Annotated in this window: 53 protein-coding genes and 1 pseudogene (2 of these 54 cut by a window edge); 41 read left to right on the forward strand and 13 right to left on the reverse strand. The window is 56.6% G+C overall.

Features of this window, described 5'->3' with window-relative positions; translation table 11 throughout:
* The 27 genes from gyrA to fabF all read left to right on the forward strand — a co-directional run.
* Positions 1-680, forward strand: the final stretch of a protein-coding gene (gyrA, locus tag AC07XF_RS07250; protein WP_007999927.1) for a DNA gyrase subunit A. It extends 1,975 nt beyond the left edge of the window; 680 of the gene's 2,655 nt are visible here — the last part of the coding sequence; its start codon lies off the left edge, out of view; its stop codon occupies positions 678-680.
* A gap of 231 nt (positions 681-911) precedes the next feature.
* The gene (serC, locus tag AC07XF_RS07255) at positions 912-1,997 is read left to right on the forward strand and encodes a 3-phosphoserine/phosphohydroxythreonine transaminase (RefSeq protein ID WP_495025971.1); all 1,086 of its coding nucleotides are present in this window, start codon (positions 912-914) and stop codon (positions 1,995-1,997) included.
* A complete protein-coding gene (pheA, locus tag AC07XF_RS07260) occupies positions 1,997-3,091 on the forward strand; it encodes a prephenate dehydratase (RefSeq protein WP_007939916.1) in 1,095 nt (364 codons plus the stop codon). The genes serC and pheA overlap by 1 nt, the downstream gene beginning before the upstream one ends.
* Before the next feature lie 13 nt (positions 3,092-3,104).
* Complete coding sequence (hisC, locus tag AC07XF_RS07265; RefSeq protein ID WP_007985389.1) at positions 3,105-4,217, forward strand: histidinol-phosphate transaminase; 1,113 nt, start codon at positions 3,105-3,107, stop codon at positions 4,215-4,217.
* A 28-nt stretch (positions 4,218-4,245) separates the two neighbouring features.
* The gene (locus AC07XF_RS07270; protein ID WP_495026028.1) at positions 4,246-6,453 is read left to right on the forward strand and encodes a bifunctional prephenate dehydrogenase/3-phosphoshikimate 1-carboxyvinyltransferase; all 2,208 of its coding nucleotides are present in this window, start codon (positions 4,246-4,248) and stop codon (positions 6,451-6,453) included.
* A complete protein-coding gene (gene cmk, locus AC07XF_RS07275) occupies positions 6,450-7,139 on the forward strand; it encodes a (d)CMP kinase (protein ID WP_007985391.1) in 690 nt (229 codons plus the stop codon). Before AC07XF_RS07270 ends, cmk begins: the two co-directional genes overlap by 4 nt.
* Before the next feature lie 120 nt (positions 7,140-7,259).
* Positions 7,260-8,951, forward strand: coding sequence for a 30S ribosomal protein S1 (gene rpsA, locus AC07XF_RS07280; RefSeq protein ID WP_007973639.1), 1,692 nt, complete (start codon positions 7,260-7,262; stop codon positions 8,949-8,951).
* A gap of 210 nt (positions 8,952-9,161) precedes the next feature.
* On the forward strand, positions 9,162-9,443 hold the full coding sequence (locus tag AC07XF_RS07285) for a hypothetical protein (protein ID WP_495025972.1): 282 nt from the start codon (positions 9,162-9,164) through the stop codon (positions 9,441-9,443).
* Between the two features lie 151 nt (positions 9,444-9,594).
* Positions 9,595-9,891, forward strand: coding sequence for an integration host factor subunit beta (gene ihfB, locus AC07XF_RS07290; RefSeq protein ID WP_085717207.1), 297 nt, complete (start codon positions 9,595-9,597; stop codon positions 9,889-9,891).
* 24 nt (positions 9,892-9,915) lie between these two features.
* Positions 9,916-10,152: a lipopolysaccharide assembly protein LapA domain-containing protein gene (locus AC07XF_RS07295; RefSeq protein WP_429491430.1), complete on the forward strand. Its 237-nt coding sequence runs from the start codon at positions 9,916-9,918 to the stop codon at positions 10,150-10,152.
* Between the two features lie 61 nt (positions 10,153-10,213).
* Positions 10,214-11,263: an LPS O-antigen chain length determinant protein WzzB gene (locus AC07XF_RS07300; RefSeq protein WP_495025973.1), complete on the forward strand. Its 1,050-nt coding sequence runs from the start codon at positions 10,214-10,216 to the stop codon at positions 11,261-11,263.
* Positions 11,264-11,515: 252 nt separating this feature from the next.
* A complete protein-coding gene (locus AC07XF_RS07305; protein WP_495025974.1) occupies positions 11,516-12,088 on the forward strand; it encodes an acyltransferase in 573 nt (190 codons plus the stop codon).
* The gene (gene rffA / locus AC07XF_RS07310; RefSeq protein WP_495025975.1) at positions 12,075-13,217 is read left to right on the forward strand and encodes a dTDP-4-amino-4,6-dideoxygalactose transaminase; all 1,143 of its coding nucleotides are present in this window, start codon (positions 12,075-12,077) and stop codon (positions 13,215-13,217) included. Before AC07XF_RS07305 ends, rffA begins: the two co-directional genes overlap by 14 nt.
* A complete protein-coding gene (locus AC07XF_RS07315; protein WP_495025976.1) occupies positions 13,207-14,490 on the forward strand; it encodes an O-antigen translocase in 1,284 nt (427 codons plus the stop codon). Before rffA ends, AC07XF_RS07315 begins: the two co-directional genes overlap by 11 nt.
* Complete coding sequence (locus AC07XF_RS07320) at positions 14,490-15,608, forward strand: EpsG family protein (protein WP_495025977.1); 1,119 nt, start codon at positions 14,490-14,492, stop codon at positions 15,606-15,608. The genes AC07XF_RS07315 and AC07XF_RS07320 overlap by 1 nt, the downstream gene beginning before the upstream one ends.
* Positions 15,609-15,623: 15 nt before the next feature.
* A complete protein-coding gene (locus AC07XF_RS07325; protein WP_495025978.1) occupies positions 15,624-16,835 on the forward strand; it encodes a glycosyltransferase family 4 protein in 1,212 nt (403 codons plus the stop codon).
* Between the two features lie 625 nt (positions 16,836-17,460).
* Positions 17,461-18,063, forward strand: coding sequence for a hypothetical protein (locus AC07XF_RS07330; protein WP_495025979.1), 603 nt, complete (start codon positions 17,461-17,463; stop codon positions 18,061-18,063).
* On the forward strand, positions 18,064-19,308 hold the full coding sequence (locus AC07XF_RS07335) for a glycosyltransferase family 4 protein (RefSeq protein WP_495025980.1): 1,245 nt from the start codon (positions 18,064-18,066) through the stop codon (positions 19,306-19,308).
* Entirely contained in the window at positions 19,305-20,162 is an 858-nt protein-coding gene (locus tag AC07XF_RS07340; RefSeq protein ID WP_495025981.1) for a dTDP-4-dehydrorhamnose reductase family protein, read from the forward strand. Before AC07XF_RS07335 ends, AC07XF_RS07340 begins: the two co-directional genes overlap by 4 nt.
* Before the next feature lie 33 nt (positions 20,163-20,195).
* Positions 20,196-21,206, forward strand: coding sequence for a polysaccharide biosynthesis protein (locus tag AC07XF_RS07345; RefSeq protein ID WP_310054834.1), 1,011 nt, complete (start codon positions 20,196-20,198; stop codon positions 21,204-21,206).
* Positions 21,199-22,326 (forward strand): non-hydrolyzing UDP-N-acetylglucosamine 2-epimerase, encoded by a 1,128-nt coding sequence (gene wecB, locus AC07XF_RS07350; protein WP_495025982.1) that lies wholly within the window; start codon positions 21,199-21,201, stop codon positions 22,324-22,326. Before AC07XF_RS07345 ends, wecB begins: the two co-directional genes overlap by 8 nt.
* Before the next feature lie 21 nt (positions 22,327-22,347).
* A complete protein-coding gene (locus AC07XF_RS07355) occupies positions 22,348-23,310 on the forward strand; it encodes a UDP-glucose 4-epimerase family protein (protein ID WP_495025983.1) in 963 nt (320 codons plus the stop codon).
* 64 nt (positions 23,311-23,374) lie between these two features.
* The gene (locus tag AC07XF_RS07360) at positions 23,375-24,400 is read left to right on the forward strand and encodes an MraY family glycosyltransferase (protein ID WP_495025984.1); all 1,026 of its coding nucleotides are present in this window, start codon (positions 23,375-23,377) and stop codon (positions 24,398-24,400) included.
* 103 nt (positions 24,401-24,503) lie between these two features.
* Positions 24,504-26,498: a polysaccharide biosynthesis protein gene (locus AC07XF_RS07365; protein WP_495025985.1), complete on the forward strand. Its 1,995-nt coding sequence runs from the start codon at positions 24,504-24,506 to the stop codon at positions 26,496-26,498.
* Between the two features lie 112 nt (positions 26,499-26,610).
* Positions 26,611-26,946 (forward strand): ComEA family DNA-binding protein, encoded by a 336-nt coding sequence (locus AC07XF_RS07370; RefSeq protein WP_495025986.1) that lies wholly within the window; start codon positions 26,611-26,613, stop codon positions 26,944-26,946.
* 282 nt (positions 26,947-27,228) lie between these two features.
* Positions 27,229-28,023, forward strand: coding sequence for an SDR family NAD(P)-dependent oxidoreductase (locus tag AC07XF_RS07375; RefSeq protein ID WP_495025987.1), 795 nt, complete (start codon positions 27,229-27,231; stop codon positions 28,021-28,023).
* A gap of 31 nt (positions 28,024-28,054) precedes the next feature.
* The gene (fabF, locus tag AC07XF_RS07380) at positions 28,055-29,329 is read left to right on the forward strand and encodes a beta-ketoacyl-ACP synthase II (protein WP_495025988.1); all 1,275 of its coding nucleotides are present in this window, start codon (positions 28,055-28,057) and stop codon (positions 29,327-29,329) included.
* On the opposite strand, the gene AC07XF_RS07385 is transcribed toward fabF, so the two are convergent.
* From AC07XF_RS07385 to rfbB, 5 genes are all read right to left on the reverse strand, one after another.
* Positions 29,326-29,883 carry a TetR/AcrR family transcriptional regulator gene (locus tag AC07XF_RS07385; protein ID WP_495025989.1) on the reverse strand — a complete coding sequence of 186 codons (558 nt, stop codon included), beginning with the start codon at positions 29,881-29,883 and terminating at the stop codon, positions 29,326-29,328. The genes fabF and AC07XF_RS07385 overlap by 4 nt on opposite strands.
* Before the next feature lie 166 nt (positions 29,884-30,049).
* Positions 30,050-30,217 (reverse strand): DUF2897 family protein, encoded by a 168-nt coding sequence (locus AC07XF_RS07390; protein ID WP_079246726.1) that lies wholly within the window; start codon positions 30,215-30,217, stop codon positions 30,050-30,052.
* Between the two features lie 270 nt (positions 30,218-30,487).
* Positions 30,488-31,357, reverse strand: a complete 870-nt coding sequence (gene rfbD / locus AC07XF_RS07395; protein WP_495025990.1) for a dTDP-4-dehydrorhamnose reductase — start codon at positions 31,355-31,357, stop codon at positions 30,488-30,490.
* A gap of 49 nt (positions 31,358-31,406) precedes the next feature.
* Positions 31,407-32,279, reverse strand: a complete 873-nt coding sequence (gene rfbA, locus AC07XF_RS07400; protein ID WP_495025991.1) for a glucose-1-phosphate thymidylyltransferase RfbA — start codon at positions 32,277-32,279, stop codon at positions 31,407-31,409.
* Positions 32,276-33,358 (reverse strand): dTDP-glucose 4,6-dehydratase, encoded by a 1,083-nt coding sequence (rfbB, locus tag AC07XF_RS07405; RefSeq protein WP_495025992.1) that lies wholly within the window; start codon positions 33,356-33,358, stop codon positions 32,276-32,278. The genes rfbA and rfbB overlap by 4 nt, the downstream gene beginning before the upstream one ends.
* A gap of 343 nt (positions 33,359-33,701) precedes the next feature.
* Here rfbB and kdpF point away from each other — a divergent pair, with 343 nt between their 5' ends.
* From kdpF to AC07XF_RS07435, 6 genes are all read left to right on the forward strand, one after another.
* Positions 33,702-33,791: a K(+)-transporting ATPase subunit F gene (gene kdpF / locus AC07XF_RS07410; RefSeq protein ID WP_007899818.1), complete on the forward strand. Its 90-nt coding sequence runs from the start codon at positions 33,702-33,704 to the stop codon at positions 33,789-33,791.
* 8 nt (positions 33,792-33,799) lie between these two features.
* Complete coding sequence (kdpA, locus tag AC07XF_RS07415) at positions 33,800-35,503, forward strand: potassium-transporting ATPase subunit KdpA (RefSeq protein WP_495025993.1); 1,704 nt, start codon at positions 33,800-33,802, stop codon at positions 35,501-35,503.
* Between the two features lie 18 nt (positions 35,504-35,521).
* Complete coding sequence (kdpB, locus tag AC07XF_RS07420; protein WP_495025994.1) at positions 35,522-37,588, forward strand: potassium-transporting ATPase subunit KdpB; 2,067 nt, start codon at positions 35,522-35,524, stop codon at positions 37,586-37,588.
* Positions 37,589-37,774: 186 nt separating this feature from the next.
* Positions 37,775-38,320: a potassium-transporting ATPase subunit KdpC gene (gene kdpC, locus AC07XF_RS07425; RefSeq protein WP_495025995.1), complete on the forward strand. Its 546-nt coding sequence runs from the start codon at positions 37,775-37,777 to the stop codon at positions 38,318-38,320.
* Between the two features lie 159 nt (positions 38,321-38,479).
* The gene (locus tag AC07XF_RS07430) at positions 38,480-41,131 is read left to right on the forward strand and encodes a DUF4118 domain-containing protein (protein WP_495025996.1); all 2,652 of its coding nucleotides are present in this window, start codon (positions 38,480-38,482) and stop codon (positions 41,129-41,131) included.
* A 48-nt stretch (positions 41,132-41,179) separates the two neighbouring features.
* Entirely contained in the window at positions 41,180-41,869 is a 690-nt protein-coding gene (locus AC07XF_RS07435) for a response regulator (RefSeq protein ID WP_495025997.1), read from the forward strand.
* 122 nt (positions 41,870-41,991) lie between these two features.
* On the opposite strand, the gene AC07XF_RS07440 is transcribed toward AC07XF_RS07435, so the two are convergent.
* Positions 41,992-43,029 (reverse strand): patatin-like phospholipase family protein, encoded by a 1,038-nt coding sequence (locus AC07XF_RS07440; protein ID WP_442098021.1) that lies wholly within the window; start codon positions 43,027-43,029, stop codon positions 41,992-41,994.
* 221 nt (positions 43,030-43,250) lie between these two features.
* Here AC07XF_RS07440 and AC07XF_RS07445 point away from each other — a divergent pair, with 221 nt between their 5' ends.
* The 3 genes from AC07XF_RS07445 (at position 43,251) to AC07XF_RS07455 (ending at position 45,448) form a co-directional block, all read left to right on the forward strand.
* Entirely contained in the window at positions 43,251-43,529 is a 279-nt protein-coding gene (locus AC07XF_RS07445) for a hypothetical protein (RefSeq protein ID WP_008000319.1), read from the forward strand.
* A 130-nt stretch (positions 43,530-43,659) separates the two neighbouring features.
* Positions 43,660-44,418 carry a CHAD domain-containing protein gene (locus AC07XF_RS07450; protein WP_495025998.1) on the forward strand — a complete coding sequence of 253 codons (759 nt, stop codon included), beginning with the start codon at positions 43,660-43,662 and terminating at the stop codon, positions 44,416-44,418.
* Between the two features lie 232 nt (positions 44,419-44,650).
* Entirely contained in the window at positions 44,651-45,448 is a 798-nt protein-coding gene (locus tag AC07XF_RS07455; protein ID WP_495025999.1) for an acyl-CoA thioesterase, read from the forward strand.
* On the opposite strand, the gene AC07XF_RS07460 is transcribed toward AC07XF_RS07455, so the two are convergent.
* The 3 genes from AC07XF_RS07460 to AC07XF_RS07470 form a co-directional block, all read right to left on the reverse strand.
* Positions 45,449-45,814: a DUF962 domain-containing protein gene (locus AC07XF_RS07460; protein WP_495026000.1), complete on the reverse strand. Its 366-nt coding sequence runs from the start codon at positions 45,812-45,814 to the stop codon at positions 45,449-45,451.
* Positions 45,815-46,017: 203 nt separating this feature from the next.
* Complete coding sequence (locus tag AC07XF_RS07465; RefSeq protein WP_495026001.1) at positions 46,018-47,499, reverse strand: methyl-accepting chemotaxis protein; 1,482 nt, start codon at positions 47,497-47,499, stop codon at positions 46,018-46,020.
* Positions 47,500-47,687: 188 nt separating this feature from the next.
* Positions 47,688-48,497 carry a TatD family hydrolase gene (locus tag AC07XF_RS07470; RefSeq protein ID WP_495026002.1) on the reverse strand — a complete coding sequence of 270 codons (810 nt, stop codon included), beginning with the start codon at positions 48,495-48,497 and terminating at the stop codon, positions 47,688-47,690.
* Positions 48,498-48,734: 237 nt separating this feature from the next.
* On the opposite strand from AC07XF_RS07470, the gene AC07XF_RS07475 reads away from it, so the two are divergent.
* The 3 genes from AC07XF_RS07475 (at position 48,735) to AC07XF_RS07485 (ending at position 51,250) form a co-directional block, all read left to right on the forward strand.
* Positions 48,735-50,156 carry an MltF family protein gene (locus tag AC07XF_RS07475; RefSeq protein WP_495026003.1) on the forward strand — a complete coding sequence of 474 codons (1,422 nt, stop codon included), beginning with the start codon at positions 48,735-48,737 and terminating at the stop codon, positions 50,154-50,156.
* Positions 50,157-50,259: 103 nt separating this feature from the next.
* A complete protein-coding gene (locus AC07XF_RS07480; RefSeq protein ID WP_495026004.1) occupies positions 50,260-50,694 on the forward strand; it encodes a DoxX family protein in 435 nt (144 codons plus the stop codon).
* A 247-nt stretch (positions 50,695-50,941) separates the two neighbouring features.
* Positions 50,942-51,250: a hypothetical protein gene (locus AC07XF_RS07485; RefSeq protein WP_008001428.1), complete on the forward strand. Its 309-nt coding sequence runs from the start codon at positions 50,942-50,944 to the stop codon at positions 51,248-51,250.
* 11 nt (positions 51,251-51,261) lie between these two features.
* Here AC07XF_RS07485 and AC07XF_RS07490 read toward each other — a convergent pair.
* Positions 51,262-51,445: pseudogene (locus tag AC07XF_RS07490) on the reverse strand (hypothetical protein); the annotation flags it as partial.
* Positions 51,446-51,735: 290 nt separating this feature from the next.
* Here AC07XF_RS07490 and AC07XF_RS07495 point away from each other — a divergent pair.
* The gene (locus AC07XF_RS07495) at positions 51,736-52,434 is read left to right on the forward strand and encodes a response regulator (protein ID WP_495026005.1); all 699 of its coding nucleotides are present in this window, start codon (positions 51,736-51,738) and stop codon (positions 52,432-52,434) included.
* On the opposite strand, the gene AC07XF_RS07500 is transcribed toward AC07XF_RS07495, so the two are convergent.
* Entirely contained in the window at positions 52,435-53,922 is a 1,488-nt protein-coding gene (locus AC07XF_RS07500; protein ID WP_495026006.1) for a sensor histidine kinase, read from the reverse strand.
* 579 nt (positions 53,923-54,501) lie between these two features.
* Between AC07XF_RS07500 and greB the strand changes: the two genes are divergently transcribed.
* Positions 54,502-54,975 (forward strand): transcription elongation factor GreB, encoded by a 474-nt coding sequence (gene greB, locus AC07XF_RS07505; protein ID WP_495026029.1) that lies wholly within the window; start codon positions 54,502-54,504, stop codon positions 54,973-54,975.
* 107 nt (positions 54,976-55,082) lie between these two features.
* On the opposite strand, the gene AC07XF_RS07510 is transcribed toward greB, so the two are convergent.
* Together AC07XF_RS07510 and AC07XF_RS07515 are read right to left on the reverse strand one after the other, a co-directional pair.
* Positions 55,083-57,587: an ABC transporter permease gene (locus AC07XF_RS07510; protein WP_495026007.1), complete on the reverse strand. Its 2,505-nt coding sequence runs from the start codon at positions 57,585-57,587 to the stop codon at positions 55,083-55,085.
* On the reverse strand, positions 57,587-57,671 hold the 3' end of the coding sequence (locus AC07XF_RS07515; protein ID WP_495026008.1) for an ABC transporter ATP-binding protein. The gene runs 599 nt beyond the window's last position; only the last 85 of its 684 coding nucleotides appear in the window; its start codon lies off the right edge, out of view; the stop codon is at positions 57,587-57,589. The genes AC07XF_RS07510 and AC07XF_RS07515 overlap by 1 nt, the downstream gene beginning before the upstream one ends.

The following is a 57,671-nucleotide window of genomic DNA, read 5'->3' on the forward strand; positions in this document are numbered from 1 at the left end:
CCCCGCTGGAATCCTTCAGCCGTCAACGCAGCGTCGGCCTGATCGCGCTGGAGCTGGACGAAGGCGACGTGCTGATTTCCGCAGCCATCACCGATGGCGAGCGTGAAGTGATGCTGTTCTCCGATGGCGGCAAGGTCACCCGCTTCAAGGAATCCGACGTTCGCGCCATGGGCCGTACCGCCCGCGGTGTGCGCGGCATGCGTCTGCCGGAAGGCCAGAAGCTGATTTCCATGCTGATCCCTGAAGAAGGCAGCCAGATCCTCACCGCTTCCGAGCGTGGTTTCGGCAAGCGCACGGCGATCACCGAGTTCCCTGAGTACAAGCGTGGCGGTCAAGGCGTTATCGCCATGGTCAGCAACGAGCGTAACGGCCGTCTGGTCGGTGCGGTTCAGGTGCTTGATGGCGAGGAAATCATGCTGATTTCCGACCAGGGCACCCTGGTGCGCACCCGTGTCGACGAAGTATCCAGCCTGGGCCGTAACACCCAGGGCGTGACCCTGATCAAACTGGCCAACGATGAAACGCTGGTCGGGCTGGAGCGGGTTCAGGAGCCGTCGGAAGTCGAGGGTGAAGAGCTCGAAGGTGAAGAGGGTGACGGGTTTGTCGGTGAGGTCGTGATCGACGACGTTGCCGAAGACCAGCAACTCGACGCCGCCGCTGACGAAGAACCACAGGAATAAGCGGGTAAGCAGGGGGCGGATGAAAATTCGCCCCCTTGTTGTTTGTCCGTAATGAAATATCGACACCCACGAAGATCCAGTGTGGGAGCGGGCTTGCTCGCGAAGACGGACTGACATCCAATAAAGATGTCGCCAGTCCAATCGCTTTCGCGAGCAAGCCCGCTCCCACATTAGATTGGTGTCGGCTGATGATTTACTGCGTGATACCACCAAATCAGAGCGAGATTGGATGTGAGCAAGAGAGCCTATAACTTCTGTGCCGGTCCTGCGGCGCTTCCCGAAGCTGTCCTGCAGCGCGCCCAGGGTGAACTCCTCGACTGGCACGGCAAGGGTCTGTCGGTCATGGAAATGAGCCATCGCAGCGATGAGTTCGTGTCCATTGCCACCAAGGCCGAGCAGGATCTGCGTGATCTGCTGAATATCCCCTCGAACTATAAAGTGCTGTTCCTGCAAGGTGGCGCCAGCCAGCAATTTGCTCAGATTCCTCTGAATCTGTTGCCGGAAAACGGCTCGGCCGACTATATCGACACCGGTATCTGGTCGCAGAAGGCCATTGAAGAAGCGTCACGCTTCGGCCACGTCAACGTTGCCGCGACCGCCAAGCCTTACGATTATTTCGCCATTCCCGGCCAGAACGAATGGAAGCTGTCGAAAGACGCGGCCTACGTCCACTACGCACCGAACGAAACCATCGGCGGCCTGGAATTCCAGTGGATTCCCGAGACCGGTGACGTTCCGCTGGTGGCTGACATGTCCTCCGACATCCTGTCGCGCCCGGTGGATGTTTCGCGTTTCGGCATGATCTACGCCGGCGCGCAGAAAAACATCGGCCCGAGCGGCATTGTGGTCAACATCGTTCGCGAAGACCTGCTGGGCAACGCCCGCTCCATTTGCCCGACTATGCTCAATTACAAGGTCGCGGCCGACAACGGCTCGATGTACAACACGCCGCCAACCCTGGCGTGGTACTTGTCCGGCCTGGTGTTCGAGTGGCTGAAAGAGCAGGGCGGTGTCGAGGCCATTGGCAAGCTCAACGAAGTCAAGCAGCGCACGTTGTATGGCTTCATCGATGCCAGCGGCCTGTACAGCAACCCGATCAACAAGTCGGACCGCTCGTGGATGAACGTGCCGTTCCGCCTGGCAGATGATCGTCTGGACAAGCCGTTCCTGGCCGGTGCCGACGAGCGCGGCCTGTTGAACCTCAAGGGTCACCGCTCCGTGGGCGGCATGCGCGCCTCCATCTATAACGCCGTCGACATCAACGCCGTCAACGCGCTGGTTTCGTACATGGCAGAGTTCGAGAAGGAACACGGCTAATGTCTGAGCAAGAACTCAAGGCACTGCGCCTGCGCATTGATGCCCTGGACGAAAAGGTCCTGGAGCTGATCAGTGAGCGTGCGCGCTGCGCCCAGGAAGTCGCGCGAGTAAAGATGGCCTCGCTGGCCGAAGGCGAAGTGCCGGTGTTCTATCGTCCTGAGCGTGAAGCTCAGGTGCTCAAGCGTGTCATGGAGCGCAACCAGGGGCCGCTGGGTAACGAAGAGATGGCGCGGTTGTTCCGCGAAATCATGTCTTCCTGCCTGGCACTCGAGCAGCCGCTGAAAGTGGCTTATCTCGGTCCTGAAGGCACCTTCACCCAGGCGGCGGCCATGAAGCACTTCGGCCACGCCGTGATCAGCAAGCCGATGGCGGCGATCGACGAAGTGTTCCGTGAAGTGGCGGCAGGTGCGGTGAATTTTGGCGTGGTGCCGGTGGAAAACTCTACCGAGGGCGCGGTCAACCACACACTCGACAGCTTCCTCGAACACGACATGGTGATCTGCGGCGAAGTCGAGCTGCGTATCCACCATCACCTGTTGGTCGGTGAAAACACCAAGACCGACAGCATCAGCCGCATTTATTCCCACGCCCAATCACTGGCCCAGTGCCGCAAGTGGCTGGACGCCCATTACCCGAATGTCGAGCGCGTGGCGGTGTCCAGCAACGCCGAAGCAGCCAAGCGGGTCAAGGGCGAGTGGAACTCGGCGGCGATTGCCGGCGACATGGCCGCTGGCCTGTACGGGCTGACCCGATTGGCCGAGAAGATCGAGGACCGCCCGGACAACTCCACGCGCTTCCTCATGATCGGCAATCAGGAAGTACCGCCGACCGGCGACGACAAGACATCCATCATCGTCTCGATGAGCAACAAGCCGGGTGCGCTTCATGAGTTGCTGGTGCCGTTCCACGACAATGGCATCGACCTGACGCGAATCGAGACTCGTCCGTCGCGCAGCGGTAAATGGACCTACGTGTTCTTCATCGATTTCGTCGGCCATCATCGCGACCCGCTGGTCAAAGGGGTGCTGGAAAAGATCAGTCAGGAAGCAGTGGCACTCAAAGTGCTGGGTTCCTACCCGAAAGCAGTTCTCTAAGGGGCGGTAGCAAATGAGTGGCAATTTCCTCGCTCTGGCACAGCCGGGCGTGCAACAACTTTCGCCTTATGTTCCGGGCAAGCCCGTGGACGAACTGGCTCGTGAGCTGGATCTCGATCCAGCCAGCATCGTCAAACTGGCGAGCAACGAAAACCCGCTGGGCCCCGGCCCCAAGGCGCTGGCGGCCATCCGCGAGGCGCTGGCCGAGCTGACCCGCTATCCGGACGGCAACGGTTTTGCGCTCAAGACCCTGCTGGCCGAGCAGTGCCGCGTAGAGCTGAATCAAGTGACGCTGGGCAATGGCTCCAACGACATTCTTGAGCTGGTGGCGCGCGCCTATCTGGCGCCTGGCCTGAATGCTGTGTTCAGCGAGCATGCGTTCGCGGTCTACCCGATTGCCACTCAGGCAGTCGGCGCACAGGCCAAGGTGGTTCCGGCCAAGGATTGGGGGCATGACCTGCCTGCAATGCTGGCAGCCATCGATGCCAATACCCGCGTGGTCTTCATCGCCAACCCGAACAACCCGACCGGTACCTGGTTCGACGCCGAGGCGCTGGACGAATTCCTGCAGGATGTTCCGGAGCATGTACTGGTCGTACTGGACGAGGCCTATATCGAGTACGCCGAAGGCAGCGATCTGCCGGATGGCCTGGACTTCCTGGCGGCTTATCCGAACCTGCTGGTTTCCCGCACTTTCTCCAAGGCCTATGGCCTGGCGGCACTGCGCGTGGGTTATGGCTTGTCCACGGCGGTGGTCGCGGACGTGCTGAACCGTGTGCGCCAGCCGTTCAACGTCAACAGCCTGGCCCTGGCCGCAGCTTGTGCGGCGTTGAAGGACGAAGAGTATCTGGCGCAAAGCCGCCAGTTGAACGAGTCCGGCATGCAGCAACTGGAAGCCGGTTTCCGTGAGCTGGGGTTGAGCTGGATTGCGTCCAAAGGCAATTTCATTTGCGTCGATCTCGGTCAAGTCGCGGCCCCGGTGTTCCAGGGCCTGCTTCGTGAAGGCGTGATCGTGCGTCCGGTGGCCAATTACGGCATGCCGAATCATCTGCGCATCACCATTGGCTTGCCGGCAGAGAACAGTCGCTTCCTTGAAGCGCTGACCAAGGTTCTGGCTCGTGGTTGATGTCACTGCGCTGCAATCTGCTGAACCTATGATCGGTCGCCTGGTGGTGGTCGGTCTTGGGTTGATCGGCGGTTCGTTTGCCAAGGGTTTGCGTGAAAGCGGTATGTGCCGCGAAGTGGTCGGGGTCGATCTCGATCCGCAATCGCGCAAACTCGCGGTCGAGTTGGGTGTGGTGGATCGCTGCGAGGAAGACCTGGGCGTTGCTTGTCAGGGCGCCGACGTCATTCAGTTGGCGGTGCCGATCCTGGCCATGGAGAAAGTGCTCGCGCGTCTGGCCGGCATGGATCTGGGGCAAGCGATTCTGACCGATGTCGGCAGTGCCAAGGGTAATGTGGTGCGTGCGGCCACCGAAGCATTTGGCAGTATGCCGTCGTGCTTCGTGCCGGGGCACCCGATTGCCGGTTCCGAGCAAAGCGGGGTGGAGGCCTCCAATGCCGATCTGTTCCGCCGCCACAAAGTGATCCTCACGCCGCTGGCGCAAACCGATCCGTCAGCCCTGGCGGTAGTCGATCGCCTGTGGCGCGAGTTGGGTGCCGATGTCGAACACATGCAGGTCGAGCGTCACGACGAAGTGCTGGCCGCGACCAGCCATCTGCCGCACTTGCTGGCATTCGGCCTGGTCGATTCGTTGGCCAAGCGCAATGAAAATCTTGAGATCTTCCGTTACGCTGCGGGCGGTTTCCGCGATTTCACGAGAATCGCCGGGAGCGACCCGGTCATGTGGCACGACATCTTCCTCGCCAACCGCGAAGCTGTCCTGCGCACACTCGATACATTTCGCAGCGATCTCGACGCCTTGCGCGACGCGGTCGATGCAGGGGATGGGCACCAGTTGTTGGGCGTTTTCACTCGCGCCCGGGTTGCCCGCGAGCATTTCAGTAAAATCCTGGCCCGCAGGGCCTATGTGGACGCTATGAATTCCAACGATCTGATTTTCCTGGCTCAACCTGGTGGCCGCCTGTCCGGTCGGATTCGCGTACCAGGTGACAAATCGATTTCACACCGCTCGATCATGCTCGGCTCCTTGGCCGAAGGCGTCACCGAAGTCGAAGGCTTCCTTGAGGGCGAAGATGCCCTGGCGACCTTGCAGGCATTCCGTGACATGGGCGTGGTCATTGAAGGCCCGCATCATGGTCGCGTGACCATTCATGGTGTCGGCCTGCATGGCTTGAAGCCTGCGCCGGGCCCGATCTATCTGGGTAACTCCGGTACCTCGATGCGCCTGCTGTCCGGCCTGCTGGCCGCACAGAACTTCGACAGCACCCTGACCGGCGACGCTTCGCTGTCCAAGCGCCCGATGAATCGCGTGGCCAATCCACTGCGTGAAATGGGCGCCGTGATCGAAACCGCCGCTGAAGGTCGTCCACCGATGATCATCCGTGGTGGCCATAAGCTCAAGGGCCTGACCTACACCATGCCGATGGCCAGTGCCCAGGTTAAATCCTGCCTGCTGCTGGCCGGTCTGTATGCCGAAGGCAAGACCACCGTAACCGAGCCGGCTCCTACCCGCGACCATACCGAGCGCATGCTCCGCGGCTTCGGCTACCCGGTAACGGTCAACGGTGCGACCGCGTCGGTCGAGTCCGGCAGCAAGCTGACCGCGACCCACATTGAAGTGCCGGGTGATATCTCGTCCTCGGCGTTCTTCCTGGTGGCGGCATCGATCGCTGAGGGTTCGGAGCTGGTGCTGGAGCACGTCGGTATCAACCCGACCCGTACCGGTGTGATCGACATCCTGCGTCTGATGGGCGCCGACATCACCCTGGAAAACCAGCGTGAAGTGGGTGGCGAGCCAGTAGCAGACTTGCGCGTACGTGCAGCTAAACTCAAAGGTATCGAGATTCCCGAGGCGCTGGTTCCACTGGCCATCGACGAATTCCCGGTGCTGTTCGTGGCTGCCGCATGCGCCGAAGGGCGCACCGTGTTGCGTGGTGCCGAAGAGCTGCGGGTCAAGGAGTCGGATCGTATCCAGGTCATGGCGGACGGCTTGCTGGCGCTGGGCGTCAAGTGCGAGCCAACCCCGGATGGCATCATCATCGACGGCGGCCAGATCGGCGGCGGTGAAGTGCATGGTCACGGCGATCACCGTATTGCCATGGCATTCAGCGTTGCTTCGCTGCGCGCCAGTGCACCGATCCGCATTCATGATTGCGCCAACGTCGCGACGTCGTTCCCGAACTTCCTGGCGCTGTGCGCACAGGTCGGTATTCGCGTGGCGCAAGAGGCACAGTCGTGATCAACATTGCACCGGTTATCACCATCGATGGGCCAAGCGGCTCGGGCAAGGGCACGGTAGCCGGGATTCTGGCCAAGCGCCTGGGCTGGAACCTGCTGGATTCCGGTGCGTTGTACCGATTATTGGCCTTCGCCGCGCATAACCATGGTGTCGACCTGACCAATGAAGAGCTGCTGAAAAAACTCGCCGCTCATCTGGATGTGCAATTCATCGCAGCGACGGACGGTCAGTTGCAACGCATCATTCTGGAGGGTGACGAAGTCAGCGATGTCATTCGCACCGAAAGCGTCGGTTCCGGTGCTTCCCAGGTGGCTGCGCTGCCCGCTGTACGCGAGGCGCTGCTGCAGCGCCAGCGTGCTTTTCAGGAAGCGCCGGGTCTTGTGGCGGATGGTCGCGACATGGGCACCGTGGTTTTTCCTGACGCGCCGCTGAAGATTTTTCTGACCGCCAGTGCCGAGGAGCGGGCACGTCGTCGATATTTGCAGTTGAAGGGCAAAGTCGAGGGTGTTAGTCTGTCGAGTCTGCTAGATGAGATACGTGCGCGCGATGAGCGTGACACCCAGCGAGCGGTAGCCCCGCTCAAACCGGCGGCTGACGCCATACAGCTGGATTCCACGGAATTGTCCATCGACCAGGTGCTGGAACGCATCATGAGCGAGATCGCCATTCGCGATATCGCCGGGTGACCAAGAAGGCCGCAGGGGACCAGTCATAGTCCTGCGGTGGCTTCTTTTAAATGAAACTAACCCACACCGTCTGGGGTGTGGAGATGGGCGTATTCTTCGCCCTCATCAACAGGAATTAAAATGAGCGAAAGCTTTGCGGAACTCTTTGAAGAAAGCCTAAAAACCCTGAACCTTCAGGCAGGCTCCATCATCACCGGTGTTATCGTTGATATCGATTACCAGGCTCGCTGGGTAACCGTTCACGCTGGCCTGAAGTCTGAAGCACTCATCCCGCTTGAGCAGTTCTACAACGACGCTGGCGAACTGAACATCAACGTCGGTGACGAAGTTCACGTTGCTCTGGACTCGGTTGAAGACGGCTTTGGTGAAACCAAGCTGTCCCGTGAAAAAGCCAAGCGCGCTGAATGCTGGATTGTTCTGGAAGCAGCCTTCGCAGCCGAAGAAGTGGTCAAGGGCGTTATCAACGGTAAGGTTAAAGGCGGCTTCACTGTCGACGTTAACGGCATCCGTGCGTTCCTGCCAGGTTCTCTGGTTGACGTCCGTCCAGTGCGCGACACCACGCACCTGGAAGGCAAAGAGCTGGAATTCAAGGTCATCAAGCTGGACCAGAAGCGCAACAACGTTGTCGTTTCCCGTCGCAGCGTCCTGGAAGCCGAGAACTCCGCCGAGCGCGAAGCTCTGCTGGAATCCCTGCAGGAAGGCCAACAAGTCAAAGGTATCGTCAAGAACCTCACCGATTACGGCGCATTCGTCGATCTGGGTGGCGTCGATGGCCTGCTGCACATTACCGACATGGCTTGGAAGCGTATCAAGCATCCTTCCGAAATCGTCAACGTTGGCGACGAGATCGATGTCAAGGTTCTGAAGTACGATCGCGAGCGCAATCGTGTTTCCCTGGGCCTGAAGCAACTGGGCGAAGATCCATGGGTTGCTATCAAAGCCCGTTACCCAGAAAGCACTCGCGTTACCGCTCGTGTAACCAACCTGACCGACTACGGCTGCTTCGCTGAGCTGGAAGAAGGCGTTGAAGGTCTGGTACACGTTTCCGAAATGGACTGGACCAACAAGAACATCCACCCTTCGAAAGTCGTACAAGTCGGCGACGAAGTGGAAGTTATGGTTCTGGACATCGACGAAGAGCGTCGTCGTATCTCCCTGGGCATCAAGCAGTGCAAATCTAACCCATGGGAAGATTTCTCTGGCCAGTTCAACAAGGGCGATAAAATCTCCGGCACCATCAAGTCGATCACCGATTTCGGTATCTTCATTGGTCTGGACGGCGGCATCGACGGCCTGGTTCACCTGTCCGACATCTCCTGGAACGAAGTGGGCGAAGAAGCCGTACGCCGCTTCAAGAAGGGCGACGAGCTGGACACCGTTATCCTGTCGGTTGACCCAGAGCGCGAGCGCATCTCCCTGGGTATCAAGCAACTGGAAAGCGATCCGTTCTCCGAGTACGTTCAAGAGAACGACAAAGGCGCCATCGTTAAAGGCATCGTGAAGGAAGTTGACGCTAAAGGCGCCATCATCACTCTGGCCGACGATATCGAAGCAACTCTGAAAGCCTCCGAAATCAGCCGTGACCGCGTTGAAGATGCGCGCAACGTTCTGAAAGAAGGCGAAGAAGTAGAAGCCAAGATCATCAGCGTTGACCGCAAGAGCCGTGTAATCCAGCTCTCGATCAAGTCGAAAGACGTTGAAGACGAGAAAGAAGCAATCCAGAGCCTGCGCGACAAGCCAGTAGCTACTGATGCTCCTGTGGCCACCACTCTGGGTGACCTGCTGCGTGCACAAATGGAAAAACAGAACTGAGTTCTGACTTTCTGTAAAAAAGGGCGACTTCGGTCGCCCTTTTTTGTGCCTGGAATTTGGTGGGCCGCAGTCGGCTTTACCAGCTTGAGTCGTGAACCAAAAATGCCGAAAAATTGTCTGATTGTTTAATCGGATCAAACGCTTATTAACAGCTAGTCTTTAGCCTGAGACAAATGATCGTCCGGTATGCTTTCTGGCAAAAGGAAGTGAATGAACAAGCTCATTGTCGCAGTAGCAGTTCTGGCGTTAGCGGGTTGTACCACCAACGCCAAAACTCACGTAGTGCATGGGGTTAGCGGTATTGAGGTCGATTGTTCCGGGCTCGGTTCGAAATGGGAAAAGTGTTACAAGCGCGCGGCTAAGGAGTGCAAGGGGCTGGGCTACAAAATTTTGGCGAGGTCTGATGATGTCAAGGAAGAGGAGGAGAGTTTTCCCTTTGGATTCAACCCGGCAGGCTTCCTGACGCGCACTATGTTGGTGATTTGCCGATGAGACTGGGATTGCTCAGAAGTCTTCCGCCTTCCAGGAATCAAGCATTTTGCGGGTGTGGGATAGATGGCAAAACTCGGGCTGTTCAAAATCGTGCGGGCGTGCTAAAACCTTTGAAGCGCTGACCTAGCTGCTTGAAAAAGAAGGGAAAAATATGACGAAGTCGGAGTTGATCGAACGAATTGTCACCCATCAAGGGCTGCTCTCATCCAAGGATGTGGAGCTGGCCATCAAGACCATGCTTGAGCAAATGTCCCAGTGTCTGGCTACCGGGGATCGTATCGAGATCCGGGGGTTTGGCAGCTTCTCTCTGCACTACCGCGCGCCACGGGTCGGCCGTAACCCGAAAACCGGCCAGTCTGTCAGCCTCGACGGCAAATTCGTTCCGCATTTCAAACCAGGTAAAGAGTTGAGGGATCGGGTGAATGAGGATGAGGATGCTGAGCTGTAATCAGAATTAGCGAGAAGGTTTTCGATGAGTAATTTCAGGCGAATAATTTTTTTTGTAATCGCACTGCTGATTGTATTTGCGACAGTCATCTTTGTGCTTGAAAATAAGCAACCTGTTTCACTGGTGTTTCTTGGCTGGTCGTCTCCGGAGCTTCCGGTAGCTTTATCGCTGATTTTGGTGTTGCTGATCGGTATGGCAATAGGGCCTCTTCTAGCTTTTATTTTTGCGCAAAAGAAGAAAAAGGATCCTAGGATTAGTTAAAATACGAGCTTGGAACATGAAACGCAACATCATAAATGCATACTAGAAAAGGCTGGCCAGAATGACGAATGACCCATCGACCAAGCCCGGGTCGGATGAGATAGATTTTTTTGAGTTGATGAGATCCCTTTGGGCTCAAAAAGTAATGATACTGTGCACTACTTTGGTTGTTGCTTTGGGTGTAACAGTTTATGCGTTTGTCAGTAAGCCAGTTTATGAAGCTCGTGTATATTTGCTGCCACCAACTTTGAATGGGATCGCCGATTTTAACTATGGTCGAACCAAAGACTTGGAGCTTACACCTTATACAGTAAAAGATGTGTATGATGTTTTTATTCGCAACTTGCAAAGCGAGGCTTTGCGCCGCGCGTTCTTTCTCGAAGTGTATTTACCATCACTTTCTGAAGCGGATCGAAAAGGTTCGCAGGATTTATTGTATTCAAAGTATTTAAAGAAACTTACTATAGGGTTGCCCTCCAAGGAACAGCCAGATCGATATTCAGTTTCAGTTCAGGATAATGATCCTGCGCGCGCAACCGAGTGGGTGAAAACCTACGCAACAAATGCAGGTATTGTTTCTAAGAGTGAGGTGATCACCAACGTTACGCGGGAAGCAGAAGTTCGCGCTCGTAATATTGGGCAGCAAATCAGTATTTTGCGGCAAACTGAAAATGGGGTACGGAATGATTCGATTAGCCGACTACAAGAAGCGTTGAAGGTTGCGCAATCGATTGGTCTTGAAGAGCCTCCTATCATAGCTGGTAATGTTGCCGCCGAAGTTACTGCAACCATGGATGGCCAGTTGACGTACATGCGAGGCACCAAAGCGCTAAGTGCAGAAATAAAAAATTTGCAGGACAGAAAAAGTAACGATCCCTTCATAAAAAATCTTCGTATGCTTGAAATCAAGAAATTCTTCTATGAAGACCTGCAGATTGATTCCTCAAGCGTTTCTGTTTTTCGGCAAGATGGATCTATAGAGGTACCTGACGAACCTATACATCCAAAGAAAATGCTGTACATAGGGTTGGCTGTGATTGGCGGGTTGCTCCTGGGTCTGCTGACTGGTTTGGTCCGCTACTTGTGGAGTAGGCGTAGAGTGCTTTCTTGAGGTTTCTCTAAGGCAAGTGCTGGATGTTAGGCACTTGCGTTGGTTCTTCGACGGCATTGTGCGAGCTCAGGTTATTGGATGTACAGCCAGTCGGTAGTTTTCGACTGATAGCTACCGGTTGCCAGTACAATCACTCCTCTCGGTTATGAGCAGGAAACGCAGGGCTTAGGTAAGATACCTCAAAGCAAGCTTGTAACCGGTAATGACAGAAATAATAAAATTTAGCACTGCAAATTCAATTGGTACATCAAGATGGCCTATCTAACAGATGAAGAACTCCAAAGATTGGGTTTCAAGAGTCTTGGCAAGCAGGTAAAGATCAGTGACAAGGCGTGTATTTACAATGCGGACAAAATTGAGATAGGTGATTTTTCCAGGATTGACGATTTTTGTGTAATCTCGGGAAGCGTAAAAATTGGTCGATATAATCACATCACGCCAATGTGTCTTGTCGCCGGAGGTATTCCTGGTATCGTCATGGATGATTTTTGTACGTTGGCATATGGCGTAAAAGTCTTCTCGCAATCGGACGATTATAGTGGCGAGACGTTGACCAACTCTCTCGTTCCGAAAAAATTCAAGAACGAGAAATTTTCCGCTGTTCGACTCGGCAAGCATGTCATTGTGGGAGCGGGGACGGTTATTTTTCCGGGTGTTCAGGTATCAGAAGGTTGTTCTATAGGCTCAATGGCACTAGTCACTAGGTCGACTGAGCCATGGGGGATATATGCCGGCGTGCCAGCGAAGCTTATAAAACAGCGTAAAAAAGATCTGCTGAAACTCGAAGTCGAATTTTTAAGTGAGCAAAAAAATGATCCCATTTAATAAGCCGCCATATACTGGCAATGAAGATCAATACGTTCTCCGCGCAATGCGCAGCGGTAAAATGTCTGGCGATGGTGAGTTCACTGCGTTGTGCCATCAATGGTTTGAGAACACATTGGGCTGCGTCAAGGCGCTACTGACGCCTTCTTGTACTCAGGCATTGGAAATGGCTGCAATTCTCATAGATATTCAGCCGGGTGATGAAGTCATCATGCCAAGCTATACCTTTGTTAGTACGGCAAACGCCTTTGTACTTCGAGGGGCGAAAATCGTATTTGTCGACATTCGACCAGATACAATGAACATTGATGAAACCCTGATTGAGAGCGCTATTACATCACGGACCAAGGCTATTGTTCCTGTGCATTATGCTGGTGTCGCTTGCGAGATGGACACAATAATGGACATCGCTGAGCGCAATGGTTTGTTTGTCATAGAGGACGCCGCTCAGGGAATGATGTCTACCTACAAAGGGCGTCAACTGGGATCTATTGGCCACATGGCGGCTTTTAGTTTTCACGAAACAAAAAACTTTACAAGCGGTGGTGAAGGCGGGTTGTTGATAATCAATGATGCTCGCTTTGTTGCTCGCGCAGAAATAATCAGGGAAAAAGGGACGAACCGGAGTCAATTTTTTCGAGGGATGATCGATAAATATACATGGGTGGATGTAGGAAGTAGTTATCTTCCCGGTGAACTACAAGCAGCTTATCTGTATGGCCAGTTAGAAAAGTCTGAGTATATCAATACTGCGCGCCTTGCCTTATGGGGAATGTACGATAAGCATTTTAAAGCTTTTGAAAAAAAGGGAATTATCGATCTTCCAGTAGTGCCGGATGGCTGTGTCGCGAATGCCCATATGTACTATATTAAAGTTAAGGATATTGATGCGCGCACGGCGGTGCTGGGTAAACTAAAAGACCTTGGTATTGGTGCCGTGTTTCATTACATTCCATTGCATTCGGCTCCCGCTGGAAAAAAACTCGGTGTATTTTCAGGTGAGGATAAGTTCACAACCCGAGAAAGTGAACGCCTGATTCGTTTGCCTCTCTGGTTGGGTATGAATGCCGAGGAGGCAAATGAGGTCAAGAGCCAAGTAACTGCAGCGATTATGTCCTGTGGCGCATAACGAATCCAGCGACACGCTTCAGTATCGGAAAGCTGTTTCCAGCGCCATATTGACGACTCTCGCCCAGGCTTCAAAAATAGTGGTCGGCTTTCTGATTCTAAAGTTAATCGCCCTATATTTGGGGCCAGACGGACTAGGAAAGCTTGGCCATTTTATGAGTCTGACTTCGATACTTGCTCTGCTGGCTGGTGGAGGTATCACTCATGGCGTCATAAAATATTCTGCTGAGTATAGAAATGACAAGTTTAATCTCTATAAACTTTTGAGCACAGCTTCAGCTTTTGCATTTGTATTTTCTGTTCTTCTAGCTTTGTTGTTTTTGCTTTTTTCTCGCCCAATATCAGTGTTCATACTTGGGGATGGCAACCTTGCATGGGTGATATCGTTGCTATCACTGTTTCAGTTGATGCTAGCCTTTAATATGCTGTTCTCCTCTGTTGCAAATGGCCTTGCCGATGTTAAGTCGTTCGCAGTTACTCAGATAATTGGAAATTTAATCTCATTACCTTTTGCTTGGTTGTTGATATCAAAGTTTGGATTGTCGGGCGCAGCAATTGCGATTGTATCGATCTTGGCAATGGCGGCAGTTCCAAGCCTTTATTTGTATCTGAGGTCTTCGCTGCGTTTCAGGTTTAGGCGTAGGAAAATAGATTCGCTCCTACTTAAAAAGTTAAGCTGGTTTAGTTTGATGTTGTGCGTGAGTGCCATAGCATTTCCCGTGGTCGAAATTTATATTCGACAAAATCTAATTAGTAATGCCGGCTACACCCAGGCGGGGATTTGGCAAGGTCTAATTAAGCTTTCTAGTGCGTATTTGGGGTTTTTTAGTGTTTTTTTGGCATCCTATTTCATGCCGATGATATCGCGGTGTGATAATAAGAAAGAAATCGAACGACTAACCCATAAATTTATAGTCTTTGTCATGGCCGTTTTCGCAGTCGGAGGCGGGACGCTTTATTTTGGTCGAGAGTTTTTTGTTCCCTTGCTACTTTCTAAGGAGTTTGAGGAGCTAAACAGTTTTCTATTGTACCAGTTGATTGGTGATTTTTTTAAAGCTTCTAACTATGTCATTGGTTTCGTTGCGGTTGCGAGGGCGGCAACCCGTATTTATATTATCTCGGAAGTCTTTCAGGCTGGTCTATTTGTATTTCTAAGCTTCTTGATGGGGCGGTTCATTATTGGCGCCGAAGGTGTCACGGTTGCGTACATGATGTCATATATCATATGCTTTTTTGTTAGTGTTGTTGTATTAAAGTATTGGGTGCGTAGCTGATGTCAATTGAGTTTGTTTGGCCTATTTACGCAGTATTTATATTTTTGACGGTTTCCGGTGGTACGGAAATGTTGATTAGGCAGGGGTGGGTCAAGCAACTTGCAGTTTTTTCATCCGCTATAGTTCTTGTGTTTTTAGCTTCGTTGCGGAGTTTGGGTGTTGGTAGCGATGACGTTGCGTATGCGGAAATGTTCAAGACTGTACCGTTTTTCTTTGGATGTGATGAGTTTTTATGCGGTTACAGTTACTCCCAGCTCAACATAGAACTCGGGTTTTTTACCTTGCTTTCAGTATTGCGCGGTTTTGGTAGCGAGCCATGCGTGCTTTTCAGTGTCGTTGCATTAATCTCTGTAGCGCTGAATGTCAGAGCGATAAAGTTCTTTTCTCCTCATGTCGGCGGTGCCATTCTTGTATATTTCTGCCATTTTTATCTAAATAAAGAGCTAAATGCTATTCGTCTTGGTTTGGCCTCCGCGATTCTATTTTGGGGAGTGACGCTTATTCCTTCACGGAGGATTGGTGCGTTCCTATTTCTGGTGATCTGTGCCGCATTTGTACATGTTTCATCATTGTTGATTCTACTGCCTTTCGCTGTTTATCAGCTTCGACCAAGTCGTACTGTGTATGCAGCGGTCGCGCTTTTTTTTCTGGCTTTTACGGCTTTTTTTGATATACAAACATTTTTTTCATATTTAATTAATTTTGGGTTCATAGGTGAGAAAATAAATTTGTATCTCAATGCGGAGATTTATAATTATCCGTTAGCCTTGTTTAGTGCTGTGAATTTAAAGAATTTGGTTTTTGTGGGGTTGGCTTTAATTTTTTGGCAAAAAATTTCAGATAGATATGAAAATTTTGAGTTGGTGTTTTGCTTCTTTTTTTGCGCAACCTTTATACGGATAACGTTGGGCGACTTTGCAATTGTCGCGGGAAGGAGTTATGCGGCTATTTCGATGTTTGAGTATGTCTTGTTGCCTTTTGTCGTTTTTTCGTTGTTCGGTAAATGGTTGGGCTACGCTTTAATAGTGTTGTATGCAGGGCTGACTTTGTACTTGAATTTGACCGATAATGCTGGTTGGTCAGGTGAAGCAGTTCAGTTTTTTAATTTCAATAATTAGTAAGTAGAGAGTAAATTGAAAAATATACTTTTTGTGATGGGTGGTCTATCCATGGGTGGCGTAGAAACCTACGTGGTCCGATTGGCCACCGAATTACAGAAGCAGGGCCACACCGTTACTGTGATTTTGCTTTCCAGTAAGCATGATCATTTACTCTTTCAAAAGCTATCGTCTGTAGCAACAGTTCACGTTGTTGAGTATTTTCCATTTTTTGGAGCGTCCAGTTGGCTAAACGCCTTGGTGCCTGCGAGTGCGCGTTCTCATACTCATTTTGATGTAGTACATGTAGTTGATTTATTGACTCTGGCATATATGTACTTCCAGCGGAAAAAATATTCTTTCGGCGCGCTCTCTATCGGCATCTACCACTCTCGAGAAATTGTATGGTGGCGAGATCGAAATATCTATTTTAGAAAAAAGATGCTTGAATTGTATGATCAGAATGTAAAGCTCACTCTATTTCCCAATGAGAGTACTGCGGAGATTGCAGCTACGTACAAGGCTTTAGATAATAGTGAGGTGGCATTGTTGCCTTTGGGGGTGTCACTTGAAAATTATAGGAAGTGTTATCCTGGCAAGCTGTCATTAAAGCTGTTGTCTGTTGGTCGTCTTGTGGATTTTAAAGTTTACAACAGACATGTAATATCTATATTGTCAAGCTTACGGCTTGTCGATGATTTTCAATATTTCATATACGGTGACGGGCCCGAAAGAAAAGCGCTTGAAGATTACTCGGTTCAGTGTGGCGTAGCGCAGTTTGTTCACTTTATGGGTGAAGTAAAGTATTCGGATCTTCCTGAGATTTTTAATGATGCATTTTGTTTTATAGGCTCCGGTACCACTCTCATTGAGGCCTCTGCAGCGGGTGTGCCGTCAATTGTCGGTATAGAATCAATATCAACTCCTCATACTTGTGGCTTTTTTTCGGAAATTGACGGCTACTCATACAATGAGGCTTCCGCCACAACGCGTCGAATTCCTATTGTCGAATGCATAGAAATGCTATACCGAATGGAAGTTTCTCAATATAATTCTCTATCTGATGCACATAGAGCTAAAGCTAGGCAGTTCAACATCGAAGATACGACTTCAAAATTTATCGATTTGACGACATGTTACCCAAATTTTGAAATTCGATTCAATAGATACCGAGCTATACTTTCTTTTGTGTGCTCTATTATCAAGCTTGGACCAAAGGCTCTTAAGTCAAGATTTGATATCGTGTAAAACTTTATCTGAAAAAGCCCTTTGTATTTCATTGGGTAGTTCGACAGAAAATCTGTCATTTTTGAAAAGCGGCGGAATCTTAAAGTTTTCCGGAAGCTAAAAAGTTCGTGAGCTTTTGCTTCCGGTTGACAAGATCTGATCGCTATCTCTTCGACATACCGCGTGGTGCAATATCGCGCGACTTCTGATCGAGTTTTTTGAATACCTATCCCTCTCCGGAAATGAAAACAACTCTATCTATTGATCTTGATAGGAAGGCGGTTGCTTGCCTGAAAGTGTGTAGGGGAGGGGCGGTGGAAGGTTGGTACGAGAATCGAGCAGGTCCTTTGGCGCCGGGGGAGGATGCGACCGCCATCCTGTAGCTCCAGGTTCTTGGATAAACCTCTATGGCTATCCGTGCTACTGCTGGGCCTGACATTATCGGGTTGTCAGGAGAGCTTAATCGTGCGTAGAGCTGCCGGCATCAGGCTGAACACGGTTGATGCAAACGTTTGAAAATGGTTATGGTTCCTATAGTCACATTCGGTATAATTTCTAATTTTAGCGGTTGTAGTTCCGATTTCTGAATCTGTAAAATAATGAATTGATTTGCGAACGGCCCGGCAAATGGTGGCAAGGGAATTCAATGCTTAAACTCAAAGATGTAGATTTGGCCGTTGTAGGTCTCGGTTATGTGGGCCTGCCGCTGGCTGTAGAGTTTGGCAAGAAAATGCGTGTGGTTGGGTTTGATATCAACAAAGCAAGGGTTGGTGCACTGAGTTCCGGTCATGATGCTACGCGCGAGGTATCTGACGGCGAATTAAAATCTGCATCGGGGCTGAGTTTTTGCTTGGAGCCGCGCGAATTAGCTGGTTGCAATGTATTTATTGTTACTGTGCCGATTCCGATTGATGAGCACAACAGGCCGGACTTGACGCCTTTGATCAAGGCGAGTGAGTCGATCGACAGTGTTCTGAAAGGAGCGCAGGCTTCCGGAAGGCCAATGATTTACTCCGATGTAATGCCCATGCCGGAATTCGGAGAAGATGCAGCACTTTATTTTTCTCCGTTTGATTCAATGAATATGGGTGACGTGCTGGTTGAGGCGCTATCAACTCCTGAGCTATTGAGTAAGTTGTCGAGTGCGACCGTTTTGCAGAGTGACAAGTTTGATTGGGAAAGTACCTCGAATAAGACTTGGTCCGAGTTGCCGGTGTTGGCCAAACGCTCAAAAGAAGGTGCTTGCTAGATGAAAATTCTGGTGGTTACGCAATATTTTTGGCCCGAGTCTTTCATTGTTAATGATTTGGTCAAGAACTTGACGGGTCAAGGGCACGTCATAAAGGTCCTTACTGGCAAGCCGAACTACCCCGATGGCGTTGTCTTTGGCGGTTACAGTGCTTCTGGGTATCAGGAAGAGAAATTCGAGTCGTCCGTTAGTGTTTGCCGTGCACCACTCAGGCCACGTGGTTCTTCCGGGGCGAAGAATCTCGTGTTGAACTATTTGTCATTTATCTTAAATGGCCTGAAGTTTTACCCGGGCGCAGTAAAGGGTGAGCATTTTGACGCGATTTTTGTGTTTGCGCCGTCTCCTATAACCTCGGTAATTCCTGCGATTTACTTGAAGTGGAAGCTCAAAAGTCATCTGGCCGTTTGGGTTCAGGATCTCTGGCCGGAGAGTTTGAGTGCAACCGGATTCATAAAAAACAAGGCGGTTTTGGGGGTTGTGGGATGGCTAGTCAAAGGCATTTACGCCTTTGTCGATACGCTTCTCGTTCAGTCGCGAGCGTTCCGCGAGCCGGTTGCCCGTTATGCCAACCCTGGCAAGGTTGTGTATTACCCTAACTCCTACCAGGACATACCGCCGAGTGTCGAAGAGGCGCGAATTCCAGAGTCATTGCTTGCAGAACTAGACAATCATTTTTGTCTGGTTTTTGCTGGAAATCTGGGGACGGCGCAGTCGGTCGAAACACTCGTGGAGGTAGCTGACAAGCTGCGCCATTTGTCGGAAGTCAGGATTGTCCTGGTCGGTAGCGGCAGTATGTCGAGCTGGATCGAAACCCAGAAGCAGTCGCGCGCGCTGGACAACCTTGTTCTCGCCGGACGCTTTGCTGCCAGTGAAATGCCACATTTTTTCAATCGTGCCGCAGGATTGTTGGTGACGTTGAAGCAGGATGAGGCGTTCTCCTATACCATCCCTAGTAAAGTCCAGGCTTACCTGGCAGCGGGAAGGCCGATCATCGCCGCACTGGACGGTGAGGGTGCGCGCGTCATTCAAGAGGCGGGAGCCGGTCTGACCACAGCGGCACAAGACGCCGAAGGTATGGCCAATTGCATTGAGCAACTTTTCCGCATGACTTCGGATGAGCGGGAATCGTTGGGGCAGGCAGGTCGCGCGTACTACCTCGAGCATTTCGAAATGGAGCGGCAGAGCCAGCGTCTGGTCGAAATCCTCAGTAGCAGGATCAATGAATTGAAAGGTAGCTCAAAATGAAAGTTCTCGTGTTAGGGGTCACCGGAATGCTGGGTAGCACAGTGTTCAGGCAATTCCATGGAAACCCGCACTACGAAGTGTGGGGCACTTTGCGCAATCCAGGTGGCGCAAAACACTTTTCTGAGGACATGCACAGTTCGTTGATCAGTAGTGTTGACGTGCTTGACCACGACTCGCTGGTTTCGGTTCTGGCGCAGGTCAAGCCGGATGTCGTCATCAACTGTATCGGGCTCATCAAGCAATTGGCTGACGCCAAGGACCCCCTTTCCGCACTCCCGATCAATGCCATGCTGCCGCATCGCATTGCCAAGTTGTGCGCGTTGTCCGGTTCTCGCCTGATTCATATCAGCACCGATTGCGTGTTTTCTGGCCGCAAAGGCATGTACACCGAGGAGGATATCTCCGATGCAGAGGATCTCTACGGTAAGTCCAAGTACATCGGTGAGCTTCACGAGGAACTGAATGCCGTCACGCTACGGACCTCGATCATTGGTCACGAGCTGGGAAGCCAGTATTCGCTGGTGGACTGGTTCCTGTCCCAGAACGGCCCGGTCAAGGGTTATGAGAAGGCCATTTTTTCGGGGCTTCCTACCGTAGAACTGGCGCGTGTCATTCGCGACTACGTGATCCCGAATCCTGAGCTCCACGGCCTTTATCATGTTTCTGTGGCACCGATTGACAAGCTGTCTCTTCTGAAACTGGTAGCGGAAGTTTACGAAAAAGAAATCGATATCATCGCGGATAGTCAAGTTTCTATAGATCGCTCGCTGGACTCCTCGAAATTTCAGGCTGCAACCGGTTACGTTCCACCTTCATGGTTGGAATTGGTTAAATCGATGCGAGCATTGCGTTGATCATTAAATTCAATCAGGTTTGGGAAGGTCGTTATGTTCGATAATAAAGTTTTGATGATCACGGGCGGTACGGGCTCATTTGGCCATACGGTGTTGAAGCGTTTTCTGGATACCGATGTAAAAGAAATTCGCGTATTCAGCCGTGACGAGAAAAAACAGGAAGATATGCGCATTGCTTTGTCGAATGACAAAGTGAAGTTCTATATCGGTGACGTACGTGATCGCGACAGCCTCGATCAGGCTATGGTGGGGGTGGATTACATTTTCCACGCCGCAGCCCTGAAGCAGGTACCTTCCTGCGAGTTTTACCCGATGGAAGCCGTGCGTACCAACGTCATGGGTACCGAAAACGTATTGAATGCGGCCATTGCTTCGGGTGTGCAACGCGTTGTTGTACTCAGTACCGACAAGGCTGTTTACCCGATCAATGCCATGGGTATTTCCAAGGCCATGGCTGAAAAGCTGATGGTGGCCAAGTCGCGGATGATACCGGCGACAGGTCCGGTGATCTGCGCAACCCGCTACGGTAACGTCATGGCATCGCGCGGTTCCGTGATCCCGTTGTTCATCAAACAGCTGCAGAGTGGTGAGCCGCTGACCGTCACCGACCCGAACATGACACGCTTCCTGATGTCGCTCGAGGATTCTGTTGACCTGGTTCTGCACGCGTTCGAGCATGCCGAGCAAGGTGATATTTTCGTCCAGAAAGCACCGGCCTCGACAGTGGCGGACCTGGCGCAAGCGCTCAAGGAACTGTTTGCTCGCGACAATGCGGTCAAGGTCATTGGTACCCGCCACGGCGAAAAGCTTTACGAGTCGCTGATCTCCCGTGAAGAAATGGCCAAGGCCGAAGACATGGGGCGCTACTACCGCATTCCTTCGGACAATCGCGACCTTAACTACAAGAAGTTCTTTGTCGAGGGCGAACAAGAGATATCCGATCTCGATGACTACACCTCCCACAATACAGAGCGTCTCGATGTAGAAGGCGTGAAGAAAGTTCTTTTGAATCTGGAATACATTCAGGAGCAACTTGATGCTTAAGGTCATGACGCTGGTTGGTACGCGACCAGAACTTATCAAGATGAGCCGCGTTATTGCTGAGCTTGATAAGCAGGTTAATCATGTGTTGGTTCACTCAGGTCAAAACTACGACTTCGAATTGAATCAGGTTTTTTTCGATGATCTTGAAATCCGTAAACCTGATTACTTCCTGGGTGCCGCCGGCGAAACCGCAGCCAAGACCATCGCCGAAGTGATTTCAAAGGCGGATGAAGTGTTTGAGGCCGAAAAGCCTGATGCGCTGCTGCTCTACGGCGATACCAATACCTGTCTGGCCGTCATTGCCGCCAAGCGCCGCAAGATTCCGGTGTTCCACATGGAAGCCGGCAACCGCTGTTTTGATCAGCGCGTCCCTGAAGAACTGAATCGCAAGGTGCTCGATCACCTCAGCGATATCAATATGGTCCTGACCGAGCATGCCCGGCGTTATCTGATTGCTGAAGGGATTCGTCCTGAAACCATCATCAAGACCGGATCGCACATGGAGGAGGTGCTCGACTATTACATGCCGAAAATCCTCACTTCCGACGTACTGGCGCGAGAAGGCCTGGAGCAGGACAAGTTCTTCATCATCAGCGCTCACCGTGAGGAAAACGTCGATACGCCGGAGAACCTCCGCGATTTGCTCAAAACGCTGCGAGCCCTGGCCGACAAGTACCAGTATCCCATTATCGTTTCCACGCATCCTCGTACCCGCAAGCGTCTGGAAGCGATTGGTGAATCGCTGGACCATCCTCTGATTCGTTTCTCGAAACCATTCGGTCTGCTTGACTACATCAAGTTGCAGATGTCGGCGTTTTGCGTGCTGTCCGATAGCGGCACCATCACTGAGGAAGCCTCTCTTCTGAATCTGCCTGCCATTACCATTCGTAATGCGCACGAGCGTCCAGAAGGGATGGATGAAGGCACGCTCATCATGAGTGGGCTGAAAGTTGAGGGCGTTCTGGATGCCGTGCGTGTGGTCACCAGCCAGCACGATCGTACCCAGCGCGTTATCCCGGTCGTGAGGGATTACCAGGCAGGTCCTGTGTCGAAGCAGGTAGTTCGGGTCGTTTTGAGTTACACCGACTACATCAATCGTACTGTCTGGTCGAAATCCTGAGCGTCGTCGAGGTTTGAAAAAATGCGTGTTTTATTGACAGGTGCTACGGGTTTCGTTGGTCGCGCAGTACTGGGTCGTTTGGCGGCCTCTGACGATCTGGAACCGGTGGCAGCCATTCGTGGGCACGCCTTGCCTGACTGTCCGTCGCGCGTTACTACCGTTCGAACCGCCGGGCTCAGTGCTGATACCGATTGGTCGCAGGCGCTGGATCAAGTGGAGGTTGTCATTCATGGCGCGGCTCGCGTTCACGTCATGAATGACACTGAATCCGATCCGCTGGAGGCGTTTCGCAAGGTGAATGTGGAAGGCACGCTCAGCCTCGCCCGGCAGGCTGCCGCGTTGGGCGTTCGTCGCTTTGTGTTCATCAGTTCGATCAAGGTGAATGGCGAAGGTACGCCGCTCAATCAGCCATACTTCGCCGACGCGACTCCCGCACCTGGCGATCCGTATGGCATCTCGAAAATGGAGGCTGAGCAGGGACTGCGCGAAATTGCGAGCGTCTCCGGGATGGAAGTGGTGATCATCCGTCCGGTGCTCGTTTACGGCCCGGGTGTGAGAGCCAACTTTCTGAACATGATGCGTTGGCTGGACAAGGGAATACCCTTGCCATTCGGGGCTATCCACAATCGGCGCAGCCTGGTCGCGCTGGAAAATCTTTCTGATTTGATCGTGACCTGCATCCGTCACCCGGCCGCCGCCAATCAGACCTTCCTCGTCAGCGATGGGGAGGATTTGTCCACGACACAATTGTTGACGCGGATGGCGCAGGCATTGGGTAAACCTGCACGCTTGTTGCCTGTGCCGAGCGTGTTGCTTGAACGGGGTGCGCAGCTTTTAGGCAAGCAGGCCTTGTCGCAACGACTGTGCGGTTCGTTGCAAGTCGATATAAGCAAGACTCGAGAATTGCTCGGCTGGGTTCCTCCGGTCAGCGTCGATGAGGCGCTTGCGTCGGCTGCCAACTACTACAAGGAAAGGCAGCGCTAAGCTGGCTTATGACAGTGCCGGTTCAATTGCAGAATTGGTTTTGGCTGTTTCAGGAAGTTGACCTTTGAACACAATTTGGTTGTTGGCGTTAGTGGTGGGTGTTTCATTCTTGGGCACAGGTGCATTGCGCAAATACGCATTGGCGCGCAGCTTGATTGATGTTCCTAATGCGCGTAGTTCACATTCGACCCCGACCCCTCGGGGTGGTGGTGTGGCGATCGTCCTGAGTTTTCTGATTGCGCTGCCTGTACTGGCCTGGACAGATGCCGTCGCCTGGCCAATGGCGCTGGCGCTGCTGGGAGCTGGCGGCTGGATCGCGATCATCGGTTTTCTCGACGATCATGGGCATATTGCCGCGCGTTGGCGCCTGCTTGCGCATTTCGCTGGTGCCATCTGGGCATTGTTCTGGATAGGGGGGATGGCACCGATCAGCCTGTTCGGTCATGAGTTCAGTCTCGGCTGGTTCGGCTATGTCATCGGGGCGTTCTATCTGGTCTGGATGCTCAATCTCTACAACTTCATGGATGGTATTGATGGGTTGGCCAGCGTCGAGGCGATTTGCGCCTGTGTCGGTGCTTGCCTGGTTTACTGGATTGCAGGCCACGCCAGCCTCGCCATTGCCCCGCTTGTACTGGCGATGGCCGTCTTGGGTTTCCTTGTCTGGAATTTCCCGCCGGCGAAGATTTTCATGGGCGATGCCGGCAGTGGTTTTCTGGGCATCGTGTTGGCGGTGATGTCGCTTTATGCGGCATGGACGAATCCACTGTTTCTCTGGGCCTGGCTCATTTTGTTGGGCGTCTTTATTGTTGACGCCACCTTTACCCTCATTCGTCGGCTGTTGCGCGGGGATAAGGTTTATGAGGCCCATCGCAGCCATGGATACCAGTATGCTTCACGAAAATATGGCAGCCATCGGGCGGTCACGCTGACAATAGCTGCGATCAATTTGTTGTGGTTAGTGCCAGTGGCTATATTGGTCGTCATGCAGTATCTCGAAGGCGTGGCAGGACTGGTCCTGGCCTACGTGCCTCTGGTGTTGCTTGCTTTCAAGTATCACGCAGGCGAGTTGGAAGTCGCTGGCAAGGCATGATGGACGCATTGGTTTTTGAGTATTGCTTTATCGGCAAGTGAATTACCGAAAGCTGTTGTTGCTGTATCAATGCTAGGAGCTTCGAGAGGTGTTTAGAGGGGTTATGGATAAGATTCGGGCAAGGTTGTTAAGTCTGCCAAGACGACATAAACGTATTCTGCAGGTTCTGACTGATATCTGTTTGGTCTGGTGTGCCCTGTGGATGGCGTTTGTCGTGCGTCTCGGGCTGGACGAGTTGGTCAACCCGTTCACTCAGCACGTCTGGCTTTTTGTCAGTGCACCTGTCATCGCCATTCCTCTTTTCATCCGCTTTGGCATGTACCGTGCCGTCATGCGTTACTTTGGAAATGACGCGCTCATTGCCATTATCAAGGCAGTGACACTATCGTCCTTGATACTTGGCGTTGTGGTGTACTGGTACAGCAATCATCAAAACGTCGTTCCTCGTTCGATCATTTTCAACTATTGGTGGTTGAGCCTGATCATGATCGGCGGACTGCGCCTGGCCATGCGTCAGTATTTCATGGGCGACTGGTTCAGTGCTGCTCAGCACGTCCCGTTTACCAGCCGGGATGACGGTCTGCCGAAAGTGGCCATCTACGGCGCGGGGGCGGCAGGTAATCAACTCGTTACTGCACTGCGGATGGGGCGGGTCATGCGGCCTGTGGCGTTCATCGATGACGATAGCGGAATCGCCGACAGGGTGATCTCCGGGTTGCAGGTGTACAAGCCCAAACACATCCAGCAGATGATCGACAACACTGGCGCTCAGGAAATTCTCCTCGCTATTCCTTCGTCCAACCGTGGACGCCGCCGCGAGATTCTCGGGTTTCTCGAAGGCTTCCCGTTGCACGTTCGAAGTGTCCCGGGGTTCATGGACCTGGCCAGTGGCCGGGTCAAGGTCGACGATATCCAGGAAGTGGACATTGCCGACCTGCTTGGGCGTGACGCAGTCCCGGCCCAGGCGGATTTGCTCGAACATTGCATCACCGGGCAGTCTGTGTTGGTGACGGGCGCCGGGGGCTCCATTGGCTCCGAGCTTTGCCGGCAAATTCTGGCGCTGCGCCCGACAACGCTTCTACTGTTTGAACACAGTGAGTTCAATCTCTACAGCATCCTGTCCGAACTGGAGCAACGGGTCGCTCGAGAGTCACTGTCCATTCGTCTTTTGCCGATTCTTGGGTCGGTTCGTAGCCCGCACAAGTTGCTCGATGTCATGAAAACCTGGCGAGTGGACACGGTGTATCACGCCGCAGCGTACAAGCATGTCCCCATGGTCGAACACAACATTGCCGAAGGCGTGCTCAACAATGTGATCGGCACGCTTAATACGGCCCAGGCTGCGCTCCAGGCAGGGGTGGCCAACTTTGTCCTGATTTCGACCGACAAGGCCGTGCGGCCTACCAATGTCATGGGCAGTACCAAGCGCCTTGCCGAGTTGACGTTGCAAGCGCTGAGTCGTGAATTGGCTCCGGTTTTGTTCGGTGATACGAGCAACGTTTCGCGCGTGAACAAAACGCGCTTCACGATGGTGCGGTTTGGTAACGTCCTCGGATCGTCGGGTTCGGTCATTCCGTTGTTTCACAAACAGATCAAGTCGGGCGGTCCGCTGACAGTTACGCATCCGAAGATCACTCGTTACTTCATGACCATCCCTGAAGCGGCGCAGCTGGTGATTCAGGCGGGCTCCATGGGGCAGGGCGGTGATGTTTTTGTCCTGGACATGGGCGAGCCCGTGAGGATCGTCGAGCTGGCCGAAAAGATGATCCATTTGTCCGGCCTGAGCGTGCGCTCGGAAAAAAACCTGCATGGCGACATCGCTATCGAGTTCACCGGGCTGCGTCCGGGCGAGAAGCTTTACGAAGAGCTGCTGATCGGTGACAACGTGTCGGCTACTCAGCACCCGATGATCATGACTGCCAACGAGGATCACCTGTCCTGGGATTTGCTGAAGGTCAAGTTGACCGAGTTGCTCGCCGCGGTGGATCAGGACGACTATGCGCGCGTCCGCCAGCTGTTGCGCGACACGGTCAGCGGCTACACCCCGGACGGTGAGATTGTCGACTGGATCTACCAGCAGCGCCGCCTGGAGCCCTGATTGTTTCATATCCTGTAACGTACACATTTTTGACAGTTCAATGACATGACCTAAGTTTGGAGAGCAGCTTTGGAAAAGCTGCTTTCTCAAACGATGGCATGGAGCTTCACTAATGCGTACAAGCAGTTTCTACTCTCTGGTTTTCGCCCTTCTCACCAGCGCCTCTCTTACGGCAAACGCCGCGCCTGTCAGCGCACCTGAGGTGATGAATGCTCCTTTGGTGCGGGATGTAGCCGCCAAGGCGCAATCCGGCAAAGTCGATCTCAATAGTGCTGATGCACCTACGCTGCAACGTGAGTTGGCTGGAGTGGGCGAGGCCAAAGCCAAAGCGATTGTTGCTTATCGTGAAAGTAATGGTGCGTTTGCGTCAGTTGACGAATTGCTGGAAGTGAAGGGTATCGGCAAAGCGATTCTGGATAGAAACCGCGACAAGATCGAAGTGAACTAAGCATGTGACTGAACGACAAAGGCCGATCATTGATCGGCCTTTGTCTGTAGCGAGACTTATGCGCGGCGGGCCAGCCGTTTCCATTGCAGACGCCCGGTGCGGTTTCACGTTCATTCCGGGTCTACGCTCATTCTGACCGGGCCACTGCCGAGAGCCGCCCGTTCCTCGGGAATAATAAATTACGGCTATCATATTGAATTTGGATTATGCCTATAATAAACGCCGCTTGCGCCGAAGTGTTTTGGCGTCAGGCATCTCTCGGCATCCTTCAGGAGCACAGTCATGAATTCGGTTCAGTCCCAAGGTACGGCCCTCGTCACCGGTGCTTCCTCCGGTATCGGGGCGGTTTACGCTGAGCGGTTGGCAGCCCGTGGTTTTGATTTGTTGCTGGTGGCTCGCGACGAGCAGCGACTGGAGGCGGCAGCGAGCAAGCTGCGCTCGGAGCATGGGATCAAGGTCGAAGTGCTGAAGGCGGACCTGACCCAAAAAGAAGACGTGCTGCAACTCGAACAGCGGTTACGCGTCGATTCGAGTATCAGCCTGTTGCTCAATAACGCCGGTGTGGCGGCGGACGGGCTGTTGGCCAATGCCGATACCGATCAACTGGAGCGAATGATTCAGTTGAATATCACCGCTGTCACGCGATTGGCCGCGGCGGCTGCGGCCGGTTTTACCAAGGCCGGGCGCGGCACGATCATCAACATTGCATCGGTGGTGGCATTGTTTCCTGAGCGTTTCAATGCGACGTACAGCGCCAGCAAGGCTTATGTATTGAGCTTGACTCAATCGTTGAACGCCGAGCTGGATGGCACCGGGGTGAAGATCCAGGCAGTGCTGCCCGGTGTGACACGTACTGAAATCTGGGAGCGCTCCGGTATCGATGCGTCACAGATTCCTGCGGAAATGGTGATGGAGGCAGGTGAGATGGTCGATGCTGCGTTGTCGGGTCTGGATCAGGGTGAATTGATCACTATTCCTTCGTTGCCCGATGCGGCGGATTGGGATGCGTTCGTGGCGGCGCGTTATGTGATGGCGCCTAACCTTTCCAAAAGCAAGGCTGCTGCCCGTTATCGGTAAGCGCCATCAACCGTCTTGAGGTGTGTGCGGTATGAATGATCGTCGTGTAGTTGTAACGGGCATGGGCCTGGTGTCGCCGCTGGGGAGCGGTGTCGAAGTGGTCTGGGAACGGCTGCTGGCCGGGCGCTCCGGGCTGCGCAATCTACCGGAAGAGGTGATTGCCGATCTGCCGGCCAAGGTCGGCGGTGCAGTGCCGACGCTAGCTGATGATCCGGAGGCGGGGTTCGATCCGGACCGGGCGACCCCACCCAAGGAACAGAAGAAGATGGACCGATTCATTCTGTTCGCCATGGAAGCCGCGCGTCAGGCACTGGAGCAAGCCGGCTGGCAAGCGCTGGATGCCGACGCCCAGGAGCGCACGGCCACCATCATCGGTTCAGGTGTGGGTGGTTTTGGCGCGATTGCCGACGCGGTGCGCACCACCGATAGTCGTGGCCCGAGACGTTTGTCTCCATTCACCATCCCGTCGTTTCTGGTCAACCTCGCGGCAGGTCATGTGTCGATCCAGCATGGCTTCAAGGGGCCATTAGGTGCGCCGGTCACGGCATGCGCCGCCGGGGTTCAGGCGATAGGTGACGCGGCGCGGCTGATTCGTGCGGGTGAGGCGGATATCGCAGTGTGCGGCGGTGCTGAAGCGGCGATCGATCGCGTCAGTCTTGCCGGGTTTGCGGCTGCTCGCGCCCTGTCCAGCGCTTACAACGAAACGCCTGAGCGTGCTTCGCGGCCTTTCGACAGTGGTCGCGATGGCTTTGTCATGGGAGAAGGGGCCGGGCTGCTGGTCATCGAGTCTCTGGAGCATGCGCTGGCCCGGGGCGCCCGACCTCTGGCGGAGCTGGTCGGCTACGGCACCAGCGCTGATGCCTATCATCTGACCGCTGGCCCCGAGGACGGCAGCGGTGCGCGGCGAGCGATGTCGTTGGCGTTGGCGCAGGCCGGTGTTTCACCGGCTCAGGTTCAGCATCTGAATGCTCATGCAACCTCGACCCCGGTGGGTGATCTGGGTGAGCTGGCGGCGATCAAGGCGTTGTTCGGTGCGCAAAACGGCATCGCCGTGACATCGACCAAGTCGGCGACCGGGCATTTGCTCGGTGCAGCGGGAGGACTCGAAGCGATCTTTACGCTGCTGGCGATCCGCGACCAGATCGTGCCGGCAACCCTCAATTTCGAGAACCCGGACCCTGCCACTGAAGGTGTGGACGTCGTGCATGGCAATGCGCGGCCAATGGCCATCGAATACGCGTTGTCCAACGGCTTCGGATTTGGCGGGGTCAATGCCAGTGTGCTGTTCAAGCGTTGGCAGGGTTAATCCTGTGAGTGTTTGAGGTGTTCGCGTGCGACGTCGAGAATCCGTTGGGCAAACTCGGCGTCGGCAACGCTGCGGGATAACAATAAGGCCCCGACCAGCGTAGACATGATGACGATGCTGCGGTCGGCGGTGCGCTCTCCGCCAAGGGTGTGCTGGATCTGATCGAGTCGCGCCTGGAGCACGACATCGCTGGTTGGACTCGGTTGACCACGCAGCCCCAGTTCCGAAGAGATGGTCAGCAGCGGGCAGCCTTCCTGAGGCGAGGTTTGATGCCATTCGGACAGGTAGGTGTCGATGAAGGTTTCGAGTGGATGCTCCTCGGCGAAGATTTGCGCACACAAGCCGTCGACTTGTACGCCAGCCTCTTGCAAGGCTTTTTCCACCAGTTCGTCTTTGGACTTGAAGTGCGAGTAAAAGCCACCGTGGGTCAAGCCCAGTGCTTTCATCAGGGGTTGCAGCCCGGTCGCGCTGATACCGTCGCGTCGAAATCGCGCTGAAGCCTCTTTGATTATGCGTTGGTGGGTCTGGGCTTTATGGTCCTGCGAGTAACGCATCTGATATCTCCGCATCAATGCGGCCATATTAACCAATGAAAATTGCATGGTGACTGTACTTCTACTTCTAAAAAACATGCAGATGCTTCGATATGGGCACAAAACAGCATGGTTTCAGGAGTATTCACGCAAAAACAAACCCCGCCGTTCAAGGCGGGGTTTTCAGTCAGCGGTCCTGCGCTTCCTTGGCGTCCATTTCCGCATTGCGTTCGGCGACGCGCTTACGTTGCTCTTCGGTCAGTTCGACCTTGTTGGCGGTGTCGCGCAGCATCATCAGACCACCAACGATCGAGCCGATGGCAACGACCAGAATCAACCAGGCATACCAGGGCATAGGACTCTCCTTGAAGGCAGGCGGGTCGGCGAGGGTTCGCCAACCGATCGTGCATACCACTTTGAGTGATGGGGTTTCATCGCAGTTCCATCGCTATCACCCCCATTCTATGCCTGTTGTTCAAGGTTCACTCGAACGCATTCAATGTCCGGTCAATATCGCATTCGCCGGTGCGTCGGCGCGCAATTGCGCGCTGAGCATGAAGTACGCGAAACCGGCCGCGATGCAGGCGCCGGCTGCCTCAATGCAGGTGCGGGCAGCGGTTGATGCTCAGGTTTGTTTGCTAAGGCACTCGCGCAGCGCCGTTTGCCAGTCAGGTTGACTGACGCCCCAATCGCGCTGCAAGCGACCACAATCCAGGCGCGAGTTGAGCGGCCGGGCTGCGGGTGTCGGGTAGTCGCTGGACGGGATCGGTAACAGGTCGGCGCAATGCTTGCCCTGTTGTCGCAACGCTTCGCCGATCGCCTGGGCGAAGCCGAACCAGGAGGTTTCACCTTGAGCGGTCAGGTGATAAGTACCCCATTTAGCAACTTCGTTCGCCTGCCAGCGTTCGATCAGGGCAAGGGTGCTATCAGCGATTGTACCGGCCCATGTTGGTGCTCCGATTTGATCGGCGACTACACGTAACTCCGGTTTCTCTTGCAGCAAACGCTGCATGGTCAGCAGAAAGTTGCGGCCATGGGTTGAATAGACCCAACTGGTACGCAGGATCAGATGTTTACCTTGCACATCCCTGATGGCCTGTTCACCGGCCAGCTTGCTCTTGCCGTACACCCCGAGCGGATTTGGCGCGTCGTCCTCGGTGTAAGGTCCGGCCTTCATCCCGTCGAATACATAGTCTGTTGAGTAATGTATCAACGGAATATCAAGAGCCAGCGCTTCTTCGGCAAGGATGCCGGGAGCTACCGCGTTGATGGCAAAGGCGGTTTGCGGCTCGCTTTCTGCCAGATCAACCGCTGTATGGGCTGCCGCGTTGATGATCAGATCGGGCCGGACGTTTTGCACCTGACGGCGAATCTGATCGGGTTGCGCGAGATCGAGCTGATCGCGACCCAATACGATCAGCTCGCCGACAGCACCCAGCCGCTGTTGCAGCTCGTGTGAGACCTGACCATGCCGGCCATTGATGAGTACTTTCATGGAAACAGTCCAGTCTCGTCACGGGGCAAATCGGACTCACACAGACCCATTACTCTTCCCCGGCCAATTTGGCCAGGTACTGGCCATAGCCCGTCTTGCCGAAGTATCGGGCGCGCTCCAGCAACTGTTCGCGGTTGATCCAGCCATTTTCATAGGCTATCTCTTCCAGGCACGCCACTTTCAAACCCTGGCGGTGTTCGATGGTTTGCACGTATTGAGAGGCTTCGAGCAAGCTATCGTGGGTGCCGGTGTCGAGCCAGGCGAAACCTCGACCAAAGCGTTCGACTTGCAGATCGCCACGTTGCAGATAGGCATTGTTGACGTCGGTGATTTCCAGCTCGCCGCGAGGCGAAGGTTTTACCGCCTTGGCAATCTCGATCACATCGTTGTCGTAGAAATACAGGCCGGTAACGGCATAACTGGATTTCGGCTTTTTCGGTTTTTCTTCGATCGAAAGCGCACGGCCATCGCGGTCGAAATCGATGACACCGAAGCGCTCGGGGTCTTTGACCCAGTAACCGAACACGGTGGCGCCGGAGGAGCGTTTTGCCGCGTTCTGCAATTGTTCGCCAAAGTGCTGGCCATGGAAGATGTTGTCGCCCAGGATCAGGCACACAGGGTCATCGCCAATGAACTCTTCGCCAATCAGAAAAGCCTGGGCCAGACCGTCCGGTGATGGTTGCTCGGCAAAGCTGAAATTCACCCCGAACTGGCTGCCGTCACCCAGCAGATTGCGATACTGAGGCAGATCCTGCGGGGTGGAGATCAGCAGAATATCCTTGATACCGGCCAGCATCAGCACCGAGATCGGATAGTAGATCATGGGCTTGTCGTAGACCGGCAACAGCTGTTTCGATACACCGAGCGTAATGGGATGCAGGCGTGTGCCAGAGCCACCCGCCAAAACGATACCTTTCATCATGCGAGCAACTCCTTGGAATTGATGGCGCCAAGGCGTTCGCCCTGATAGCTGCCATCTTGAACACGGCGGCACCACTCCATGTTGTCCAGGTACCATTGAACGGTTTTGCGCAAACCGGTTTCGAACGTTTCTTCGGGCACCCAGCCCAGTTCGCGTTCAATCTTGCTGGCGTCGATTGCGTAGCGTAAGTCATGACCAGGACGATCCTGGACGAACGTGATCAGGTCGGCATAATGCGCAACGCCCTCAGGCTTGTGCGGTGCCAGTTCTTCAAGCAGGGCACAGATGCCACGCACCACGTCGATGTTCTTTTGTTCGTTGTGCCCGCCGATGTTGTAAGTCTCGCCGACGGTGCCGGTGGTCACCACTTTGAGCAGTGCCCGGGCATGATCTTCGACGAACAGCCAATCGCGAACTTGCAGGCCATTGCCATACACGGGCAGAGGCTTGCCGGCCAAGGCATTGAGGATGACCAGCGGAATCAGTTTCTCGGGGAAGTGGAACGGCCCGTAATTGTTCGAGCAATTGGTCAGCAGCACCGGCAGGCCATAGGTGCGTTGCCAGGCGCGGACCAGGTGGTCGGACGCCGCCTTGCTGGCGGAGTAGGGCGAGCTCGGCGCGTAGGGCGTCGTTTCCGTAAACAGATCATCGACACCGTGCAGGTCGCCGTAAACCTCGTCTGTGGAAATGTGATGAAAGCGGAAGGTGCTTTTCTCAGGCTCCGGGAGGGCTTGCCAATAGGCGCGGGTGGCTTCGAGCAGGCTGTAGGTGCCAACGATGTTGGTCTGAATGAATTCCGATGGCCCGTCGATGGAGCGATCGACGTGGGACTCCGCTGCCAGGTGCATGATCGCGTGAGGCTGGAAACGTGCCAGTACTGCTCTGACGGTCGCCTGATCAACAATATCGGCCTGAACAAACTCGTAGCGAGTGTCGTTGGCAATGCTGGTCAGCGACTCGAGATTGCCGGCATAAGTCAATTTGTCCAGGTTGAGCACATCATGCTCAGTGTGTTGAATCAGCTCGCGAACAAGGGCCGAGCCTATGAAACCGGCTCCGCCGGTAATAAGGATACGCATGTTGGGCCAGCCTTCTCAGTAATGCGGATAGCAGTAGCTTGCAGGCGCGAACGAGGAGGCGCAAGAATTCTTGACCCCATTCAGTTGCGTCGCGCCAATTAGGCTGGATTATCCATGACTTGCAGCCGTCAATCACTACTCTCGCGCACAATTTAGAGTTCTACGTACGACACTCCCGGTGTTTTCCGCACCGGAGCTCCTCCCGGCACCCTGTAACCCCCGCATAAACCCACTCTTTACGCTTTCTTTATGCCCCGCGCGCACCCTCGATCTCGTTCCTTTACAGCCTCTTTTCCGACAATGACTCCACACGCGGCAATACGCCGTAACACGGAGAACTTCCATGAGCGTTCTGGACGGGGTGTCGCTGCTGCTGGCAGTGGGACTGTTCATCTATCTGTTGGTTGCACTGTTGCGCGCGGACCGGAACTAGGAGCGGCTATGCACAGTTATGACTATTGGCTGATCCTCGGTTTTTTCGCCCTGGTATTGGTCCCGGCGCCGTTTCTGGGGCGCTTCTACTACAAAGTAATGGAAGGCCAGCGCACGTGGCTGACGCCGGTCCTCGGGCCGGTCGAGCGTGGCTGTTACCGGCTGGCCGGGGTTGACCCGCAAGCCGAACAGAGTTGGCAGAAATACGCCTTGGCCTTGCTTGCCTTCAACCTCGCGGGCTTTTTGCTGTTGTTCGCCATCCTGTTGTTCCAGGACCACCTGCCGCTGAACCCGCAGAACCTGCCGGGTCAGGAGTGGACGCTGGCGTTCAACACCGCCGTCAGCTTCATGACCAACACCAACTGGCAGGCTTACAGCGGTGAAGCGTCCCTGAGCTATTTGAGCCAGATGGTCGGCCTCACCGTGCAGAACTTCGTCAGCGCCGCCACCGGCCTGGCGGTATTGGTCGCGTTGTGCCGTGGTATCGGTCGCAAGTCGACAAAAAACCTCGGTAACTTCTGGGTCGACTTGACCCGCGCCACCCTCTACGGCCTGCTGCCATTGTGCCTTCTGCTGGCGCTGTACCTGGTCTGGCAGGGCGTGCCGCAAACCTTCGCGCAGTATGTGAATGCGGTGACGCTGCAGGGGGTTGATCAAGTGATCCCGCTCGGTCCGGCCGCCAGCCAGATTGCGATCAAGCAACTGGGCACCAACGGTGGCGGTTTCTTCGGCGTGAACTCGGCGCATCCGTTCGAGAACCCGACAGCCTGGGCCAATCTGTTTGAACTGGCTTCGATCATCCTCATCCCCGTGGCGCTGGTGTTCACCTTCGGTCACTACGTGAAGGACCAGCGTCAGAGCCGGGCCATCGTCGCCTGCATGTTCGCGTTGTTCCTGATCGGCGGCGCGACTTCGCTGTGGGCTGAGTACCAACCGAACCCGGCCTTGAACAACGTCGCTGTCGAACAGGCCGCGCCGCTGGAAGGCAAGGAAGCGCGGTTTGGCACCACCGCCACGGTGTTGTGGTCGGTGACTACCACCGCGGCGTCCAACGGTTCGGTCAACGCCATGCACGACAGCCTCAACCCGCTGAGCGGCATGGTGGCGCTGGTCAACATGATGGTTGGCGAAGTGATCTTCGGTGGCGTTGGCGCCGGGCTCTACGGCATGTTGCTCAACGTGTTGATCGCGGTGTTCCTCGCCGGTCTGATGATCGGCCGCACCCCGGAATACCTCGGCAAGAAACTGCAAGCCAAGGAAGTGCAATTGCTGGTGGTGACCCTGATGGTCATGCCGATTGGCGTGCTGGTGCTCGGTGCGATTGCCGCCAGCCTGCCAGGTCCGGTGGCAGCCGTGAGCAACCCTGGCGCCCACGGTTTCAGTCAGCTGCTCTACGCCTACACCTCGGCCAGTGCCAACAACGGTTCTGCGTTCGGTGGCTTCAGCGCCAACACCCCGTTCCACAACCTGATGCTGGGCCTGGGCATGTTGATCGGTCGCTTCGGCTACATCCTCCCGGTTCTGGCCCTGGCCGGCAGCCTGGCGATGAAGAAAACCGCACCGATCGGGCAGAACAGCTTCCCGACCCACGGCCCGCTGTTCGTGACCCTGCTGACCGTGACCATTTTGCTGGTGGGCGGCCTGACCTTCCTGCCGACCCTGGCACTGGGCCCAATTGCTGAACACCTGAGTATGGCTGCTCTTCTGAAATAGGGAGCTAAGGAATCCATCATGAATATGCATGTTCCAGCTTCAAAACCTGCATCACCGACCAAGTCGGCCGAAGCCCCAAAAACCGCGATCTCGGCCCTCTGGCGTCCGGCGCTGCTGCAAGCCTTCGTCAAGCTCGACCCACGGCAATTGCAACGTGCGCCGGTGATGCTGGTAGTCGAACTGACCGCGATCCTCACCACCGTACTTTGCTTCGTGCCAGACACGGCGGTGCCGACTTTCGTTGCCGCGCAAATCGCTGTGTGGCTGTGGTTCACCGTACTGTTCGCCAACTTCGCCGAAGCTTTGGCCGAAGGCCGCGGCAAGGCCCGCGCCGACAGCCTCAAGGCCGGTAGCGAAGGTCTGAGCGCCCGGCGCAAAACCAGCAATGGCACGTTCCAGGTGGTGCCGGCCGCCAGCCTGCGCAAAGGGGACGTGGTGCGTGTCGAAGCGGGGGAGATGATTCCCGGTGACGGCGAGGTGATTGAAGGTATCGCGGCGGTCAACGAAGCGGCGATTACCGGTGAATCGGCACCCGTGATTCGCGAGTCCGGTGGCGACCGCTCGGCCGTTACCGGCAACACCCGACTGGTGTCCGACTGGCTGCTGGTGAAGATCACCGCCAACCCCGGCGAGTCGACCCTGGACCGCATGATCGCCCTGGTCGAAGGCGCCAAGCGCCAGAAAACTCCGAACGAAGTAGCGCTCGACATCCTGCTGATCGGCCTGACTCTGATCTTCCTGCTGGTGGTCGTCACCCTGCAACCGTTCGCCCACTTCGCCAATGGCAATCTGCCGCTGGTGTTCCTGGTGGCGCTGTTGGTCACGTTGATTCCGACCACCATCGGCGGTTTGCTGTCGGCCATTGGTATCGCCGGGATGGATCGACTGGTACGCCTGAACGTGATCGCCAAGTCTGGTCGTGCGGTGGAAGCGGCGGGGGACGTGCATGTCCTGCTGCTGGACAAGACCGGCACCATCACCTTCGGTAACCGTCGTTGCTCGGCGGTGTATGCCGCGCCTGGCGTGACAGCCAGGGAACTGGCCGAAGGCGCATTGCTGGCTTCACTGGCCGACGACACAGCGGAAGGCAAATCGATCGTCGAGTACCTGCGCGGCACTCATCCGCAACCGGAGCCGTCCGCTGACATGCTGACAGCCGTGCCATTCAGTGCCGAAACCCGCTTGTCCGGTGTCGACTATCAAGGGCGCGTGTACCGCAAAGGCGCGGTGGATTCGTTGCTGGCGTTCGTGGGCCTCAAGCGTGCCGATCTGGCGGCACCGTTGTCCCGTGAAATCGACAAGATCGCCCAAAGCGGCGGCACCCCGTTGCTGGTGTGTGCCGACGGTAAACTGCTCGGCGCGATCCATCTCAAGGACGTGGTCAAGCCCGGCATCCGCGAGCGTTTCGCCGAACTGCGCAAGCTGGGGATTCGCACTGTCATGGTCACCGGCGACAACCCGTTGACCGCCGCCGCCATCGCTGCTGAAGCGGGTGTGGACGATGTGCTGGCCGAAGCCACGCCGGAGAAAAAACTGGCGCGCATTCGTCACGAGCAAAACGACGGTCGTCTGGTCGCCATGTGCGGCGACGGCGCCAACGACGCCCCGGCCCTGGCCCAGGCGGACGTCGGCATGGCAATGAACGACGGCACGCAAGCGGCACGTGAAGCGGCCAACATGGTCGACCTCGACAGCGACCCGACCAAGTTGCTGGACGTGGTGCAGATCGGCAAGGAATTGCTGGTCACCCGCGGTGCGCTGACGACTTTTTCCATCGCCAACGACGTGGCCAAGTACTTCGCGATTCTGCCGGCGTTGTTCGCCGCGATCTACCCGCAACTGGGCGTGCTCAACGTGATGCACCTGAGCAGTCCGCAGAGCGCGATTCTGTCGGCGATCGTGTTCAACGCCCTGATCATCGTGGTGTTGATTCCACTGGCGCTGCGCGGTGTGCGGGTGCAAGCGGCGAGTGCGGCGGCGTTGCTGCGGCGCAATCTGTTGATCTACGGCCTGGGCGGGATTCTGGTGCCGTTCGTGGGCATCAAGGCGATCGACATGCTGTTGACGGCGTTGCATTTGGTTTGACCCATGGCGAGCGCTTCGCGCTCGATCGCCAGCAAGCCGGCTCCTACAGGTCTCGCGAACGACACCCCCCTGTAGGAGCTAGCTCGCTAGCGATGGACGTTAACGATAACGCGTTCTGTCTGGATAAACGCGGCGCTCTCCGGTTCTTCGCGAGCAAGCTCGCTCCTACAATTCGAGGATTTTGAAATGTCCACATTGATACGCCCGGCCCTGAGCCTGCTAGTTCTGATGACGCTGATTACCGGCGTCGCTTATCCACTGGTGGTCACCGGCGTGGCCCAGGTGGCTTTCCCGGATCAGGCCAACGGCAGCCTGGTGCGTGATGCCGAGGGCAAGGTCCGCGGTTCCTCGCTGATCGCCCAGGATTTCGTCGGTGACGCCTGGTTCCACCCGCGCCCTTCGGCCGGTGCCTTTGCCACCGTGTCGAGCAGTGCCAGCAACCTGTCGCCCAGCAACCCGGCCCTGGCCACGCGGGTGATCGACGATGCCGGTAAACTGCTGGTGCCAGGCCAGGGGCCGGTGCCATTGGCGCTGGTCACTACGTCCGGCAGCGGTCTCGATCCGCACTTGCCACCGGCCGCGATTGCCTATCAACTGGCGCGTGTCGCGACGGCGCGCAACCTGCCGGTAGCGACCCTGCAGCAACTGCTGGACGCCCACATCGAGCAGCCACTGGTAGGCCCGCCGGTGGTGAATGTGCTTGAGTTGAACCTGGCGCTGGAAAAACTGTAAATCCGTGGTGGAGCCATTCGCGAGCAAGCCCGCTCCCACACTGGATAGGTGTCGTACACACAACTTGTGGCCACTGAAGATCTAATGTGGGAGCGGGCTTGCTCGCGAAGGCGGTAGAACGGTCACCCATTCCCTTCAAGAAAAAAGAGAGCTTCAAGCATGAGCAACTCCGGCCGCGCCGACGCGCTGTTAGCAGACCTGCCCCGCGATGGCCGTGGACGGCTCAAGGTATTTCTCGGCGCCGCGCCGGGTGTCGGCAAGACCTACACCATGTTGCAGGCGGCCCACACCCAGTTACGCCAAGGGGTGAAAATCATCGCCGGCGTCGTCGAGACCCACGGCAGGGCCGAAACCGAAGCACTGCTCAGCGGTTTGCCGCAGCAGCCGTTGGTGCGTTCCGAGTACCGTGGCGTGTTGCTCGAAGAAATGGACCTCGACGGTCTGATCAAAGCCAAACCGAAACTGGTGCTGGTCGACGAGCTGGCGCACACCAACGCCCCGGGCAGCCGTCACGAAAAACGCTGGCAAGATATTCAGGAACTGCTTGCCGCCGGCATTGATGTGTACACCACGGTCAACGTCCAGCACCTGGAAAGCCTCAACGACCAGGTGCGCGGCATCACCGGCGTGCAGGTCCGCGAAACCCTGCCGGACTGGGTGTTACAGGAAGCCTATGAACTGCTGCTGATCGACTTGCCGCCACGGGAGCTGCTGGAGCGCCTGCGCGATGGCAAGGTTTATGTGCCGGAGCAGGCGCGGGCGGCCATCGACGCGTTCTTTTCCCAAACCAACCTGACGGCCCTGCGCGAACTGGCGATGCAAACCGCGGCGGCTCAGGTCGATAACGATCTGGCTCAGGGCTATCGCCAACTCGGTCAAGCGGCGCCAGCCGTGCGCGGGCGTTTGCTGGTGGGGGTCGACGGTGATGCCCAGGCCGAGCGCCTGGTGCGGCATGCCAGTCGCGTGGCCCAGCGACGGCACCTGCCCTGGAGCCTGGTGCACGTGGACAACGGCCGCGTGCGTGACGAGCAGTCGCGCCTGCGCCTGCAAAGTGCCCAGCAACTGGCTGAACGGCTGGGGGGCGAAGTGGTGTTGCTACGGGCCGGTGAAGTGGCGAAAACTCTGATCCAGCATGCTGCCGAACGTCGCGCCAGCCTGGTGCTGGTCGGTCAATCCCGGCCGCGCTTGCGCCGACGTCTGTTCGGTGGCGGGCTGGCGGCGCGACTGCTGCGCAATGCTCGCGGACTGGAAATCAACGTTCTCGATAGCGATCACGAACAGCATCAACCCCATCAGCGGTCGATGCAGTCGCTGGTCTGGTTCGACTACGCGCTGGCCGTGTTCGCGACGGTTCTGGCCAGTGCCCTGGCCTGGGCCGTGGCGAGCGTTCTGCCACTGCCAAATATTTCCCTGGTGTTCCTTGCCGCCGTTTTGCTGGTGGCGGTACGCAGCAGTCTCGGGCCGGCTCTGGCCTGTGCGGCGCTGTCGTTTCTGACCTATGACTTTCTGTTCATTCCACCGAACTTCTCTTTCAGCATCCAGCGCGAAGAAGACGTGCTGACCTTGCTGTTCTTCCTGCTGATGGCAGCCCTCACTGGCAACCTCGCGGCGCGCCAGCGCAGGCAATTGCAGGCACTGCGCGATACCCAGGAAGAGACCACCGAATTGCTCGACCTGTCACGCAAACTCACCGCCGCCACCGACCGTCAGGCCGTGGTCAGCGCGGCTGCCCAACACCTCAACGGTTGGAGTGATGTACAACTGTGCCTGCTCAATCGCGACGGGCAAAACGGCTGGAAAGTCGAAACCGGCGGCCCGCTGGAGTTCACCGAAGCCGAACGCGCCGCCGCCGATTGGGCCTGGCAGCACGATCAACCGGCGGGTGCGGGCACCGGCACCTTGCCGTTCGGCCGCTGGTGGTGGTGGCCGTTATCGGTGGAGGACGGCCCGCTGGCGTTGCTCGGCGTATGCGCCAAGGAGGGCCAGATCCTGAGCGGCCAGCGCCGGCGCTTGTTGACCGCGCTGAGCCAGCCGCTGGCCCAGGCGCTGGCCCGGGCGCAACTGGCCGATGATCTGGAAGCGGCGCGGCTGCACGGCGAAACCGAGCAACTGCGCAGTGCCTTGCTGGCTTCGGTATCCCACGATTTGCGCACACCGCTGACGTCCATGCGCGGCAGTATCGACAGCCTGTTGGCCCTGGGTGAAGCGATCCCGCTGGAGGATCGGCGTGAGCTGCTCGAAGGCACCCGCGATGAAGCCGAGCGCCTCGACCGCTATATCCAAAACCTGCTCGACATGACCCGGCTCGGCCACGGTGCCCTGAAGCTGGCGCGGGACTGGGTGTCGCCGGCGGACATCGTCGGCAGCGCGCTCAACCGCCTGCGGGCAGTCCTTGCGTCGTTGCAGGTCAGCACCGACGTGCCGGCCGAACTACCGCTGCTGTACGTGCATGCCGCACTGATCGAACAGGCACTGATCAACGTGCTGGAAAACGCCGCGCGGTTTTCGCCGCCACACGGGCGTTTGCAATTGCGCTCCGGGGCTGATGACGGTGAGTTGTTTTTTTCGGTCAGCGATGAGGGACCGGGGATTCCGGAGGCGGAGCGGGCGAAGATTTTCGACATGTTCTACACCGCGGCGCGAGGTGATCGTGGCGGGCAGGGCACCGGGTTGGGGCTGGCGATTTGTCAGGGCATGGTCGGTGCCCATGGCGGGCGCATCAGCGTCGCCGACGGCATCGAAGGGCGTGGCACCTGCATTTCCTTGCATCTGCCGCTACAGGCTCAGCCGGGATACGAAGGTGAAGCCTGATCGTGCTTGCGCTACTCTCTTGCCACTTCTATGTGTTGATGTGAATTCATGAGCCAGACCGCGACCATTTTGGTCATCGATGACGAACCGCAGATCCGCAAATTCCTGCGCATCAGCCTCGCGTCCCAGGGCTATAAAGTGCTGGAGGCCGGTACCGGCAGCGAAGGATTGGCACAAGCCGCGCTGAACAAACCGGACTTGCTGGTGCTCGACCTCGGCCTGCCGGACATGGACGGCCAACAGGTATTGCGCGATTTTCGCGAGTGGTCGACGGTGCCGGTGCTGGTGCTCTCCGTGCGCGCCGGTGAAGGGCAGAAAGTCGAGGCCCTGGATGGCGGCGCCAATGACTACGTGACCAAGCCGTTCGGCATTCAGGAATTCCTGGCACGGGTTCGTGCGTTGTTGCGCCAGGCGCCTGCAGGCGAGGTCCAACAAGCGGCGCTGACCTTCGGTCCGTTGACTGTCGACCTGGCGTATCGCCGGGTACTGCTCGACGGTGCCGAAGTCGCGCTGACTCGCAAGGAATACGCCGTGCTGGCGCAACTGGCGCGGCACCCCGGGCGGGTGATCACCCAGCAGCAATTGCTCAAGGACATCTGGGGACCGACTCACACCGAAGACACCCACTACCTGCGCATCGTGGTCGGGCACTTGCGCCAGAAACTGGCGGATGACCCGACCCAGCCACGGTTCATCGTTACCGAGGCGGGGGTGGGGTATCGGTTGTTGAGTGAATAGTTTTGAAATTTTGTGGTGACTGATCTGGCGCTTTCGCGGGCAAGCCCGCTCCCACAGGGTCATTGTGGGAGCGGGCTTGCTCGCGAAGAGGGCATTACATTCAATCGAGAGTTTTCAGACGTTCAGTTCTGCTCATTCTCATACCGATCCAGCGTATCCCGCGCAATCTCCCGTCCCAGCGCGATCAGCTCGGGCGCCTTGTAGAACTCGAAAAACCGGCACACACGCTTGGGCACGTTGATCAGGATGTCCGGTGGATACCCGGCAATCTTGTACTGCGCCAGCGACGTCTGCATCACCTCGAAACTCTGGTTGATCAAATCCAGCAAGGACGCCGGCCCGACGTTGTCGATGATGAACGAACCGGTTGCGGAGCGGGGTGCACCACTGGTTTGCGGAGCGGCCGCCGGTTGCTGCGCTTCGGGCTCGGCGGATTCGATCCACGGGTTGAAGTCCGCACCTTCGGCCTTCAAGGCTTCCTGTTCCAGGACCAACAATTGTTCGGCCTGTTTGCGCCGGAACGGCAACTTCGAGCCAACGGAATTGATCAGGCTGTCAAAGCGGGTCTTGAAGGCAGCGGGGCGCTGGATGACCGGCAATTGATAGTGGCGCTGGTTGGTGGAGTTGAGGTTGACCGCGATGATCAAGTCGCAGTGGCTCGACACTACGGGCACGATCGGTAGCGGGTTGAGAATGCCGCCATCCACCAGCATGCGGTTGCCCTGCATCACCGGAGTGAACAGGCTGGGAATCGCTGCCGAGGCGCGCATGGCCTGATGCAGGCAACCTTCCTGGAACCAGATTTCCTGCTGGTTGGTCAGGTCGGTGGCAACCGCGGTGTAGGGGATACGCAAGTCTTCGATGTTGACCTCGCCGACGATCTTGCGGATCTGCCCGAACACTTTCTCGCCACGAATTGCCCCCAGACGAAAACTGACGTCCACCAGACGCAACACGTCGAGATAATCCAGGCTCTCGATCCAGTCGCGGTAATCGTTGAGTTTGCCGGCGGCATAGATCCCGCCCACCACCGCGCCCATGGAGCAACCGGCGATGCAGGCAATGTCATAGCCGCGCCGTTCGATCTCTTCAATGACCCCAATATGCGCATAACCCCGGGCTCCACCCGAGCCCAATACCAGTGCGACACGCTTTTTCATGGATCGCCCTCGATTGAATGGTTCAACAATGCACCCATCGAGGGGCATGCTTCAATCGCCATGGTCGTTCGATGGGGCAAGAACGTCGTATTTTCGACACTCCATGGCGGCACATGGTTATCCTCGGCAGCGCTATAGTTTGCACAACGGACCAACGGCACTTTTCAGGTGCCACACCGTCTTACCTGCACGACTGTTGACCTATATTTGAGGAGTGAGTGATGAAAGCCTGGATTTGCGTGCCATTGATTGCCCTGGCGCTCGCCGGTTGTGCCGGCAAAACCGCTTATCGCGACAGTTGCGGTAGTAACCTGGATGCCGCGTGGCATGAGCTGGACCTGGCCAAGGCCGAAGGTTTCGCCGGGACCGTCAGCTACTCCAAGGCCTTGTCGCTGTTGACCGCGGCCAAGACCCAGCAGCAATTCGAGGGGTTCGAAGGGTGTACCACCAAAGCCGAGAAGGCCCGCTTCTATATTCGTGAGTCGCGCGCGGGGCGTTAAAAACACTGCTAGTCCTGTAGGAGCCGGCTTGCCGGCGAACGGCCCTTGAACATTACCGCGACCTGATGTCGCCATCGCTGGCAAGCCAGCTCCTACAGATGTATGGCGCTGATTACGGAGTAACCCCCCCATGATCGATCGGTTGGTGGCTCATGTCCTGGGCCTGGAAGTTCGTCTGCTGGCCTGTCAGGCCCGCTTGAAAGAGCGTACTGACCCAGAAGCGTTACACGATCTGCGCACAACCATGCGTCGCTTACGCAGCCTGTTGCGCCCCTTGCGCGGGCTGCCCGGTGTCGAACAGCTGGAAGCGGCCGCCTCCCGGGTGGGCGGTCTGACCACGCCACTACGTGATCGCGAAGTACTGGCGGCGTACCTGCTCCAGCACCATCAACCGCAAGCTGCACAGTGGCGCATGGCGCAAATGGCCGAGGCCTATCCGGCCGTGGCGGCCAGTCCCGAGCTCGCGCAAATGCTGATCGTCCTTGATGCGTTTCCGCGTTTTCTACGCGCTGCCCAGCGCCAGGGACTGCTCAAGGGCCTGCGCAAGCGCATCGAAAAGCGCCTGGGCAAGCAGTGGAAAAAACTCGACGAAGCATTGCACGACCCGACCCACGACCGTCACCGGTTGCGCCTGCTGATCAAGCGCGTGCGCTATGGTATCGACGCTTACCCCGAGCTGGACCGTTTGCCGAAAGCGGCCATGCCCCGATTGAAATCGGCCCAGGGTGCGCTGGGTGACTGGCACGATTGCGTGCAATGGCTGGTCATGGCTGAACAAGAAGCGGATTTGTTGCCCTGTGTTGCGGTTTGGAAGGCCAACATGGCCGAGGCTGAACAGCGTGCGGACCGCGTGCTGGAAAAACTCAGTCGCGATTGCTTCAAATCCTGAGACCACCATCGAACAAATGTGGGAGCGGGCTTGCTCGCGAAGACGGTTTGTCAGTCACCATCAATGTCAGGGCTGATGGCCTCTTCGCGAGCAAGCCCGCCCCCACAGTGTTTTATGTTCGACATGGAACCTGCACGGCTCATCTGTCAGTCAATTTGGCCGGAATGGGCGCTGTATAGCCTTCGCTGGCTGGTTAAGATCCCCTCATCTTTTTCCGATCCCTGAGGTTTTCATGCGTTTTTCCGAATTGCTCGACGCTGTCCGTAGCCAGCCGCTGGAGCTGTCTATCCCGGCCTCCTGGGCACAGGGGCGGGCCAGTTTCGGTGGCCTGGTGGCCGCTTTGCAGTACGAAGCCATGCGTGCCCGGGTTCCGATGGATCGTCCGGTGCGCTCGTTGGCAATCACCTTTGTCGGCCCGGTTGAACCCGAGGTTCCGGTCAGTTTTGAGGTCGACGTGCTGCGCGAAGGCAAGGCCGTCAGCCAAGTGTTGGGCCGGGTGATGCAAAAGGGTCAGGTGGTGACGTTGATCCAGGGCAGCTTTGGTGCCTCGCGCCCCTCGGAAGTGGCGGTGGCTGCTGAACCGGCACCGGAAATGAAGCACTGGGACGAGTGTCAGGAATTGCCTTTTGTCGAAGGCGTCCTCCCGGAGTTCATGCGGCATCTGGCGATGCGCTGGAGCGTCGGCGGGCTGCCGTTCAGCGGTAGTACATCCCGGCAAATGGGCGGTTGGGTACGCTTGCGCGGCGACGTGAAAGAAGAGGCCATCAGCGAGGCGCATATTCTGGCGCTGGTGGACGCCTGGCCACCGGCCCTGATGCCGTTTTTGAAGAAACCGGCGATGGGCAGCACGCTGACCTGGACCATCGAGTTCGTGCAACCGCTGCTGCAACTGAGCACCCTGGACTGGTGCAAATACCTCGTCGAAACCGAGCACGCCGCCGACGGCTACGGGCATGCCGCCGCGAAACTGTGGAGCGCGGATGGCCGGTTGATCGCCATGAGCCGGCAGACGGTGACGGTGTTCGCCTGATCAGTGACGGCGGTGGCGCTCACGCCAGGCGCGCCACCAGCCACCGCTGAGGAAAAACCGCGGAAACGTCAGGAACTGCTCGACCAACAGGCGCGATATTGCATCCTTACGGTCACTGAATGGCTCGGCGGCTTGCGTCTCCATGCTGTGGCCGTGGCGTTGCAGGGCCAGCGCCGCAATCACTCCGATCACGCCAATGGCGACGTTCGCCAGGCTCAGGCTGAATACCCCGGACACGATCAACAGAAACGCCACGATGAACAGCGGCACCGCGATCAGGTGCAGCACCAGATTGGTCGGGTGCTGATGATTGTTCGGGTACGCTCGCCATTGCCAGGCGGGAAGGTTGGGGTGACGTTTGCCCATGATGCTGATCCTCGATCCATGTTGAACACATATGGTGAAGAATAGGCTCGGTCAATGCTGGCGGCGAATCAAGGCTGGCTATTGGCTTGATAGGCGTCATGGTCTGGATTGATGTTGCCGGTTCCGGCCTCTTCGCGAGCAAGCCCGCTCCCACAGGGGAATGCATTTCAACTGTGGGAGCGGGCTTGCCCGCGAAGAGGCCCTCAAAGTTTCAGCTGACCTATCGCCTTGCTCAACTCCCCGGCCAATGCCGCCAACTCATTGCTGGTAATCGCCGAAGTCACCGTCTGCTGCACCGTATTCTCGGTCACGTCACGGATGCTCACCACCGCCCGGTTCATCTCTTCCGCCACCTGACTCTGCTGCTCGGCCGCCACCGCGATCTGCGTGTTGCTTTCACGCATCTGCGCCACCGCGCCGGTGATCTCGGCCAGTGCCGAACCGGCCTCCTGGGCCTGTTGCACGCAATCGTCGGCCTTGAACGAGCTCTCTTGCATGAAGTCCACGGCGTCCCGCGTGCCAGCCTGCAACGCCGACACCATGAGGGTGATTTCATCGGTGGAGGCCTGCACGCGTTTGGCAAGGTTGCGCACTTCATCGGCGACCACCGCGAAACCGCGACCCATCTCGCCGGCCCGTGCCGCTTCGATGGCGGCGTTCAGCGCCAACAGGTTGGTCTGCTCGGCGATGCTGTGAATCACGTTGACTACGCCGTTGATCTTCTGGCTGTCCTCGGCCAGGCGCTGAATCATCTCGGCGGTCTGCTGGACGCCGGTGGACAGTCCGGCAATCGACCTCTGCACCCGCGTCACGACCTCCTGGCCGCTGCCGGCCAGGGTATCGGCCGATTGCGAAAGATCACGGGTGGCGCCCGCGTGTTGGGCGATGTGATAGACCGTGGCCGTCATTTCATTGATTGCCGTGGCGACCTGATCGGTTTCGCTTTGCTGGCCCAGCATGCCGTGACGCACTTCATTCATGCTGGCCGCCAGCCGCGCGGCGCCGACGTCCAGTTGCCGGGCGGTGCTGGCGACAGTGTTGACCACCCGTTGATAACCGGCCTGCATGGCGTTGAAGGCGTTGGCCATTTGCCCGACTTCGTCGCTGCAAGCCAATGGCACACGGGCTGACAGGTCGCCGGTTTTCTCCACGTGCAACATGACGTCTTTCAAGGTGTTGAGCTGACTGAGCAGGAAGCGGATCAATAGCTGCGATGCACCGAGCATTGCCAGCATCAGGATGAATACGGCCGCCGCGTAATTGGCAAAACGTTCGCTGAACACCTGGCTCAGGCTCGGACCATGGGCAATCACGGCGACCTGCTGGCCACCGGTGCGGGTAAACACTTCGGCGCCGATCAACGGGTTGTCACCAAACAGCGGCATTGCGTTGATTTCGACCCAGCCGTTGGCATTGACCAGCTCCTGCACGGGGTGTCCATCGAGCGTGGGTGCCTGCCCGCGACTGAACGCCAGCAGGTTGTCGGCGTGGGGCAGTGGTTGCCCTGCGGGCCAGGCTTCGAGCAATCGCGCTTGGGCCTGGGCCGAAGCCCGGGCGGACTGACTGCGAGCCTGCTGTTCGAGCTGCACCGCGTATAGCACCAACAACAGGGTGGTGACGAAAGCGACGGCGTTGACCGCCCAGAATTTGTATTTCAGCGAGATATTGCTAAGCCAGGCACCCATGGAGGTCTTCTCTGATAGCGGAAACAGTTTTGGCAAGGTGCCAGTATTGTGCCGCCATGCAGAATTCGGATTTTGATACAGGTCAATGTGGGAGCGGGCTTGCTCGCGAAGGCGGTGTATCAGTCGACTGCAATGTTGAATGATAGACAGCCTTCGCGAGCAAGCTCGCTCCTACAGGGGTTCTGTGTTTACTGTGGGATGGAGGGCAACGCGAAGAACGCCCGTGCGCACGCTGTAGTGTGCGCCGCCAGATCTTCCTGGCTTTCGCTGCGATGCAGTGCCACCTCGCGCAATACTTCGGTCAGGTACGCCGGCTCGTTACGCCCGTTTTTCGGTTTGGGGCGCAGGCTGCGCGGCAGCAGGTACGGCGCATCGCTCTCGAGCATCAGGCGCCCGCGCTTGATCTCCTTGACCAGCGGATGCAAATGCGTGCCCCGGCGCTCGTCGCAGATCCAGCCGGTAATGCCGATGTGCAAATCCAGGTCGAGGTAGCCGAACAGTGCCTTCTGCTCTCCGGTGAAACAGTGCACCACGGCGGCCGGCAGTTGATCGCGGAAGTCGCGCAGGATCTCCAGCAAACGTTGGCTGGCGTCGCGTTCATGCAGAAAAACCGGCAACTGCAATTCAACGGCCATTGCCAGATGTTCTTCGAGGACCTTCTCCTGCTGCGGACGCGGCGAGAAATCACGGTTGAAATCCAGCCCGCATTCGCCCACGGCCACCACATTCGGCTCCTTGAGCAAGCTGCGCAAACGTCGGGCACTGTCGGCGTTCCAGTCGCTGGCGCAGTGAGGGTGAATACCGGCGGTGGCAAACAGACGCTGATGGCTTTCGTCCAGTTGTTGGCATAGCTCAAGGGCCTGTTCACTGCCCTCGACACTGGTGCCGGTCAGCACCAGTTGGCATACGCCGGCCGCGTAGGCGCGGTCGAGTACGGCCTGGTGTTTGTCGGCAAAACTGTGGTTGGTCAGGTTGACGCCGATATCGATGAGTTGCATGGTGCTACCTCGGCCCAAAGGCCGGAAAGCATATCAGAGCCGTGGATTTATAAGAAAAGCCAAGAACTACAACGGGTTAACGCTGTCTCTTGAGCCGCAGACCAAGCCGGGTTGGTAGTTTTGCCATCATTGTGCCAGTCTTTCGCACGTTGCCAGCGCCTCGGGCGCTCTGTTTTTGTCGCCGTGCTTGATGTCATTCGTCATTGAAGCGGGCCTCATATTCTTTCCGGAGAGTGGATGATTCGTCCCTCGGTTTTGCTACTGCTGTGCTGTTCGCTGCTACTGCCGATGTCGGCGGCCGCGCGTCTGCCCGGGCCACTGCAAGCCGTACCGGCCAGCGAGGTGCGCGACCTTGCGCAAATCCGCAGCAGTCGTGTGCTGCGGGTGTTGGTCAACCAGAGCCGCAACAGTTCCGGCGAAGTCCAGGGACAGGCGATCGGGGTCGAATACCATCGCCTGAGAGCTTTCGAGCAATACCTCAACGGCCACGCCCGTGACGGTCAGGAAATCACCCTCAAGATCATTCCCAAGGCCAAGGATCAACTGCTCGGTGCATTGCAGCGCGGGGAGGGCGATCTGGTGGCGCCCGGAGAGTTGCTCGATCTGCAAGCGGGTTTCGCCGTCAGCACCAGTGAGCCGATTGCCAGCAACATCCCATTGGTCCTGGTGGGCATCAAAGGTGAACGTCGCTACACCCGGCTTGAACAGCTTTCCGGCAAGACCCTGGCGTTACCCGCCGGCAGCGCCGCCGGGGATGCCGTCAGCCAGATCAATCAAAAGCTCGCCCTGCACAAACTGCCACCGGTCAAAGTCGAATGGGTCGATCCGAGCCTTGCCGTCGAGGACGTATTGGAGATGGTGCAGGGCGGGATCTTCCACCTGACCATCGTCGAGCAGCCGATCGCTGAACGCTGGGGCAAGATCCTGCCCAACCTGCGTTTCGACAAGCAGGTACTCATCAGTGATCCGGGAGACGAATTCTGGTTCGTGCGCCGCGATGCGTCGATGCTGCGAGCCAGCATTGATCGCTTCCTCACCGTCTACAAAAAACCATCGGATCAGGACGTCGCGTTCCTGCGGATCTATCGTCGTCTCTATCAAGTGCACTACCCATTGGCCAAGGCGGACCGGCAGCGCCTGGAAAATCTTCGCCCGGTGCTGCAGAAACACGCCGATGCCCAGGGCATGGACTGGCTGAACCTGGCGGCGCTGGCCTTCAAGGAGTCAGCCCTGCAACCTGCCGCCCGCGGTGGCGGTGGCCCGACCGGTTTGATGCAGATCACGCCTTCTGCGGCGCAGCGGGTGGGGGTCAACAATATTCAGGACGTTGACGGCAATGTGCAGGCCGGGGCCAAGTACCTGGCAATGATCCGACGCAAATTCTTTGCCAGCCCGAAACTCAACGAGCGCGAACGCATGGCCTTCGTGCTGGCGGCCTACAACATCGGGCCGGAGCGAGTTCAGGGCATGCGCGCCGAAGCCCGGCGGCGAGGTTTGAATCCCAACCAGTGGTTCTTCCAGGTCGAACGCGTTGCCATGGAGCAAGTGGGCATGGGCCCCGTCAGCTATGTTAATAGCGTGAACAAGTATTTCTTGGCGTTCGACCGGGAGCGGGAGTCGTTGGAGCCCCAGGGGCAAAAGGTTGCCTCACGAAAATGATCAGATAATCTGATTGTTATGACGGGTTTTTTGCGCTTTTAACATGCGATTTACTGATTAGTATGGCGGCCAACCAACACACACTTATAAGGAATGAAACAGCATGAGCACTCTGATCAACAAGGTACTGTTTACCCGCGCTGGCTACGGCCTGACGGTTCTGCGCATCGTTGTCGGTATTGTCTTCGCCGCTCACGGTTCGCAGAAACTCTTCGGGGCATTCGGTGGCTATGGTCTGGCGGGAACCGCGCAGTACATGGAAAGCCTGGGACTGACTCCGGGCTACCTGATGGCCATGCTGGCGGGCGGCATCGAGTTCTTCGCCGGCCTGGCCTTGATCATCGGCCTGCTGGTTCGCCCGGCCGCACTTGGCCTGATCTTTCTGTCGCTGGTCGCAATTGTCTCGGTGCACATCAGCAACGGACTGTTCATGGCCAACAACGGTTACGAATTCGCCCTGGCCCTGCTCGGTGGCAGTATCGCGGTATTGTTCGAAGGTGCGGGCAAACTCTCGGCGGACCGAGTCATCGCCGGCTGACCGCTCTGGCTCAACGAAAAGGCCCGCATCGTGCGGGCCTTTTTTGTTGAGCGTCATTCTTGACACTGTCCAGTCAGCTTCTCTAGGATGTTGCACATGCGCCGATTTAAACAGCTACTTGCGGGGCGCCAGGTGACTCATTCAGTTGCCGACAGAAGCCGGAACTGGCTTCGAAATACCGCTAAAGCGCTGGTTCGGTGTTGCCTCTCACCTGCCATGCAGACTTTTGAGGCTGAGACACGACACAATGAATGCATTAAACCCCGTTGTACGTCCCGCGCCGATCACGGCACATCTTACCCAGCGCAATCCAAAAATCCTGCTTGGCGGCAAACATCAGCCGACGCTCTTGCGTTATCTCGATGGCTGGCCACGTCGTACCGGCGGTCCCGCTGCCTTCCTGATCCAGTTTGTCGAAGACGGTGAGTCGCTCGCTCGTTTTGCCGACGACAGTTTCGATCTGGCGGTGATTCAATCTCCCAGCCTTGAAGACGCCCCTGAAGTGATCAGGCAACTCACCCGTGTTGCCCGGCAAGGGTTGATTACCCGGCGCTGAGGCCTGGAGCGCCCCCTCAAGTGGCCGCCACGCGGTAAACAGCCCCTTGATTTCAAGGCAACCGTAGACGCCAACAAACAGCGCCAGCATCAGCCATTGCAAAGTGATCGACAATTTCCCGCAACGGTGCGCCTTCGAAACCGTTGCCCAGCAACGTTTTCGTAGGGCCCACGATGCCAATATTCGCCATTTCATGCCAGAGCTGTATGACATGGGCGACTGTTGGTCGGATGAAGGATGGATCCGGGGTTTATGAGGGTGTCTGTTTTTTGACTTTTTTAGCTGCGTTGAAAAACAATGGATTGGAATCTGAAATTTCATATTTTTGTCAAAATGACTGTTTGTTGGCGATCGAATTACATCCGACTTAAGTCTGATTTCCGAACACCTGGAGCCTGCGACATACGACCGGCGACCGGCGACATCCCGGGTTACCTGCTATTAATCAATAAGTGTTCGAGTGCTAATCCTTCCGGGAGCGCGTCATGAGTCCATTCATTCGCATCGGCATTGCCGACGATCATCCGATGTTGCGTGAGGGCGTTGCCAACACGTTGAGAAAGCGGGCGGATCTTCAGGTCGTGGAGCAGGGCGCCAATGCGGAAGATGCCAGGGATATTGCCCAGAGGGTGCGTCCGGACGTGATGTTGATGGACGTCAATATGCCCGGCGATGTTTTCGCCGTGGTGCGGTTCATTTCCACTCAGCTGTCGGATGTAAAGGTGTTGATGCTGACGGTTTCAGAATCCGAAGATGATGCCGTTTTGGCGCTGGAGGCCGGTGCGCGCGGGTATGTATTGAAAGGTGTCAGCGGACCGGAGCTGGTCCTGGCGATCAGGTCGGTTGCCAAGGGGGAGACGTATATCACCCCCGAGTTTGCCAACAAACTGCTGAGGAACAGCAAAAAACGCGAAGCGGAAATTCATAAGTTTGATCTGACCCATCGCGAGGAGGAGGTCATTCGTGAAGTTTCAAATGGGCTGACCAACAGGGAGGTTGCGTTGAAGCTGTTGATCAGCGAAAAAACCGTCAAGCACCACATGGGCTGTGTGATGCAGAAATTGCACGCCCGAAATCGTGTCGAAGCGGTCACGGCTCTACGTCATTACAGGGAGCGCGAAGCTGTCGAGCGACTTCACCTCGGCGCAGGGAAAACACAAATGGATGCCCGCAGCGACTCCTGACTAGAATTTGAACTGTGCATTTACCGATGTACCAGAGGCGCAGGAGTCGATGCTGAACAACCCGCCCAGAGATTCAATGCGATAGCGCAAACCGGCGAGCCCCAATCGGGTTCTGCCAGATGCCTCTTGCAGCATGGCGTCCGCCGCGATGCCCGGACCACTGTCGCTGACGCTGATGTTCAATACTTCATCAATGTATTCCGCCTGGATGACCTGACCTTCGCCGTTGGCATGACGGTAAGCGTTGCTGAGGGCTTCTTGCACAAAACGGTACAAACAGAGCTTGAGCGGCAGTGGCGCGGCCTCCGGTAGCAGCCCCAGCGTTAATTTGACCTTGGTGCCAGTGCGTTGCTCGTGCCGTTGCGCCACTAGTTGCAACTCTTCCACCAGGCTCAAGTCGTTAATTTCCGGAAGTGCCAGACCTCGTGATAAATCGCGGACCTCATGCAATGCGTCGGTGGCGGCACCACGAATGGTTTCCAGCGACTCCTGATCGACAGCGGAGCAGTTTTCGGCCAAGTCGTCGAGCCGGATCAGAATCAAGGTCAGTAACTGCGCCGGCCCATCGTGCAGGTCGGCACCAATGCGCCTCAGGGTGAGTTCATTGATGCGGGAAAACTCTTGGGTCGCCGTCGCTATCTTGCGCTGGAGTTGGGCATTGCTGATGTGCAAACGGGTTTGCTCCTGCAGCCGTAAGCGCAGTGCCACTTGTTGTCGCTGGATAATCTTGTCACCGCGTCGCACGATGAAGAAAAGCAGCGTCAGCATTGCCAGCGTCGCGGCGCCAACGACAATCCACACCTGCTGTCGGACCCGATCGACCTCGCGCTTCAGGCTATCGGCCTTTTCATAAAACTCGCCCACCGCGATGATCTTCCCGGAGCTTGAATCCCGCAGAGGTGCGTAGATCTCATAGAGCGGCAAGTTAAGCTCGCGCTCGAACTCGTTCTCATCCTCGTCCAGGTCTTTAAGGTCGGTGACCACATTGCCCTTGAGTGCCTCGGTGATCTCATCCAATGGGAATTTGCGGTTGGTGATGGCTTTATTCGTGCCGTAGACCACCGTGCCATCCGCTCGCCAGATCTTGATCGAGACAATGTGATGTTTTAGCGAACGACTTTCCGTGAGGCGGTCCAGGGACTGGACACTTGCAGCGGAGAGCTCATTGTTCCGGCTCATCTCCTGCACATAGGGTTCCAGAAACGTATCCATGTACTGAGCGCCTGCTTCTGCTGCGCTGTGTACCGCGGCACTTTCTATTCGTTCGCTCACCAAGTTGCCGACGAAGAACATGGTAAGTCCCAGGATCACCGCGGCGACAATGACAAACTGGGTCGAGCGACTCAGTTCGCGCGCCTGGCCCCTGATCCGTGTATGCCAGATTCCATTGCGAACCACATCGGAAACAGGGGCAGGTTCGACCGAAGCGTCAGTCTCCTGCGCGATAAAAGTCTCGCTTTCTGATTCGACCTTTGCGTCTTTTATCATCGATTTGGTTCCCTGATCATCGTGAACGGTGGGTTGGAATCCCTGCAATTCAACGGAAATCTGGAGATTGGCATGTTGAGCTGAAGCGCTTCACATTCAATCAAAACGATACTGAAGATGGGCAAGCCTATGGGCACCACACCCATGACTGACAGTAGTTCACTGTACAGCGATCCGAAAGCTTCACGGGTGGACTACACACCACGGATGATCAGCCAGACCAGATGCCCATCAGTGCGGTTATACCCATGGCCAGAGCCCCTCAAATTGATGTATTTGATACAGGTACTCCGAGCTATCAATGAGCGAGAGCGATCAAGCTTGTTGCTGGAGGATATTCGGCCCCGCCCATTGCAGATCATTCGAATGGAAGGCAAAACGCCAGAGGGCATCAGGTCGTCGGATTGCCGCGCCCCCGAATGCGCTATCCATTAAAACATTCTGAACGATTCCGGCTGAAGCTATGATACTCGTCGCATTGGAATGCTCGAAGAGATCGCTTTGGCGCCGGGTATGAAACCGGTAATTCGCGACCCCCATCCAGCCTTGCTTGAGATAATCGTTAGTGAGAAACCCGACTTGAGTACCAACATCATCACAAAAGAAGGGCACGAGGCTTTGCGACAAGAGCTCGACTTCCTTTGGCGAGAGAAACGTCCTGACACCACTCGAAAAGTCACGTGGGCCGCCTCGCTGGGCGACCGAAGTGAAAATGCTGACTACCAGTACAACAAGAAGCTGCTTCGAGAGATTGATCGGCGTGTCCGATACCTTCGAAAAAGGCTCGAGGATGTACGGGTTGTCGAGTATTCGCCCGAGCAGGAGGGAAGGGTCTTTTTCGGGGCTTGGGTCGAGATCGAAAACGAGGCGGGTGAAATCAAGAAATTCAGAGTGGTGGGGTACGACGAAATCTACGGCCGTAACGATTACATTTCGATCGATTCGCCGATGGCGCGTGCACTTTTGAAGAAGGAGGTGGGCGACGAGGCCATTGTTCATACCCCGGGCGGAGAAATGTTGTGGTGGATTAACGAAATTTTTTACGAAAAATAGAATGCGTTTCTGAGTATGGCTACTGTTTCCGAGTGCCCGCGCTTCACCCTCGGGGGGATCAGCGCGGTGCCGGCTCATGACAGCTTCCTGTGGTGAGGCAGTGTTTATCAACCCTCGCGCAGGACTGTCAGCGGGCTCGCGTTCAACGCCCGACGGGTGCCGAACACCCCGGCACCCCCAATGAGCACGGCGCCAATCAGTGGCAGCAGCAACAGCCATGGATGCGGATGCCACGGCAGGTCGAACGCATAACGGTAAAGCACCAGGCTCACCAGTTCCGACCCCAGTGCCGCCAGCAAACCGCTGACCGCACCAAGCAAACCGAACTCGATGCGTCGAGCCTTGACCAGCAACTGTCGCTCCGCGCCCAGTGCCCGCAGCAATGCACCCTGGCGAATGCGTTCGTCCAGCGTCGCTTGCAGGCCGGAGAACAGCACCGCCATCCCCGCCGCCAACACAAACAACAACACGTACTCCACCGCCAGGGTCACCTGGGCGAGGATGCTGCGCAGTTGCTCCAGCAGGGCTTCGACCTGCAGGATCGTCACCGCCGGGAAGGCGCGGGACAGGTCGACAATCTGTTGGTCATGACCGGATGCCAGATAGAAACTGGTCAGGTACGTCGCTGGCAGATCCTTCAGGGTGCCGGGCTGGAAGATCATGAAGAAGTTCGGCTGGAAGTTGTCCCAGTTGATTTCGCGCAGGCTGGTGACTTTCGCCTCGCGATTGACTCCGCCAACGCTGAAAACCAGCTGATCGCCGAGCTTGATTTTCAGGCTTTCAGCGACCTTGCCTTCCACCGACACACCGGGAACATCGTCCAGCGTTTGTTCGTTCCACCAATTACCGGCCGTGAGCTTGTTGCCCGGCGGCAGGTCCGCGGCCCAGGTCAGGCTCAGGTCGCGCTGGATCGCCCGGTCGCCGGCCGATTCTTTGGTGACGATTTGCTGCACCGGCTCGCCGTTGATACTGATCAAGCGCCCCGGCACTACCGGGTACAGTGGCGCCGATTGTGCCGACACGGCGATCAGGTGATCGGTGAAGGCCTGTTTGTCCGCCGGCAGGATGTTCAGCGCGAAGTAGTTCGGTGCGTTTTTGGGTAACTGGTTTTGCCAGGTGTCCAGCAACTCGCCGCGTAGCAAGGCGATCAGCGCCATCGACAGCAGAATCAGGCCGAACGCCAGGGATTGGCCTGCGGCCGCCAGCGGATGACGTAGCAATTGACCGAGTCCCAGGCGCCAGGGCAAGGACGCACGAGCGAGCATGCGCCGCAGACTCTTCAACAGCAGCAACAACAAACCGCCCAGCACCAGCGCTGCAATCACGCCACCGCCGAGCAGGGCAAAGGTCAATATCAGGTCCAGGCTCAGGCGCCACATGATCAGGCCGAGGGCACCCAGCGCTGCGCCGTAAACCATCCATGTGCTGGAAGGGATCGGCAGCATGTCCCGGCGCAGCACGCGCAATGGCGGAACCCGACCCAGAGCCGCCAGCGGCGGCAAGGCGAAACCGGCCAGTGCCACCAGTCCGGTGCCGATCCCGGCGATGGCTGGAAACAGTCCGCCCGGAGGCACGTCGGTCGGCAGCAAGTCATGCAGCAGGGCAAACAACCCCAGTTGTGCGAGCCAGCCGAGGAAGGCGCCGCTGATGCTGGCCAGCAACCCGAGCACGGTCAGTTGCAGGCTGAACAAGACCATGGTTTCCCGGCGTGACAGCCCGAGGCAGCGCAGCAACGCACTGGCATCGAAGCGGCGGGTGGCGAAGCGGGTTGCCGACAGCGCCACCGCCACGCCGGACAGCAACACCGCCACCAGGCTGGCCATGTTCAGGTAGCGTTCGGCCTTGCCCAGGGCACCGCCGATCTGCCGGTTGCCGTCGCGGGCGTCCTGCAAGCGCTGGTTGGCGGCCAGTCCCGGTTTGATCCGTTGCCGATACGTCTCGAGTGCCTGGGCATTGCCTCGCCATAATTCGCGATAGCTGACCCGGCTGCCGGGTTGCACCACGCCTGTTGCTGCAAGGTCACCGAGATTGATCAGTACTCGCGGCGTCAGGCTGTAGAAATTGCCGGCGCGGTCGGGTTCGTACGTCAGCACCCGCGCCAGTTTCAGGGTTTTCATGCCGACATCGATGTTGTCGCCGATCTTCAGGTTCAGGGCTGTCAGCAGGCGTGCCTCGACCCAGGCTTCACCGGGTTGCGGTCCGCCACCGGCTGTTTCCGTGGCGAACGGGGCGGGCGCGCTTTTCAGTTCGCCGCGTAGCGGGTAGGCATCATCGGCCGCCTTGATGCTGGACAACTGGATGCCGTTGTCGGTGGCGATGACGCTGGAAAACTCCACCACCTGCGCATGCTCCAGTCCCAGTTCGGTGCCGCTTCCTATCTGTTCGGGCCGCGCAGGCGAGCTGCCTTCGAGCAGCAGGTCGGCACCGAGAAATTCGGTCGCGCGCAGCATCATGGCGCCGTTCAGGCGGGCACCGAAATAGCCGATGGCGGTGCTGGCGGCCACGGCCACCAGCAAAGCAAAAAACAACACGCGCAGCTCACCGGCGCGGGCATCGCGCAGCAATTGGCGGATGGCGAGACTGAACAGGCGCAACAGCGGCAGACGTGCCATCAAGGCTCCAGAGGGGCGACCAGCAGGCCGGCTTCAAGACGGATCAGGCGCCGGCAGCGATGAGCCAGGCGTTCATCATGGGTC

This window comes from Pseudomonas sp. GW821-FHT01C01, assembly GCF_059422645.1.

Bases quoted from the DNA above. Each gene is read 5' to 3' on its own strand.
- rfbD (WP_495025990.1), bottom strand. From the start codon at position 31,357: ATGAAAGTACTCATCAATGGCCGGCATGGTCAGGTCTCACACGAGCTG.
- pheA (WP_007939916.1), top strand. From the start codon at position 1,997: ATGTCTGAGCAAGAACTCAAGGCACTGCGCCTGCGCATTGATGCCCTG.
- AC07XF_RS07455 (WP_495025999.1), top strand. From the start codon at position 44,651: ATGCGTTTTTCCGAATTGCTCGACGCTGTCCGTAGCCAGCCGCTGGAG.
- AC07XF_RS07340 (WP_495025981.1), top strand. From the start codon at position 19,305: ATGAAAGTTCTCGTGTTAGGGGTCACCGGAATGCTGGGTAGCACAGTG.
- AC07XF_RS07500 (WP_495026006.1), bottom strand. From the start codon at position 53,922: ATGATAAAAGACGCAAAGGTCGAATCAGAAAGCGAGACTTTTATCGCG.
- AC07XF_RS07435 (WP_495025997.1), top strand. From the start codon at position 41,180: ATGAGCCAGACCGCGACCATTTTGGTCATCGATGACGAACCGCAGATC.
- rpsA (WP_007973639.1), top strand. From the start codon at position 7,260: ATGAGCGAAAGCTTTGCGGAACTCTTTGAAGAAAGCCTAAAAACCCTG.
- rfbA (WP_495025991.1), bottom strand. From the start codon at position 32,279: ATGATGAAAGGTATCGTTTTGGCGGGTGGCTCTGGCACACGCCTGCAT.
- kdpC (WP_495025995.1), top strand. From the start codon at position 37,775: ATGTCCACATTGATACGCCCGGCCCTGAGCCTGCTAGTTCTGATGACG.
- AC07XF_RS07365 (WP_495025985.1), top strand. From the start codon at position 24,504: ATGGATAAGATTCGGGCAAGGTTGTTAAGTCTGCCAAGACGACATAAA.
- AC07XF_RS07495 (WP_495026005.1), top strand. From the start codon at position 51,736: ATGAGTCCATTCATTCGCATCGGCATTGCCGACGATCATCCGATGTTG.
- AC07XF_RS07485 (WP_008001428.1), top strand. From the start codon at position 50,942: ATGAATGCATTAAACCCCGTTGTACGTCCCGCGCCGATCACGGCACAT.
- AC07XF_RS07295 (WP_429491430.1), top strand. From the start codon at position 9,916: ATGAGTAATTTCAGGCGAATAATTTTTTTTGTAATCGCACTGCTGATT.
- kdpA (WP_495025993.1), top strand. From the start codon at position 33,800: ATGCACAGTTATGACTATTGGCTGATCCTCGGTTTTTTCGCCCTGGTA.
- AC07XF_RS07320 (WP_495025977.1), top strand. From the start codon at position 14,490: ATGTCAATTGAGTTTGTTTGGCCTATTTACGCAGTATTTATATTTTTG.
- AC07XF_RS07305 (WP_495025974.1), top strand. From the start codon at position 11,516: ATGGCCTATCTAACAGATGAAGAACTCCAAAGATTGGGTTTCAAGAGT.
- AC07XF_RS07300 (WP_495025973.1), top strand. From the start codon at position 10,214: ATGACGAATGACCCATCGACCAAGCCCGGGTCGGATGAGATAGATTTT.
- AC07XF_RS07475 (WP_495026003.1), top strand. From the start codon at position 48,735: ATGATTCGTCCCTCGGTTTTGCTACTGCTGTGCTGTTCGCTGCTACTG.
- AC07XF_RS07460 (WP_495026000.1), bottom strand. From the start codon at position 45,814: ATGGGCAAACGTCACCCCAACCTTCCCGCCTGGCAATGGCGAGCGTAC.
- rffA (WP_495025975.1), top strand. From the start codon at position 12,075: ATGATCCCATTTAATAAGCCGCCATATACTGGCAATGAAGATCAATAC.
- kdpF (WP_007899818.1), top strand. From the start codon at position 33,702: ATGAGCGTTCTGGACGGGGTGTCGCTGCTGCTGGCAGTGGGACTGTTC.
- kdpB (WP_495025994.1), top strand. From the start codon at position 35,522: ATGAATATGCATGTTCCAGCTTCAAAACCTGCATCACCGACCAAGTCG.
- AC07XF_RS07270 (WP_495026028.1), top strand. From the start codon at position 4,246: ATGATCGGTCGCCTGGTGGTGGTCGGTCTTGGGTTGATCGGCGGTTCG.
- AC07XF_RS07370 (WP_495025986.1), top strand. From the start codon at position 26,611: ATGCGTACAAGCAGTTTCTACTCTCTGGTTTTCGCCCTTCTCACCAGC.
- AC07XF_RS07470 (WP_495026002.1), bottom strand. From the start codon at position 48,497: ATGCAACTCATCGATATCGGCGTCAACCTGACCAACCACAGTTTTGCC.
- AC07XF_RS07430 (WP_495025996.1), top strand. From the start codon at position 38,480: ATGAGCAACTCCGGCCGCGCCGACGCGCTGTTAGCAGACCTGCCCCGC.
- rfbB (WP_495025992.1), bottom strand. From the start codon at position 33,358: ATGCGTATCCTTATTACCGGCGGAGCCGGTTTCATAGGCTCGGCCCTT.
- AC07XF_RS07465 (WP_495026001.1), bottom strand. From the start codon at position 47,499: ATGGGTGCCTGGCTTAGCAATATCTCGCTGAAATACAAATTCTGGGCG.
- AC07XF_RS07330 (WP_495025979.1), top strand. From the start codon at position 17,461: ATGCTTAAACTCAAAGATGTAGATTTGGCCGTTGTAGGTCTCGGTTAT.
- AC07XF_RS07345 (WP_310054834.1), top strand. From the start codon at position 20,196: ATGTTCGATAATAAAGTTTTGATGATCACGGGCGGTACGGGCTCATTT.
- AC07XF_RS07510 (WP_495026007.1), bottom strand. From the start codon at position 57,587: ATGGCACGTCTGCCGCTGTTGCGCCTGTTCAGTCTCGCCATCCGCCAA.
- AC07XF_RS07450 (WP_495025998.1), top strand. From the start codon at position 43,660: ATGATCGATCGGTTGGTGGCTCATGTCCTGGGCCTGGAAGTTCGTCTG.
- AC07XF_RS07375 (WP_495025987.1), top strand. From the start codon at position 27,229: ATGAATTCGGTTCAGTCCCAAGGTACGGCCCTCGTCACCGGTGCTTCC.
- AC07XF_RS07445 (WP_008000319.1), top strand. From the start codon at position 43,251: ATGAAAGCCTGGATTTGCGTGCCATTGATTGCCCTGGCGCTCGCCGGT.
- AC07XF_RS07335 (WP_495025980.1), top strand. From the start codon at position 18,064: ATGAAAATTCTGGTGGTTACGCAATATTTTTGGCCCGAGTCTTTCATT.
- hisC (WP_007985389.1), top strand. From the start codon at position 3,105: ATGAGTGGCAATTTCCTCGCTCTGGCACAGCCGGGCGTGCAACAACTT.
- AC07XF_RS07385 (WP_495025989.1), bottom strand. From the start codon at position 29,883: ATGCGTTACTCGCAGGACCATAAAGCCCAGACCCACCAACGCATAATC.
- fabF (WP_495025988.1), top strand. From the start codon at position 28,055: ATGAATGATCGTCGTGTAGTTGTAACGGGCATGGGCCTGGTGTCGCCG.
- AC07XF_RS07285 (WP_495025972.1), top strand. From the start codon at position 9,162: ATGAACAAGCTCATTGTCGCAGTAGCAGTTCTGGCGTTAGCGGGTTGT.
- ihfB (WP_085717207.1), top strand. From the start codon at position 9,595: ATGACGAAGTCGGAGTTGATCGAACGAATTGTCACCCATCAAGGGCTG.
- AC07XF_RS07480 (WP_495026004.1), top strand. From the start codon at position 50,260: ATGAGCACTCTGATCAACAAGGTACTGTTTACCCGCGCTGGCTACGGC.
- wecB (WP_495025982.1), top strand. From the start codon at position 21,199: ATGCTTAAGGTCATGACGCTGGTTGGTACGCGACCAGAACTTATCAAG.
- AC07XF_RS07440 (WP_442098021.1), bottom strand. From the start codon at position 43,029: ATGAAAAAGCGTGTCGCACTGGTATTGGGCTCGGGTGGAGCCCGGGGT.
- AC07XF_RS07390 (WP_079246726.1), bottom strand. From the start codon at position 30,217: ATGCCCTGGTATGCCTGGTTGATTCTGGTCGTTGCCATCGGCTCGATC.
- AC07XF_RS07355 (WP_495025983.1), top strand. From the start codon at position 22,348: ATGCGTGTTTTATTGACAGGTGCTACGGGTTTCGTTGGTCGCGCAGTA.